The 56,679-nt window shown below is 71.2% G+C and carries 50 protein-coding genes and 1 pseudogene (1 of these 51 only partly in view); 26 read left to right on the top strand and 25 right to left on the bottom strand.

Going from position 1 to position 56,679, the window contains the following annotated elements:
• Together ACZ4N5_RS10295 and ACZ4N5_RS10290 are read right to left on the bottom strand one after the other, a co-directional pair.
• Positions 1-471: the 5' portion of a glycosyltransferase family 2 protein gene (locus tag ACZ4N5_RS10295; protein ID WP_355857158.1), read on the bottom strand. Its footprint begins 348 nt before the window's first position; only the first 471 of its 819 coding nucleotides appear in the window; it begins with the start codon at positions 469-471; the stop codon falls past the left edge of the window.
• 511 nt (positions 472-982) lie between these two features.
• On the bottom strand, positions 983-1,408 hold the full coding sequence (locus ACZ4N5_RS10290; RefSeq protein WP_467756654.1) for a hypothetical protein: 426 nt from the start codon (positions 1,406-1,408) through the stop codon (positions 983-985).
• A gap of 411 nt (positions 1,409-1,819) precedes the next feature.
• Here ACZ4N5_RS10290 and ACZ4N5_RS10285 point away from each other — a divergent pair, with 411 nt between their 5' ends.
• Entirely contained in the window at positions 1,820-2,626 is an 807-nt protein-coding gene (locus tag ACZ4N5_RS10285) for an SGNH/GDSL hydrolase family protein (RefSeq protein WP_467756653.1), read from the top strand.
• A gap of 99 nt (positions 2,627-2,725) precedes the next feature.
• On the opposite strand, the gene ACZ4N5_RS10280 is transcribed toward ACZ4N5_RS10285, so the two are convergent.
• The 4 genes from ACZ4N5_RS10280 to ACZ4N5_RS10265 all read right to left on the bottom strand — a co-directional run bounded on the left by ACZ4N5_RS10280 (position 2,726) and on the right by ACZ4N5_RS10265 (position 9,652).
• A complete protein-coding gene (locus tag ACZ4N5_RS10280; protein WP_467756652.1) occupies positions 2,726-4,363 on the bottom strand; it encodes a serine/threonine-protein kinase in 1,638 nt (545 codons plus the stop codon).
• Positions 4,364-4,408: 45 nt separating this feature from the next.
• Positions 4,409-6,280 carry a sulfite exporter TauE/SafE family protein gene (locus tag ACZ4N5_RS10275; RefSeq protein WP_467756651.1) on the bottom strand — a complete coding sequence of 624 codons (1,872 nt, stop codon included), beginning with the start codon at positions 6,278-6,280 and terminating at the stop codon, positions 4,409-4,411.
• Complete coding sequence (locus tag ACZ4N5_RS10270) at positions 6,277-8,004, bottom strand: tetratricopeptide repeat protein (RefSeq protein WP_467756650.1); 1,728 nt, start codon at positions 8,002-8,004, stop codon at positions 6,277-6,279. The genes ACZ4N5_RS10275 and ACZ4N5_RS10270 overlap by 4 nt, the downstream gene beginning before the upstream one ends.
• A 109-nt stretch (positions 8,005-8,113) precedes the next feature.
• Positions 8,114-9,652 (bottom strand): DUF4331 domain-containing protein, encoded by a 1,539-nt coding sequence (locus tag ACZ4N5_RS10265; RefSeq protein ID WP_467756649.1) that lies wholly within the window; start codon positions 9,650-9,652, stop codon positions 8,114-8,116.
• Between the two features lie 400 nt (positions 9,653-10,052).
• Here ACZ4N5_RS10265 and ACZ4N5_RS10260 point away from each other — a divergent pair, with 400 nt between their 5' ends.
• The 3 genes from ACZ4N5_RS10260 (at position 10,053) to ACZ4N5_RS10250 (ending at position 11,824) form a co-directional block, all read left to right on the top strand.
• Positions 10,053-10,595: a sigma-70 family RNA polymerase sigma factor gene (locus ACZ4N5_RS10260; protein WP_467756648.1), complete on the top strand. Its 543-nt coding sequence runs from the start codon at positions 10,053-10,055 to the stop codon at positions 10,593-10,595.
• Between the two features lie 55 nt (positions 10,596-10,650).
• Positions 10,651-11,439 (top strand): anti-sigma factor, encoded by a 789-nt coding sequence (locus ACZ4N5_RS10255; RefSeq protein WP_467756647.1) that lies wholly within the window; start codon positions 10,651-10,653, stop codon positions 11,437-11,439.
• A gap of 115 nt (positions 11,440-11,554) precedes the next feature.
• Positions 11,555-11,824: a hypothetical protein gene (locus ACZ4N5_RS10250; protein WP_365876787.1), complete on the top strand. Its 270-nt coding sequence runs from the start codon at positions 11,555-11,557 to the stop codon at positions 11,822-11,824.
• Positions 11,825-11,983: 159 nt separating this feature from the next.
• Here ACZ4N5_RS10250 and ACZ4N5_RS10245 read toward each other — a convergent pair whose 3' ends face one another.
• The 4 genes from ACZ4N5_RS10245 to hmgA all read right to left on the bottom strand — a co-directional run bounded on the left by ACZ4N5_RS10245 (position 11,984) and on the right by hmgA (position 16,658).
• A complete protein-coding gene (locus ACZ4N5_RS10245; RefSeq protein WP_467756646.1) occupies positions 11,984-13,192 on the bottom strand; it encodes a CaiB/BaiF CoA transferase family protein in 1,209 nt (402 codons plus the stop codon).
• 70 nt (positions 13,193-13,262) lie between these two features.
• Positions 13,263-14,477: a type ISP restriction/modification enzyme gene (locus ACZ4N5_RS10240; RefSeq protein ID WP_467756645.1), complete on the bottom strand. Its 1,215-nt coding sequence runs from the start codon at positions 14,475-14,477 to the stop codon at positions 13,263-13,265.
• 41 nt (positions 14,478-14,518) lie between these two features.
• On the bottom strand, positions 14,519-15,268 hold the full coding sequence (locus tag ACZ4N5_RS10235; protein WP_467756644.1) for a GntR family transcriptional regulator: 750 nt from the start codon (positions 15,266-15,268) through the stop codon (positions 14,519-14,521).
• A 49-nt stretch (positions 15,269-15,317) separates the two neighbouring features.
• Positions 15,318-16,658, bottom strand: a complete 1,341-nt coding sequence (hmgA, locus tag ACZ4N5_RS10230; RefSeq protein ID WP_467756643.1) for a homogentisate 1,2-dioxygenase — start codon at positions 16,656-16,658, stop codon at positions 15,318-15,320.
• 297 nt (positions 16,659-16,955) lie between these two features.
• Here hmgA and ACZ4N5_RS10225 point away from each other — a divergent pair, with 297 nt between their 5' ends.
• From ACZ4N5_RS10225 to ACZ4N5_RS10185, 9 genes are all read left to right on the top strand, one after another.
• Positions 16,956-17,603, top strand: a complete 648-nt coding sequence (locus ACZ4N5_RS10225) for a nuclear transport factor 2 family protein (RefSeq protein WP_467756642.1) — start codon at positions 16,956-16,958, stop codon at positions 17,601-17,603.
• A gap of 64 nt (positions 17,604-17,667) precedes the next feature.
• The gene (locus ACZ4N5_RS10220) at positions 17,668-18,285 is read left to right on the top strand and encodes a TetR/AcrR family transcriptional regulator (protein WP_467756641.1); all 618 of its coding nucleotides are present in this window, start codon (positions 17,668-17,670) and stop codon (positions 18,283-18,285) included.
• 132 nt (positions 18,286-18,417) lie between these two features.
• Positions 18,418-20,676 carry a molybdopterin oxidoreductase family protein gene (locus tag ACZ4N5_RS10215; RefSeq protein WP_467756640.1) on the top strand — a complete coding sequence of 753 codons (2,259 nt, stop codon included), beginning with the start codon at positions 18,418-18,420 and terminating at the stop codon, positions 20,674-20,676.
• Positions 20,677-20,859: 183 nt separating this feature from the next.
• Positions 20,860-21,519, top strand: a complete 660-nt coding sequence (locus ACZ4N5_RS10210) for a copper resistance CopC family protein (protein WP_467756639.1) — start codon at positions 20,860-20,862, stop codon at positions 21,517-21,519.
• A complete protein-coding gene (locus ACZ4N5_RS10205; RefSeq protein WP_467756638.1) occupies positions 21,506-22,288 on the top strand; it encodes a class F sortase in 783 nt (260 codons plus the stop codon). Before ACZ4N5_RS10210 ends, ACZ4N5_RS10205 begins: the two co-directional genes overlap by 14 nt.
• Before the next feature lie 237 nt (positions 22,289-22,525).
• A complete protein-coding gene (locus tag ACZ4N5_RS10200; RefSeq protein WP_467756637.1) occupies positions 22,526-23,869 on the top strand; it encodes an ABC transporter ATP-binding protein in 1,344 nt (447 codons plus the stop codon).
• A gap of 183 nt (positions 23,870-24,052) precedes the next feature.
• Complete coding sequence (locus ACZ4N5_RS10195; protein ID WP_467756636.1) at positions 24,053-25,441, top strand: aldehyde dehydrogenase family protein; 1,389 nt, start codon at positions 24,053-24,055, stop codon at positions 25,439-25,441.
• Positions 25,442-25,451: 10 nt separating this feature from the next.
• On the top strand, positions 25,452-26,534 hold the full coding sequence (locus ACZ4N5_RS10190; protein ID WP_467756635.1) for a Zn-dependent alcohol dehydrogenase: 1,083 nt from the start codon (positions 25,452-25,454) through the stop codon (positions 26,532-26,534).
• 79 nt (positions 26,535-26,613) lie between these two features.
• Positions 26,614-26,796, top strand: a complete 183-nt coding sequence (locus tag ACZ4N5_RS10185; protein ID WP_467756634.1) for a zinc ribbon domain-containing protein — start codon at positions 26,614-26,616, stop codon at positions 26,794-26,796.
• Between the two features lie 107 nt (positions 26,797-26,903).
• Here the strand turns inward: ACZ4N5_RS10185 and ACZ4N5_RS10180 are convergent, their stop codons facing one another.
• Positions 26,904-27,545, bottom strand: coding sequence for a TetR/AcrR family transcriptional regulator (locus ACZ4N5_RS10180; RefSeq protein WP_467756633.1), 642 nt, complete (start codon positions 27,543-27,545; stop codon positions 26,904-26,906).
• An 88-nt stretch (positions 27,546-27,633) separates the two neighbouring features.
• On the opposite strand from ACZ4N5_RS10180, the pseudogene ACZ4N5_RS10175 reads away from it, so the two are divergent.
• The 3 genes and pseudogenes from ACZ4N5_RS10175 to ACZ4N5_RS10165 all read left to right on the top strand — a co-directional run bounded on the left by ACZ4N5_RS10175 (position 27,634) and on the right by ACZ4N5_RS10165 (position 29,829).
• A pseudogene (locus ACZ4N5_RS10175) lies at positions 27,634-28,778 on the top strand (acyl-CoA dehydrogenase family protein).
• A 73-nt stretch (positions 28,779-28,851) separates the two neighbouring features.
• Complete coding sequence (locus tag ACZ4N5_RS10170) at positions 28,852-29,106, top strand: YiaA/YiaB family inner membrane protein (protein ID WP_467756632.1); 255 nt, start codon at positions 28,852-28,854, stop codon at positions 29,104-29,106.
• 96 nt (positions 29,107-29,202) lie between these two features.
• Positions 29,203-29,829, top strand: a complete 627-nt coding sequence (locus tag ACZ4N5_RS10165; protein WP_467756631.1) for a TetR/AcrR family transcriptional regulator — start codon at positions 29,203-29,205, stop codon at positions 29,827-29,829.
• A gap of 91 nt (positions 29,830-29,920) precedes the next feature.
• On the opposite strand, the gene ACZ4N5_RS10160 is transcribed toward ACZ4N5_RS10165, so the two are convergent.
• Positions 29,921-30,382 carry a MaoC family dehydratase gene (locus ACZ4N5_RS10160; protein WP_389082321.1) on the bottom strand — a complete coding sequence of 154 codons (462 nt, stop codon included), beginning with the start codon at positions 30,380-30,382 and terminating at the stop codon, positions 29,921-29,923.
• Between the two features lie 104 nt (positions 30,383-30,486).
• Between ACZ4N5_RS10160 and soxR the strand changes: the two genes are divergently transcribed.
• Complete coding sequence (gene soxR / locus ACZ4N5_RS10155; RefSeq protein WP_467756630.1) at positions 30,487-31,038, top strand: redox-sensitive transcriptional activator SoxR; 552 nt, start codon at positions 30,487-30,489, stop codon at positions 31,036-31,038.
• A gap of 216 nt (positions 31,039-31,254) precedes the next feature.
• Here the strand turns inward: soxR and ACZ4N5_RS10150 are convergent, their stop codons facing one another.
• Complete coding sequence (locus ACZ4N5_RS10150) at positions 31,255-32,361, bottom strand: RNA ligase (ATP) (RefSeq protein ID WP_467756629.1); 1,107 nt, start codon at positions 32,359-32,361, stop codon at positions 31,255-31,257.
• A 336-nt stretch (positions 32,362-32,697) separates the two neighbouring features.
• The gene (locus ACZ4N5_RS10145; RefSeq protein ID WP_467756628.1) at positions 32,698-33,300 is read right to left on the bottom strand and encodes a hypothetical protein; all 603 of its coding nucleotides are present in this window, start codon (positions 33,298-33,300) and stop codon (positions 32,698-32,700) included.
• Between the two features lie 297 nt (positions 33,301-33,597).
• On the opposite strand from ACZ4N5_RS10145, the gene ACZ4N5_RS10140 reads away from it, so the two are divergent.
• On the top strand, positions 33,598-36,390 hold the full coding sequence (locus tag ACZ4N5_RS10140) for a penicillin acylase family protein (protein ID WP_467756627.1): 2,793 nt from the start codon (positions 33,598-33,600) through the stop codon (positions 36,388-36,390).
• A 95-nt stretch (positions 36,391-36,485) separates the two neighbouring features.
• On the opposite strand, the gene ACZ4N5_RS10135 is transcribed toward ACZ4N5_RS10140, so the two are convergent.
• Together ACZ4N5_RS10135 and ACZ4N5_RS10130 are read right to left on the bottom strand one after the other, a co-directional pair.
• Positions 36,486-37,808: a lipase family protein gene (locus ACZ4N5_RS10135; protein WP_467756626.1), complete on the bottom strand. Its 1,323-nt coding sequence runs from the start codon at positions 37,806-37,808 to the stop codon at positions 36,486-36,488.
• A gap of 126 nt (positions 37,809-37,934) precedes the next feature.
• The gene (locus tag ACZ4N5_RS10130; RefSeq protein WP_467756625.1) at positions 37,935-39,182 is read right to left on the bottom strand and encodes an exo-beta-N-acetylmuramidase NamZ family protein; all 1,248 of its coding nucleotides are present in this window, start codon (positions 39,180-39,182) and stop codon (positions 37,935-37,937) included.
• A gap of 204 nt (positions 39,183-39,386) precedes the next feature.
• Here ACZ4N5_RS10130 and ACZ4N5_RS10125 point away from each other — a divergent pair, with 204 nt between their 5' ends.
• From ACZ4N5_RS10125 to ACZ4N5_RS10115, 3 genes are all read left to right on the top strand, one after another.
• Positions 39,387-40,151, top strand: coding sequence for an SDR family oxidoreductase (locus ACZ4N5_RS10125; protein WP_467756624.1), 765 nt, complete (start codon positions 39,387-39,389; stop codon positions 40,149-40,151).
• Positions 40,148-41,809 carry a class I adenylate-forming enzyme family protein gene (locus ACZ4N5_RS10120; protein WP_467756623.1) on the top strand — a complete coding sequence of 554 codons (1,662 nt, stop codon included), beginning with the start codon at positions 40,148-40,150 and terminating at the stop codon, positions 41,807-41,809. The genes ACZ4N5_RS10125 and ACZ4N5_RS10120 overlap by 4 nt, the downstream gene beginning before the upstream one ends.
• 62 nt (positions 41,810-41,871) lie before the next feature.
• A complete protein-coding gene (locus ACZ4N5_RS10115; RefSeq protein ID WP_261709683.1) occupies positions 41,872-42,465 on the top strand; it encodes a TetR/AcrR family transcriptional regulator in 594 nt (197 codons plus the stop codon).
• 68 nt (positions 42,466-42,533) lie between these two features.
• Here the strand turns inward: ACZ4N5_RS10115 and ACZ4N5_RS10110 are convergent, their stop codons facing one another.
• The 7 genes from ACZ4N5_RS10110 to ACZ4N5_RS10080 all read right to left on the bottom strand — a co-directional run bounded on the left by ACZ4N5_RS10110 (position 42,534) and on the right by ACZ4N5_RS10080 (position 47,866).
• Complete coding sequence (locus ACZ4N5_RS10110) at positions 42,534-43,748, bottom strand: acyl-CoA dehydrogenase family protein (protein ID WP_467756622.1); 1,215 nt, start codon at positions 43,746-43,748, stop codon at positions 42,534-42,536.
• A 6-nt stretch (positions 43,749-43,754) separates the two neighbouring features.
• On the bottom strand, positions 43,755-44,777 hold the full coding sequence (locus tag ACZ4N5_RS10105) for a phosphotransferase family protein (RefSeq protein ID WP_467756621.1): 1,023 nt from the start codon (positions 44,775-44,777) through the stop codon (positions 43,755-43,757).
• Positions 44,778-44,930: 153 nt separating this feature from the next.
• Positions 44,931-45,227, bottom strand: coding sequence for a hypothetical protein (locus ACZ4N5_RS10100; RefSeq protein WP_467756620.1), 297 nt, complete (start codon positions 45,225-45,227; stop codon positions 44,931-44,933).
• A 281-nt stretch (positions 45,228-45,508) separates the two neighbouring features.
• On the bottom strand, positions 45,509-45,838 hold the full coding sequence (locus tag ACZ4N5_RS10095; protein ID WP_467756619.1) for a DUF202 domain-containing protein: 330 nt from the start codon (positions 45,836-45,838) through the stop codon (positions 45,509-45,511).
• Positions 45,835-46,227, bottom strand: coding sequence for a YidH family protein (locus ACZ4N5_RS10090; RefSeq protein ID WP_467756618.1), 393 nt, complete (start codon positions 46,225-46,227; stop codon positions 45,835-45,837). Before ACZ4N5_RS10090 ends, ACZ4N5_RS10095 begins: the two co-directional genes overlap by 4 nt.
• Positions 46,228-46,303: 76 nt before the next feature.
• Positions 46,304-46,819 (bottom strand): NUDIX hydrolase, encoded by a 516-nt coding sequence (locus tag ACZ4N5_RS10085; RefSeq protein WP_467756617.1) that lies wholly within the window; start codon positions 46,817-46,819, stop codon positions 46,304-46,306.
• 141 nt (positions 46,820-46,960) lie between these two features.
• Positions 46,961-47,866, bottom strand: coding sequence for a DMT family transporter (locus ACZ4N5_RS10080; protein WP_467756616.1), 906 nt, complete (start codon positions 47,864-47,866; stop codon positions 46,961-46,963).
• 299 nt (positions 47,867-48,165) lie between these two features.
• Here ACZ4N5_RS10080 and ACZ4N5_RS10075 point away from each other — a divergent pair, with 299 nt between their 5' ends.
• From ACZ4N5_RS10075 to ACZ4N5_RS10055, 5 genes are all read left to right on the top strand, one after another.
• Positions 48,166-49,821 carry an FAD-binding dehydrogenase gene (locus ACZ4N5_RS10075; RefSeq protein ID WP_467756615.1) on the top strand — a complete coding sequence of 552 codons (1,656 nt, stop codon included), beginning with the start codon at positions 48,166-48,168 and terminating at the stop codon, positions 49,819-49,821.
• Between the two features lie 380 nt (positions 49,822-50,201).
• On the top strand, positions 50,202-51,152 hold the full coding sequence (locus ACZ4N5_RS10070) for a hypothetical protein (protein ID WP_467756614.1): 951 nt from the start codon (positions 50,202-50,204) through the stop codon (positions 51,150-51,152).
• A 40-nt stretch (positions 51,153-51,192) separates the two neighbouring features.
• Positions 51,193-52,758: an APC family permease gene (locus tag ACZ4N5_RS10065; protein ID WP_467756613.1), complete on the top strand. Its 1,566-nt coding sequence runs from the start codon at positions 51,193-51,195 to the stop codon at positions 52,756-52,758.
• 300 nt (positions 52,759-53,058) lie between these two features.
• Positions 53,059-53,748, top strand: a complete 690-nt coding sequence (locus ACZ4N5_RS10060; protein ID WP_467756735.1) for a molybdopterin-dependent oxidoreductase — start codon at positions 53,059-53,061, stop codon at positions 53,746-53,748.
• Positions 53,732-54,367: a cytochrome b/b6 domain-containing protein gene (locus tag ACZ4N5_RS10055; RefSeq protein ID WP_467756612.1), complete on the top strand. Its 636-nt coding sequence runs from the start codon at positions 53,732-53,734 to the stop codon at positions 54,365-54,367. Before ACZ4N5_RS10060 ends, ACZ4N5_RS10055 begins: the two co-directional genes overlap by 17 nt.
• A gap of 156 nt (positions 54,368-54,523) precedes the next feature.
• Here the strand turns inward: ACZ4N5_RS10055 and ACZ4N5_RS10050 are convergent, their stop codons facing one another.
• On the bottom strand, positions 54,524-55,921 hold the full coding sequence (locus ACZ4N5_RS10050; protein ID WP_467756611.1) for a GntP family permease: 1,398 nt from the start codon (positions 55,919-55,921) through the stop codon (positions 54,524-54,526).
• A 190-nt stretch (positions 55,922-56,111) separates the two neighbouring features.
• Positions 56,112-56,639, bottom strand: coding sequence for a gluconokinase (locus ACZ4N5_RS10045; protein WP_467756734.1), 528 nt, complete (start codon positions 56,637-56,639; stop codon positions 56,112-56,114).
• Between the last annotated feature and the right edge of the window lie 40 nt (positions 56,640-56,679).

Below are 56,679 nucleotides of genomic sequence, written 5' to 3'. Positions count from 1 at the left end.
GCCGAGTTTGCGGATCGGCGTCATGTCGGACGTGCCGCCGCCGTTCGCGAACCGCGAGCCCTTGGCGAAGTCGGCCCCGGACACCAGCGCGGAGACGTACGACACGATCTCGTGGCCGTCCGCCGAGCCGTCCGCGTCGACCATCACGATGATGTCGCCGGTGCACGCCTCGAACCCGGTGATCAGGGCGTCGCCCTTGCCTTTTCCGCGCTGCTCGACGACCTTGACGTCCGGCCACAGGTCACGGGCCACTTCGACGGTGTTGTCGGTGGAGTTGCCGTCGACCAGGACCACTTCGTGGATCCACGAGGGAAGGGTCTTGAAGACGTAGGGGAGATTCTCCGCCTCGTTCATGGCGGGAATCACGACACTCACCGGTGGCGCGATGGCCAGGTGAGATGAGATGGGCCGGTACTTGGCGGCCACTAACGGATCATCGCCCGAGATGGCTGGGCGCAGGACTGAGCTCATGAGTCTGGTCCCTCTCGTCCGGTGGACCGCCCGCCCCTGGGCGGTCCGGCTCTTTGTCCGGTTCGAAAGGGGGGTTCTCACTGACGGCATGCTGAAATGGATCTCCGTACATGCCGGGTGAGCTGGCAAAGCTGGCCAGCTCCGAAAAGAGGAGCCGGTCGCGCGGCACGACTCGGCACAGGTCTGGTCACCGAGTACGGCACCCCCCAACCGCGCCCCGCGCCGGAAACCATCGCGGTCCTTGAGCCCTCCCCTAGAGCCGCTGATGATGGACCGATGCGGGTGAGATGTACGACGGTATTGACGATTGAGTCTGTATGGCAAGACCTGGAACGAGGCCTCACGTTTTTGTTGGTTTGACCGTTACTCAGCGCCTCGAGCGGATTTTTCCCATCCGTTTGAGGATTCCGCAGGCCGGCTCGAACCGCTCCGGCCGGGTGTCACCACCCACCCCTCGGGCGCGCCGATGTGCCGCGTCCTCGGGGAATCCTTGCCTTTCGGCCCCTGCCCATCAGGGGGTTCGTCGGCCCGTCGTGCGGTGGCGCCGTCGCCCCACCGACGCCGACAGCAGAATCAGCGAACTGAGCACGGCCACCGCCACGATCCCGCCGGGAACCGACCACCGGTGCACGGCGAGCATGCCCTGGGCCACCAGCATGTCCAGAGTGACCGCGCCGGCGAGGGACGCGAGGACGCGTCCGAAGGGTTCCAGCCCGCGCAGTGCGGCCGCGATGGCGGCCGACGGCGCCGCGAGCAGGAAGAACAGGGTGAACGGGCCGCGCAGGGGTGAGTTCACGTCGGCGAGCGCCAGAAGCGCGCCGACGCCCCCGACCACGGTCGCGGCACCCGCGAGCAGCGGCAGCAGGTCCCTCCCCGGACCCTTCCGCGACCGCTCGTCGGTGTCGGATGAAGATGTCTTGATGCGTATGGCCTGCATTGGCGACTTTGCCCCCCGAAGCGCCGGATGCCGGGCTTCAATGTGGCGCAACGGTCCTGCGGGCGTCAAGACGCGGACGGCGTTCCCGGGATTTCTGGCCGACTTTTGGACGCGTGCTTCCGGAGTTGACGCCTTCTTTCGGTAACTGCCGTGCGGATCAACAGAGTTGATGGCCCCGAACGGCGTCGCTGTGCCCTGTGCGGGACGTGCGCCTGGCCCCCTGGGGAGTTGACAGGGCGTCGTCCCGTGTCATCCGACCGTCATCCAACTGTCATGGACATGTAGCGAAATATGTGATGAACGGGGGCGAATCCGGCGGTTGAGGCCTAAGAGTCTTGGCATGGACACTTCCTGTCAACACGCGTAGCTGCTACCAAAGTTGTGGCAGAGATCCTGCTAAAGGGAGGTTCCATGAAACGTCCCAGATTTTCGGCATCCGTGACCTCACTCCTCCTCGCCGTCGGCCTCGCCCTCACCGGGGCATCCGCGGCGCAGGCGCAAACCGCGGCGGCCACCGGCTACGTGGCCCTCGGTGACTCCTATTCCTCCGGTGTCGGCGCAGGGAGCTACATCAGCTCCAGTGGCTCCTGCGATCGCAGCACGAAGGCGTACCCCTATCTCTGGAACGCCGCTCATTCACCCTCGTCGTTCGACTTCACCGCTTGCTCAGGCGCTCGTACGGGTGATGTCACGGCGAATCAGCTCGGCCCGCTCAGCTCCTCCACGGGTCTCGTCTCGATCACCATCGGCGGCAACGACGCCGGCTTCTCCGACGTCATGACGACCTGTGTCCTGCAGTCCGAGAGCACCTGTCTCGCGCGCATCGCCACGGCGAAGGCGTACGTCGACTCCACGCTCCCCGGCAACCTCGACTCCGTCTACTCGGCGATCAGCGCGAAGGCGCCGGCCGCCCATGTGGTCGTCATCGGCTACCCCCGCTTCTACAAGCTCAACGGCAGCTGCCTGACCGGACTCTCGGAGACCGAGCGGTCCGCGATCAATGGCGCGGCCGACTATCTGGACAGCGCGATCGCTCAGCGTGCCGCCGCCCATGGCTTCACCTTCGCCGACGTCAGGGGCAACTTCACCGGCCACGAGATCTGCTCCGGTGACGCCTGGCTGCACAGCCTGAACTGGCTGAACATCGGCGAGTCGTACCACCCGACCGCGAGCGGCCACTCCGGTGGATATCTGCCGGCCTTCTCCGGAGCCGTCTGACCTCCGGGCCCCCACCCCGGAACCCCTCGAGAATGCACCTGTCCCCGCCAGGGAGCACGTCCGCCCTGCCGAGGGACACCGTCAGCCCCGTAGCCCCCGTCAAGGGGATGCGGATACGGATGCGGAGGCCCCGTCCGTCGGGGTCTCCGTCGCACAAGTGATCGTGAAAGGAACGGAGTTGGAGGTCGTGTGGACCGGGCTGCGCACCTCCACGCTGATCGCGTTGGCGAACTCCCCGCTCGTGTCGTACGTCGTCGCCACGACCGTCTTCTGCTGTGTTCTGCCACCGCCCGCGGGGAACGAGAGCGTCTTCCAGCTCGGATCGGTCACGTCACCGGTCTTGGTCACCCAGCGGTACTCGACATCCACCGGAACGCGGCCCACCGTGAAGGTCACCGTGAACGAGGGGGCCTCCGTGCCGGGCGGCGGACAGACGCCGTTGTAGTCGGTGTCGTGACCCGCGACCGTCACCTGTACCGACTGCGCGGGTGGAGCGGTGGTCGAGTTCCCGCCCCCGGGACCGCTGCTGGAGGGACTTCCGCCGCCGGTCGCACCGGCGGTGGCAGCCTCGCTCGTCCTGCCGCCCGAGGTCCCGCCGCTGTCGGTGCCCCCGCTGCTGCTGTTCCCCTGCCCGCTGTTCCCGGCGTTTCCGTTGTCGCGGTTCAGCAGGGCGTACGTCAGCCCGCCGAGGGCGAGCGCCAGCGCGACCAGGCCTGCGATCAGGGCGACGGCCGCGCGGCGATTGCGGTCGGGCTCCGCCGTGGAGGTGGCCGAGGGCACGGTCGCGGGAGGTGGACCGAACCCCTGGGGCGGTGTCGGCGAGGACGGCGGGGGCTGGTTGAACGCCGCGATCGTCGGCGGGTCGGAGGAGACCCGAGGCGCGGCGCCCATGGGCCGCGTGGTCGCCGTACCGCCCCCCGCGACCACGCGCAGCTGGTGCTCGGCCGACTCCGCGCTCGTCCGTTCGGCCGGGTCCTTGGCGAGCAGCCCCTCGATCACGGGAGCGAGCTGACCGGCACGGCGGGGCACCGGCAACGGTTCGTCGACGATGGCCCGCAGGGTGCTGAGCGGAGTGTTCTGCCGGAAGGGAGAGTTGCCCTCGACCGCCGCGTACAGCAGCACTCCGAGCGACCACAGATCCGACTCGGGCCCGGGGGTACGCCCCAACGCCCGCTCCGGGGACAGGAATTCGGGCGATCCGATGACCTCGCCCGTCATGGTCAGGGCGGAGCTGCCCTCGACCGTCGCGATCCCGAAGTCCGTCAGGACGACCCGACCGTCGTTCGACATCAGGACGTTGCCCGGCTTCACGTCCCGGTGCAGCACCCCCGCCTCGTGCGCGGCACGCAGCGCGGAGAGCACCTCGGCGCCGATGTGGGCGGCGCGCTGCGGAGCCAACGGCCCCTCGGCGTCCAGCAGATCGGAGAGCGCGATGCCGCGGATCAGCTCCATCACGATCCAGGGCCGGCCGTCCTCCATGGCCACGTCGTACACCGTCACCACATTGCGGTTGGAGATACGGGCGGCCGCCCACGCCTCCCGCTCCAGGCGCGCGTACATCCGCTCGACCTCGGACGTCGGAAGTCCGGCCGGGGCGCGGACCTCCTTCACGGCGACCTCGCGCTGCAGCACTTCGTCGCGGGCGCGCCACACCGTTCCCATACCGCCTTCGCCCAAGGGCGAGAGCAGCCGGTAGCGCCCCGCGATCACACGTTCACTGCCCGGATCTTCGGACACGTGCGTCCCCCATTCGCATCCGCGCGTTTTCTCCCCAAAAGTAGCTCAGCCGAGTACGGATGCCGCCCCCTTGAGCACCAATCCAGCCCCAAGGGCTACGACGATCAACGCCGATCCCAGGGGTGCGGTCCTGCGGACCAGGAGCACGACGCGCCCCTCGGCCCACCGCCGGCGCCCGGCCAGGGCCCGGTTCATGCCGCTGCCGAGCTTGACGACGGCGAACCCGGCCGCCGTCAGCGTCAGGGCGAGCCCGACGCCGTACGCGAGAACGAGAAGAAGGCCGAACCAGGCCTGTCCGAGCGCCGCGGCGCCCACGAGCACGACGACCGCCGACGGACTGGGGACCAGCCCACCCGCGAAGCCGAGCAGGATCGTCCCACGGAGGGTGGGGGCGATCTCGTGGGTGTGGGTGAAGCCGCCGTGGGTGTGTTCGAGGGCGGGGGAGTGGGGGGTCTTGCCCGAGCGGTGGTCGTGGTCGTGGTCGTGCGGGTGCGGGTGCGGGTGCGGGTGCGGGTGGTCGTGGAGTTGGGTTGCGGTTGCGGTCGCGGTGCTGGCCGTCACGGACGCGGTGGCGTGAGCGAGCACCAGGGGGCGCGCGGGGTGGTCGGCGTGCCGGTGCGGGCCGTCCAGGTGATCGTGATCGTGGTCATGCCCGTGATCGTGATCGTGTGTGTGTTGGGGGGCGGGCGTGTGCTCGTGGTCGTGCGTGTGGCCCGGTCCGTGGTCGTGGGTGTGGTCATGGTCCGGGGCGGCCCGGTCCTGGCCGTGTTCGTGCGCGTGGTCGTGTCCGTGAGCGGATTCATGGGCGTGTTCGTGCGTGTGGCCCGTGTCGTGCGGATGTCCGTGGTCGTGCGTGTGCCCGTGGTCGTGCCCGAGTCCGGAGGGCCGGTTGCGCCAGGCCCTCCGCAGGAGCGTGGTGCCCGCCACGGTGACCAGGACACCGCTGGACACGCCGAGCCAGGCGATCACGGAGGGGGTGGCAGCCGAGCCCGCGGTGACCAGCAGGCCGAGTGCGACGACCCCGAGGGTGTGAGTGACCGTCACCGACGCGGCCAGGGGCAGCACGTCCTTCAGCCGGGCCCGGCCCCCGCGCGCCGCCGCCGTCGCGGCCATCAGGGTCTTGCCGTGGCCCGGCGCGAGCGCGTGCATCGCACCCAGGCCGACGGCGATGACCAGGGCCAGCGCGGCGAAGCCGAAGGTGAGGTCGTGCCGGGCCACCAGGTTGTTCAGGGCCTCGGTCCAGCGGTCGGCGCCGCGCGGGAGCACGGAGGCGGCCGGAGCGTCACGCCGCTCCTCGACGAGGGCGGGGCCGCCGGGACGGATCCGCAGCGACGCGGTGGCGGTGTCGGCGGGCGAGGAGAGCAGGGCCTTGGGGTACTCGGTCAGCTCCGCCGACACCGACTTCTTCGGTACGTCCGAGGAGGTGAGCGTCATCCGGTCACCGCGGGCGGTGATCTCGCGCCAGCCGGGGCCCCGGTCGGCGCCCGCGCTGTGGAATCCCACGGTGACCGTGCCCCTGCCCGGCATTGGCGCCGTCAGCCGGCACTCCACGCGCAGGGTGTTGAGTCCGGCCTGCCCCGGCCGCAGGTGGGCCCGGCTCGCGCCCGCGGTGAGCGTCACCGCCCGCCCGCCGACGGTGACCTTGCTGCCGTGCGCGGCGGTCTCGCACCGCTGCCGGGCCCAGTCGGTCATACCGAGCCGCTTGATGTCCGGCTTGGCCTGGGTGGCGGGGATCTCGGCCAGGTCCTCGACGTGATCGACGCGCAACTGCCCCGGGGCGGCGACGAGTCCGTCGTACCGGTTGACGGTGAAGTTGCCGAGCGGATGCGCGCTCGCCTGCCCGGAGGGGACCAGCACGAGTGCGCAGGCCGCCGTCAGGATCGTGCCGCAGAGGGCGAGGAACCGAGGCGCCCTCACTGCGCGGCCTCCAGTGCCGTACGCGCCTTGCGGGCGCCCAGCGGCGAGAATCCCGGGTTCAGGTCCAGGGCCGCCTTCAGCGCGGTGCGGGCCTTGTCGGTGTGACCGGTGGCCTGCTCGATGACGCCGAGGTGGTAGAGGAAGGACGCGTTGCGGTAGCCCGTCGCCGTGGCCCTGCGCGCGTACGGCAGGGCCTCCGCGTCGTGGCCCGACACATGAAGCGCCCAGCCGAGCGCGTCCGCGGTGTGCACGGTGTGCCGGCGGGCCCACTCGGCGCGGGCCGCCTGCAGCGCGGCCTTGTGGTCGCCGTGGTCGGCGGCGGCCAGCGCGGTGTCCAGGTCGGCGTTGACGCCGTAGGCGTGGGCGAGAGAGATCCAGGCGTTCACCAGCGTGTACTGGTCGCGGGCCTTCTGCGCGTCGCCCGCCCCGCCACGGGCCTCGTACAACTCGCCCAGTTCGACGAGGGGTTGCGGAAGCGGGTAACGCTGTACGACCTGCTCCATCCCCTTGATCGCCGCCGCACGGTCGCCCAGCGCGGCCTGGGTGCGGGCCCGGCCTTCGAGAGCGGGGAGATAGCTGTCGTCGGCGGCGAGCGCCCGTGCGTAGTACGTGAGGGCGGAGTGGTACTCGCCCTGGCTCCAGGCCAGTTGGCCGAGCGCGGTCGTCACGTACGAGATGTCGCCGCGGCTGGTCGCCGTCGTGAGCGCCTGCTGCAGGACCCGGCGGGCGGTCTTCACGTCGCCCCGCAGCTCATGGACGTAGGCGTACCGGGTGAAGACGGGGACGCCCGGCCGCCGGGAGTCCGCCAGGTCGGCCGCCTTCGACGCCTCGTCGTAGCGGCCGAGTTCGACGAGTGCGTCGATACGGGAGGACAGCGCGCGCTCGCTGTAGGGATTCTGCTTCAGTGCGAGGTCCGCGTACTTCAGGGCGCCGGCGAAATCGTGGCGGGCGGCGGCGAGGGCGGCCCGCCCGGCGAGCGCGGGGTCGTAGTCGGGGCGCAGCTTCAGAGAGCGGGTGAGAGCTTCCTGTGCCTGCGGATAGCGGGAGGGATCGCCCTTGGTGCGGGCCTGTTCGACGTAGGCGAGGCCGAGCGTCGCCCAGCCGCTGAAGTCCTTGGGCTGAGTGCGGAGATGGGCCTGGAGGGAGAGGATGCTCGCGTCGAGGTCGCCGCTCGCGAGCAGCTGAGGTGACACGCCGTTGGACACCGCCGCGACGGCGGGAGTCGTCGCGCCGTCCCGCAAGGCCCCGAGCACCACCGCGCCCGCCGTCATGGCGACGGCCAACGCAGCGGCGCAGAAGCCGAGTTGAGCGGCCCGCCAGCGACGCTGCGACTGCGACAGCCGACGCACGGCGGCCACTCGCTCGTCGGCCGCCTCCGCGACGTCCGCTGTGCCCTCGCCGGATGTGACTGTCGCCGTGTCCTCGGCGGACGCGGCCGTCGCGGTGTCCGGGGCGGACGCAGCTTCGCCGGTGTCCTCGTCGGACGCGACTTCGCCGGTGTCCTCGGCGGGCGTTGCTTCCGCGGTGCCCGTGTCGTGCGCCGGCACCTCGATGGCTTCGAGGTCGGCGTCGGCGTCGGCGTCCTCACGGGGCACGGTGCCCGTGGTGTCCTCGGCCGGCGTTGCTTCCGCGGTGTTCTCGGCGGGCGTGGCCCCCACGGTGCTCTCGTCGGGCGTGGCCAATTCGGCGTCCGGCGTCGCGTTGTCGTTCGTACGCGGGGACATGCCCTCTCCTCAAAGTCCTTGGCGGAACGGTCGTTGTGGGGGTGGGGGCGGCGCGGCCCGCACCGTGGGGGGTGAATTGCGTGCGGGCCGCGCCAGTCGGTGAGCCGGGTCAGTAGGCCCGGTTGTACATCCGTCGGCGCCACCACAGCAGACCGGAACCGATGAGCAGGATGCCGGCCGCGCCCGCCGCGGCGGAGCCCGCGATCAGCACGGTGTCGGTCCCGCCGCCGGAGGTTCCGGCAGGCTGGAGCGCGTCGCCGAGCTGGCTGCGCACATCGGTCCCGCTGGTCGTGCCCTTGGCGAGCGCGCCGCGCGAACCCGAGGTCGGCTCGGCCACGTACGGGAACGACTTCTCGAAGCTCTTGTCGTTCTTGTCGACCGCGTCGCCCAAGTCGTTCTTGGAACCGACGAGTTCACCCTCGACGACCTGGAGCGAGGCGTCGATCACGTCGTCGGTGAGCCGGCGACCGTTCGGGAAGCCCGCGTTGTCGCCGTCGAGCACACCGAGCCGTTTGGGGTGCATGGACGGCTTGATCGAGGTGTTGAGGCGCAGTTCCTCCGCCGGGCGCACGTGGGGCGGCTGGTTGAGGCCCTTCACGCCCTTAAGGAACACGTCGACCAGGTCGTTGCGGGGTTCGGCCGGGGCCTTGATCTTGTAGATCCCCTCGATGAGCTTCGGCAGCTCCGGGTTGGTCACGTTCTTGAGGAACTGGGCGTCTTCCCAGGGCGCGGACGCGTTGAACTTGTCCTTGTCCTTCTGCGGGTTGACGACCTCGTTGACCAGCGGCATGCCGAGGCGGGAGACCTGCCGGTAGCGGCCGCGGGCGTCCTTGCGCTGCGTGGTGGACCAGATGCCGACGATCGGCTGTCCGGCCGACTCGCGGATCATGCGGTTCGGGACCTGGAGGGCTATGGAGTTGACGTTGTAGCCCTTGAGGGTGTCCCGCCCGACCTCGGTCAGATTCCCGCCGTACAGCAGGTCGAAGACGCGCAGGTCCAGGAAGAACGGGTCGTCCGCCTGGCCGGCGAACGTCGTCGAGCCGCCCGGGATCTTGGACACCGCCTGGTAGCGCAGTTTGGCGTAGTCCGGCATCGACGCCTTGCCGACGTTGGACGGAGCGACAGGAACGTCGTCCGCGACCTTGGTCCGCGACACCAGCCTCTGGTTGTGCAGTCGCAGCAGATCGATGTCGTACGTCTGCGTGATGTTCAGGTCGGGGTCGTTGAGGCTGGTGACCGGACCCGTGTTGTAGAGGAAGGTGTTGCCGTTCTTGCGGTGCGTCTTGAAGGTGTAGCGGTAGATCAACTCGCCCTGTGCGTCACCGTCGTTGTCGATGTGAATGTCGTACTGGGCGTCGTCGGCGAACGTGTAGAAGTTCGGGCCGCCGGCGGGCTCCTCGAAGGGAATCCAGTTCGCCACGATCGTCGTCGTGTCGGGCTTGTCCGGGCTGACGAACGCGTACACGTCCGTGTTGTCGTACTGGGGAGTGCCCGAGATCAGCGGGGCCTCCCGGTGGCTGGAGGCGGAGGCCGCCCCCGGTACCAGCGCGGTCACGCCGGCGGCTGCGAGCCCCCCGGCGGCCAGCGCACCACATACGAGGGTCGCGAGCGTCCTGCGTCCCACGCCGCTCCTGGAGATAGGTGTCATGCCGTCCGTCCTCTGTCCAACTTGCCTGACGCACGCCATTCGGAGCGGTCGCCGGGGTGGATTGGTCGAATCCCAAACGTGTTTACGGCGGTTCTCTCCGCTTGTTTCATCGGCGGGCCCGTTTCTTCGGCGACGGCCCGCGAACCGGTCGGCCTGCGACTCGGGAAACCGGTCGGCCTGCGTCTCGGGAAACCGGTGGGCGGTGGCCCCGCGAACCGGCCGGAGCCGGCCTCGCGGACCGGTCGGTCGCGGTCACTCGAACCGGTCGGCCTCGGCCACGTGAACTGAGCGGCGGCGGACACGCGTTTTCGGCTCGCTGATCCGTAACCCATCCGTAGACAGGTTCGCTGCGAAGACGTAGGGGAAGGGACGGGCCGTGCACGGCCGGAGAGGGGGACGGGTGGAGGCTGACGAACTACTGGTGCTGGTGGCCGGAGGCGACCAGAAGGCGTTCGAGGAGCTGTACGGACTGGTGTCCGGGCCGGTGTTCGGACTGGTGCGCCGCGTGGTGCGGGACCCCGCACAGTCCGAGGAGGTGTCGCAGGAGGTCCTGCTCGAACTCTGGCGCTCCGCCGCGCGGTTCGACCCCGGACGCGGCAGCGCCCTGTCCTGGGTCCTCACCCTCGCGCACCGCCGTGCCGTCGACCGGGTGCGCAGCGCCCGCGCGGCCACCGAACGCGAGCAGCGCGAGGGGAAGCGCAACCACCACCCCGCTTTCGACCAGGTCGCCGAGGAGGTCGAGGCCGGGCTCGAACGCGAGTGGGTCCGCCGCTGTCTCGACCGGCTCACCGCCCTGCAACGCCAGTCCGTCACCCTCGCCTACTACGACGGCTACACCTACCGTGAAGTCGCCGAGCGGCTCTCCCTGCCCCTCGGCACTGTCAAGACCCGTATGCGCGACGGGCTCACCCGCCTGCGTGAATGCCTGGGAGGAGTCGCGTGAACGTCGACGACTGCCCGCCCGGCCACCATCCACACGGAAGAGAGAGGGGTGCCGTATGAGCGTCCTCGACCGACTGCTGGGCCGCGATCTGCACTCCCTCGCCGCTCCCTACGCCCTCGACGCGCTGGAAAGCGACGAGCGGCGCCGCTTCGAACGTCATCTGAAGGGCTGTGACCGCTGTGCCGACGAGGTGCGAGCGTTGACCGAGGACGCGGTACGGCTCGCCTGGTCCACGGCGGCGTCCCCGCCGGCCGCGCTGCGCGAGCGGGTACTGACCGCCGTACGGACGACACCTCAGGAACCGGCCGGCCGGGACCTGCCCCGCGCCCGGCCGGTCCATCAGCCCGCGCGTGCGCGTGCCCCCCGGCTCCGCCCGTTGTTCGCCCCGCTCGCCACCACCACGGCCGCCGCGGCACTCGTCGTCGCCTCCTTGTTCGCCGTGCAGGCGACCCAGGCGCGGGACGACCTGGACCGGGAGCATGCCCAGGCGCGTGAGATCGCCCACGTTCTCGCGGCGCCCGACGCGCGGGCGACCGCCGACCGGGACGCACGGGGACGCGGAATCGGAGTGGTGGCCTCCGCGTCGGAGCGGAGCGCCGTCGTGACGCTGAGCGGACTCGGCACTCCCTCGGGCGGGCGCGTCCATCAGCTGTGGCTCATGCGCCCCAACGAGAAACCGCGTTCCCTCGGCCTCTTCGAGGGCGACACGCCCCTCGTCGCCGACGGACTGAATACGAACGCGACGTCACTCGCAGTGACCGTCGAACCTCACGGGGGCTCAGGGCAGCCCACTACCAGGCCGGTTGTTCAACTCGCCCTGGAAACGGTTGGATTCGGAGAGTAATCGTCAACCCCCTTACGGGGAAGGTGAATCCTTTGGCCGAGATACACGAGCGCCACGAGGGGGCGATAGGGTTAGTCTGCCCGGGCCGGGTGGACTTGTACGGGTGGGGAGTGACATGGAACAGATAACAGTGCGCAGCAGGGCACGCGTCCCTGCGATCACGTGCGGGAGCAGCGCGACCAGTTCGCGCCTCGACCGTCATCTCGCGGTGCTCGGTGGCCCTGCCATACCGCAGCGCGAGACGCTCGAGGCGACGTCACTGATGCGTGAGCTCACGGCGCGTGACACCGCGCACGACAGCGGCTCCAGGGGTGCGCGCGTGCGGCGGGTCTCGCTCTTCGCGCCGCTCAGGCGGCTGCGCCGTTCGCTGTTCGGCGACCGCTGAGCGGCTGTCGGCACCGGCCTTTCCCGACCCGCGCTCCGGTGGCTCCGCCGACCCGGCGCAGCGCTGCCCTTCCGCGTCCGTCATCCCCACGGCGGGTAGCGGCGCCCGGTGGTCACCACAGCCGGAGCGCGGGTCACCCCCTTCACCGAGCCGTGAGGCTCAGCGCACCACTCCGTCCCGCCGCAGCTCGGCGACGTCCGCGTCCGTCATGCCCAGCGCCCGCAGCACCACCCCTGTGTGCTCGCCGAGCCGCGGGACGGCCCCCATGCGCGCCTCCTCCCCGCCCGGCAGCGTGATCGGAGGCAGCAGCGCCCGCAGCGGCCCGACGGGTGAGTCCACTTCGCGCCAGCGGTTCCTGGCCGCCAGCTGCGGATGCTCCGCCACCTCCCGCACGTCCCGCAGTCGTGCGCAGGCGATGCCCGCGGCCTCCAGACGGGCCACCGCCTCGTCGGCGCCGAGTGCGCCCAGCGCCTTCGCCACCAGCGTGTCCACGCGCTCCCGGTTCGCCACCCGTGCCGGGTTCGTCGCGAACTCCGGACCGTCCGCCAACTCGGGTTGTCCCAGAACCTGTTGGGCGAGCCGTCGCCACTCCCGGTCATTCTGCACCGACAACAGCACCCGCCCGCCGTCCGCCGTCGAATAGACGTCGTAGGGAACGATGACGGCATGGGCGAGGCCGGTGCGTTCCGGTGGGGTCCCGCCGTGCATCGCGTGGTGCAGCGGATGTCCCATCCACTCCGCGAGCGCGTCCAGCATCGACACCTCCACCGGGCCCCCGCGTCCGGTCGTGCCGCGCCGCACCAGGGCCGCGAGGACCCCCGAGAACGCGTACATGGCCGCCGCGATGTCCGCGGCCGGGATGCCCGCCTTCACCGGCTGCTCGGGCGTCCCCGTCACCGACACGAGCCCCGCCTCGCACTGCACGAGCATGTCGTACGCGCGTTTGCCGGCGTACGGCCCGGACGGCCCGTACCCCGAGATGTCCACGGCGATCAGCCGCGGATGCTCGGCGCAGAGGGTCACCGCGTCCAGGCCCAGCCGGGCCGCCGCTCCCTGGGCGAGGTTCTGCACGAACACGTCCGCGTCCGCGACGAGCCGGCGTACGACGTCCAGCCCGCGCGGGTCCTTCAGGTCGAGGGCGACGGACTCCTTGCCCCGGTTGCACCACACGAAATGCGAGGCCAGCCCCCCGGCCGCGGTGTCGTAGCCGCGGGCGAAGTCCCCGCCGTCGATCCGCTCGACCTTGACGACCCGGGCACCGAGATCGGCGAGCTGCCGGGTGGCGAAGGGCGCGGCGACGGCTTGTTCGACGGCGATGACGGTGATGCCTTCGAGCGGCAGAGGCTGTGGCTGCATGCCGTGGATCATGACCCCTCGGCAATAGTTTTGTCATGCATGGATGTCCACGGGGCGATCCCGTGTTCCTGGCGGGGCAGCGCTAGATCAGCGCGAACTGGCCCTCCGGGCCCTCTTCGTGGTGGTCGAGCACCGAGGCCGGACGGCGTGCCGTGTCCGGGACCGGGAGCACCCCGGCTGTGCGCAGTTCGGTCCGGGTGATCGGTGATCGAAGCTCCAACTCCTCCTGCTGGGGCCGCAGTTCCGCGAGCAGCGCGAGCACCGTGACGAGTTCGAGGAGTTCGGACGTCCACGCCTGCGGCCAGCCGGCGGGGCCGATCGCCTCCAGAGTCCCCGGCTCGGGTGCCCCGGTCCTGGCCGCGAACCACTGCTCGAGCACGCGCACGCCGCCGACCTCGAAGTCCCAGGCCTCGGGCGGCACGGGCGAGATCCGGCCCTCGCCGAGATGCAGGGACTCCTCGGCGCGGTCGTAGTACGGGTCGGTGAGGAGAGGTCCCGCGGCCGGGCGGGGTCCGTGGGGGAGGGTGGTCAGCGGCGCGCGGACGTACGGGCGCCGCCCGCCGGGGAGCTTGGGGCGTTCGCCGTCGCGACGCATCAGCCACAGGATCCGGCGGCCCAACCCGACCCCGTACGCCCACGCTTCGGGGTCGGCGGTGAGCGGGACCAGGCAGCCGTCCCGTCCGTGCCGGGCGACCGCCATCGTCCAGGCGAGCACGTCCACCGGGGCGGGGGAGTGACCGAGACGGGTGCCGAGGAACTCCAACAGGCCCGGTGCCAGGTTCGGTTCACGGCCACCGGGACGCCGGTAGAGGGGACGCACCCGGCCGCCGCGGCCGGCGCTCAGCGGCAGCACGGACGCGGCCAGCAGGACCGGACCGGACGCCTCGGGCCCGGAGGTCTGCTCGACCGCGAACACCTGGTCCTCGTCGGTCACCCGCCACAATTCGGGGCGCGCCGAGTCGATCAGCCGGTGGTCGGGAATCAGCCACTGCTCGTCGAAGGGGGCGCTCAGCACGCGTACCGGGGCGGGGCACGGGTCCGACGCCCGCGCCAGGCGGCCCGTCCCGCTGGACTGGCCGGGCAGCTGGGCGACCGCGGACTGCGTAGTGCGCGCCCGGGTCGGCCCGAACAGCGCCTCGCGGTCCGCCCCTTCGGCCCGCACGAGAGCGTCCCAGCGTGCCTTCAGGGATGCCGCGTCGGGGGCCGTCGGCCACCTCCGGCCCAGCCTCGGCGGTGCGACGGACCACGGCATGAGGTCCGCGAGCAGCGGAGCGGCATCGGGCGTCACGCTCGGCATCGTACGACGCGGGCGCCGCGCGCCGTCCCCGTACGGCATCGTCAGTGGGCGTCGAGGGTGACCGTGAACGAGAAGCGGTCGCCCCGGTAGTGGATGACCGCCACGTCCAGCGCCTGCCCGTCCTTGCCGTAGATGATGCCCGTGTAGCGCAGGATCGGGCTGAGCAGCGGCACTTGCAGCAGGCGCGCCGTCTCCGGGTCCGCGAGCCGGGCCTCCACCGTGTCGGTGATCCGGCTGATGCCGACTCCGAGCACGTCCCGCAGCACCTTGGTCATCGGCCAGCGGATCAGATCCTCCCGGTCGATACGGTCGGCCAGCTCCGGCCGGAGGTAGTTGCGCGCGTGATTCGTCGGCTCGCCCGTCGTCTCGTCGCTGCGCAGCCGGTGGTACGTCGCCACCTCGTCCACATCCGGGAAGAATTCCGCCAGTTCACCCGAAACCGGCGCCTTCCCCTGATCCAGCAGCTCGGTCGTCATGCCCGACTGCTGGGCCACGATCGCGTCCACCGAGCCGAGCAGCCGCACGGGCGCGCCCCGCTGCGCGCTCGGCTCGATGAACGTGCCCCGCCGGCGGTGCCGGGTGATGAGCCCCTCGACCTCCAGCTCCTTGAGCGCCTGCCGCATGGTCAGCACGCTCACCCCGTAGTGCCCCGCGAGCTGCTCCTCGGTGGGCAGCCGCAGCGGGTCCTGGGGGGAGCGGCCGAGTATCGAGGCACGCAGGGACTGCGACACCTGATACCAGAGCGGCAGCTTGCGGTTCAGGACGATCGAGTCCGGAGCAAAGGAGGTCACGAGGTATCCGTACAGGTCGCGGGCGTGGAAGGCAACGGCCGGTGAACCCTCAGTCGATCGCGCGGAAGTGCCGTCCAAGGCCCTGCCACACGTCGTCGTAGCCGCGCTGGAGGTGCTCGGCCCGCGCCGCCTGGGCCGTCGCGGTCACCGGCCAGCGCGTCTCGAACATGAAGGCGAGCCCGTCGTCGATCTTCTGTGGCTTCAGCTCGGCGGCGCTGGCGCGGTCGAAGGTCTCCTGGTCCGGTCCGTGCGCCGACATCATGTTGTGCAGCGAGCCGCCCCCCGGCACGAACCCCTCCGCCTTCGCGTCGTACGCGCCCTCGATGAGCCCCATGTACTCGCTCATCACGTTCCGGTGGAAGTACGGCGGCCGGAACGTGTCCTCGCCCACCAGCCAGCGCGGCGCGAAGACGACGAAGTCGACACCGGCCAGACCCGGGGTGTCGGACGGCGACGTCAGCACCGTGAAGATCGAGGGGTCCGGGTGGTCGTAGCTGATGGAGCCGATCACATTGAAACGGTGCAGGTCGTAGATGTACGGCACATGGTTGCCGTGCCAGGCGACCACGTCCAGCGGCGAGTGGTCGTACGTCGCCGTCCAGAGGTTGCCGCAGAACTTGGTCACCACCTCGACCGGGCCCTCGACGTCCTCGTAGGCGGCGACCGGGGCGTGGAAGTCCCGGGCGTTGGCGAGGCCGTTGGCGCCGATCGGGCCGAGGTCGGGCAGCTGGAACGGGGCCCCGTAGTTCTCGCACACATACCCCCGGGCGCCGCGGCTCCGGCCGCCCTCCGGCGCCAGGTCCAGCAAATCCACCCGGAAGCGCACCCCCCGGGGGATCAGCGCCACCTGCCCCGGCTCCACATGCAGCAGCCCGAACTCGGTGCGCAGCAGCAGGCCACCGCGCTCCGGGACGATGAGCAGCTCGCCGTCGGCGTCGCTGAACACCCGCTCCATCGAGGAATTGGCGTGATACAGGTGGACCGCGATCCCGGTGCGCTGGGCCGCGTCGCCATTGCCGCCGAGGGTCCACAGGCCCGCGAGGAAGTCCGTCCCGGCGGGAGGTTCGGGCAGCGGGTTCCAGCGCAGCCGGTTCGGGTCGGGCACCGACTCCGTGAAGGGCGCCGTCCGCAGGGTGCCGTTGTCGGTGCGGGTGAACGCGGGGTGCGCGGCGGACGGCCGGATCCGGTACAGCCACGAGCGCCGGTTGGACGCCCTCGGCTCGGTGAACGCCGAGCCGCTCAGCTGTTCCGCGTACAGGCCGAGCGGTGCGCGCTGCGGCGCGTTGCGGCCGTGCGGCAGGGCCCCGGGGACCGCCTCCGAGCTGTGTTCGTTGCCGAATCCGGAGAGGTAGACCAGCCCCTCGGCCGTCTTCCTCGCGTCCCCGCTCATGATCGCTCCCTCGCGCCTGATTCCTATGCATCACCGTAGGATTCGGTGGTGCCCCGCGCAAGGGGTAGCCCGGGCGCATCGTCCGGGATCGGCCACGAGCCGTGCGCGGATGTCCGCGCGGCCGGGGCCGTGGGGCCGGTTCGGGGGCGGGCTCGGGACCGGTTCGGGACCGTCCGGGGCCGGCTCCGGGGTTGGCCGGAATTCCCACGGGAGTTGTCCTCAGGGATGTCCGCACGGCCCAAGAAGCCGACTCCAGGGGGATCCGGCCGTAAGGGGCCTTGTTCTACGCTCCCCGACATGCGAGGGACGCGTGGACTGCTCGTCGCGCTAGCGGTCTGCGCGCTGCTCGGCGGAGCCGCGGGCTGCGGCGCCGGTGACGCGCACGAGCGGGGGGTCACCGTCTCGGCCTCGCCCGTGGGCACATTGCTCGACGAGATGGACGAGGAGGGACGGCTCTACCGCGAGGTGGGCAAGAAGGGGGCGCCCGAGGTCGCCATCGAGATCCAGCCGGACTCCGCCGGCGGCTGGGACGTGCGGCTGACCGTCCGCAACTTCCGCTTCTCGCCCGCGGGCGCGCGAGCCGTGCCGGTCGCCGGGCGCGGCATCGCCCACCTCTACGTCGACGGCCGCACCGTCACCCGGCTGCGCACCGCCGAGTACCGCCTGGCCGGGCACCTCGTACCGCGCGGCACCCACCACGTCACCGCGCGGCTGTACGCCGACGACGGCACCGTGTGGGCCGTCCACGGCAAGCCCGTCGAGAGCACGGCCGACATCACGGCGTCCGATTCCGGTTCGGTGCCCGGCCCGGAATCGGCGACACCCGAGGCGGCGACCACGGGGGCGGCGACCTCGGCGGCGTCCCCTCCACAGGCGACGACATCGACGGCCTCCCGGGCTGCTTCGCAGGCCACGCGAAGGGCGGTGGTCCCGAAGGCGAGATGAGTGGTCACGGCACCGAGGTGCGTACTGAGGGGGGAGGTTCACCGGACCCCGGCGGAAAGGCATCATGAAGACCGTGCCCCATGCGACCTCGCTGCGCAGAGCGCCCGTACAGCGGCGCAGCGCAGAACGACTGACCAGAATCCTCGACGCCTGCGCCGACCTCCTCGACGAGGTGGGCTACGACGGACTGAGCACGCGGGCCGTGGCTCAGCGGGCCGGTGTGCCCATCGGCTCCGTCTACCGGTTCTTCGGCAACAAGCGCGCGATGGCCGACGCTCTCGCCCAGCGCAACCTGGAGATCTTCGCCGAGCGCGTCACCCTGAGCCTGCGGGAGACGGGCGGGGGAGGCTGGCGGGCCGCGATGGACGCGGTGCTCGACGAGTACCTCGCCATGAAGCGCACCGCGCCGGGCTTCTCCCTCGTCGACTTCGGCAACCAGATACCCGTCGGCGCCCGCTACGCCGAGCCCAACACCCGGGTCGCCGACCGGCTCACCGACCTGCTCTCCGGCTATCTCGACCGCGAGCCGGACGAGGATCTCCGCCGCTCCTTCCTGGTCGCCGTGGAGACCGCCGACACCCTGGTCCATCTGGCCTTCCGGGTCTCCCCCGAGGGGGACGAGCGGATCATCGAGGAGACGCGCGAGCTGCTGCGGGCGTATCTGGCGCGGGTCCTCGACTGACCGGTCCCCTCCCGGGACCCGGCGCGCGGAATTCCGACGTGACCCCCTGCGGGCCCTCCCCGCCATGCGTACCGGTCGGTATGCTCGGTCGCGTCCGTGTGCCACCGAAGCCACCGCCCTCCGGGAGGACCCGTGTCCCGCACCTCCGGCACCACCCCCGACTCCCGAACCGCCCTGCGCGTCTGCCCCCTGTGCGAAGCCACCTGCGGGCTGACGCTGACCATCGAGGGCACCCGGGTGACGGGTGCCCGGGGTGACCGCGACGACGTGTTCAGCAAGGGGTTCATCTGCCCGAAGGGCGCCTCGTTCGGGGCCTCCGACGGCGACCCCGACCGACTGCGCACCCCCCTTGTCCGCGAGAACGGCGAACTGCGGGAGGCCACCTGGGAGGAGGCCTTCGACACGGTGGCCGCCGGACTGCGCTCCGTCGTCGAGCGGTACGGACCGCACGCCCTCGGCGTCGTCCTCGGCAACCCGAACGTGCACACCATGGCCGGCGCCCTCTACCCGCAGGTCCTGCTCGGTGCCCTGCGCACCCACAGCGTCTTCACCGCCTCCACGGTCGACCAGATGCCCAAGCACGTGTCGAGTGGCCTGCTGTACGGCGACGCCAACGCGATCCCCGTGCCGGACCTGGACCACACCGACCACCTGCTGCTCATCGGCGCCAACCCGCTGGAATCCAACGGGAGTCTGTGCACCGCCCCCGACTTCCCCGGCAAGCTCCGGGCGCTGCGGGCCCGCGGCGGCACGCTGACCGTCATCGACCCGCGCCGGACCCGCACGGCCAAACTCGCCGACCGCCATGTGGCCATCCGCCCCGGCACCGACGCGAGCCTCCTCGCGGCGATGGCGTACGTCCTCTTCGAGGAGAAGCTCGTCGACCTCGGCGCGCTCGCCCCGCACGTCCAGGGAGTCGATGAACTCCCCGACGCCCTGCGGGACTTCACCCCAGAGGCGGCGAGCGCGGCCTGCGACGTGGACGCCGGCACCATCCGGGAGCTGGCGCGCGAGCTGGCCGCGGCGCCCACTGCCGCCGTCTACGGCCGCATCGGCAGCTGCACCGTCCCGCACGGCACCCTCGCCAGCTGGCTCGTGGACGTGCTCAACATCCTCACCGGCAACCTCGACCGGCCCGGCGGCGCCCTCTTCCCGATGGCCGCCACCGACCGGACGCCCCGTCCGGCGGGCCCCGGTCGCGGCTTCGCGCTCGGCCGCTGGCACAGCCGGGTGAGCCGGCACCCGGAGGCGAAGGGCGAACTGCCGCTGGCCGCCCTGGCGGAGGAGATCGACACCGCGACCGCGGACGGCAACGCGGTCCGTGCCGTCATCGCCGTCGCCGCCAACCCCGTCCTGTCCGCACCCGACGGCCTCCGTCTCGACAAGGCGCTCGAATCGCTGGACTTCATGGTCAGCGTCGACCCGTACCTGAACGAGACCTCGCGCCACGCCCACGTCGTGCTGCCGCCGCCTCCGCCTTCCCGGAGCGCGCACCACGACTTCGCGTTCAACACCCTCGCCGTCCGCAACCAGGTCCGCTACAACCGCCCCGCCGTCCCCCTGGAGGATGGCCGGATGGCGGAGACCGAGATCCTCGCCCGGCTCGTCCTCGCCGCGACCGGCATGCACGGCGCCGACCCGTCCGCCGTGGACACGATGGTCATCGAGGGCACCCTCGGCAAGGCGGTCGGGGACACCGCGTCGCCGGTGCACGGGCGCGACCCGCGCGAACTCGCCGCCGCCCTCACCGGCGAGAACGGCCCCGAGCGCCGGCTCGACATGATGCTGCGCCTCGGCCCGTACGGCGAAGGCTTCGGCGCGCGCCCCGACGGACTGACCCTGGACAAGCTGCTCGCGCATCCGCACGGAATCGACCTCGGACCGCTCGCCTCCTGCCTGCCGCAGCGGCTGAAGACCCGCAGCGGGAAGATCGAGCTGCTCCCCGAACCGATCGCCGGCGACCTGCCGCGCCTTCGGGACGCGCTCCGCGAACGCCCGTCGGCCATCGTCCTCGTCGGCCGACGGCATCTGCGCTCCAACAACAGCTGGATGCACAACGTCCCGGCGCTCACCGGCGGTTCCAACCGCTGCACCCTGCACATCCACCCCGACGACGCGGCCCGGCTGGGGCTCGCCGACGGGTCGGCCGTACGCGTCAAGGGCGCCGGAGGTGAGGTGATCGCCCCCGTGGAGGTCACCGACACCGTACGGCGCGGCGTGGTGAGCCTTCCGCACGGCTGGGGGCACGACCGCCCCGGCACCCGGATGAGTCACGCGGCCCTGGACCCCGGCGTCAACGTCAACCAGCTCCTCGACGGCTCGCTGCTCGACCCGCTGTCCGGCACGGCGGTCCTCAACGGGGTGCCCGTGGACCTGGCGGCCTGCCCCTGAGCCGTCACCGGGGCCCGAGGCCGCGGCGTTGCGCGAGGCGGCGCTGCGGCCCGGGACGGCCTTGCGCCGGAAGGGCGATATCCGACGGGGGCCGGGCGCCGTTGCGGCCGTTTCCGGAGGGTATGTGAGAAGTAGTCAGATGAAGTGATTCGTATGACAATCATCTGACTCGGAGGAACTCGCATGTCCACCTCGTCCCTCTCGTACCGCTCCGTGCCACGTCGCGGCGCCGGTGCCCTCGCGGCCCTCGCCGTCGCGGGCACCACCCTCCTCGGCGCCCCGGCCGCCGTCGCCGCCCCCGGCGACAACCGCGACGTCAAGGTCCACGACGCGGACACCGCGGTCGACAGCCGGCGGGACGATCAGACGGTCTGCCGCTTCTACCTCGACGGCTTCAACTTCGACAGGGGGCAGCGGATCACCTGGTTCATCGTGACCCAGCCCCTGGTCGCGGGCGGCGCCAACCTCAGAGGCAGCCTGGACCTGCCGACCGGTCAGGGCCGGACGCCCCTGCCCAACCTGACCCTGCCGAACGGCCAGTACAAGCTGACCTGGCGGGTCGTGGGCGAGGACGGCGCGGGCACGAGCGAGGTCTTCACGGTCGACTGTCCCTCCGGCAGTCCGTCCCCGACGCCGAGCACCACAGCCACCAACCCGGGCGGCGGCCCCGGCGGACACCAGCGCGGACCGGGTGACCCCAACGGAGGGCCCCCCGCGGGTGGCGGCGGTCTCGCCCATCCGCGGAACTTCTCCCCGGTCGCCGGTGCGGCGGCCGCGGGTCTCGTCGTGGCCGGTGGAGTCGTGTTCCTGCGGCTGCGCCGACGCTCCGATGGCGCCGCGTAGACGACGGAGGCCCTGGTACCGGACGCGCGCCTACCGCCTGACGCGGACCCTGGTGGTCACCGTCGCGCTGGTGGTGGGCGGCGTCTGGTGGGCGGGGGACGGCGAGCCCGCCGGGACGGCGGCGTCCGCCGCCGCACCCGACGACGCCGCCGCCTCCCCCGCTCCGGCCGGGGCGGCGGGCGCCGGGCACGGGCCGGACGCCCACCCCGGCGGCGACGCGCGCGGTCCGCGGCAGCACCGCTCCCCGGCCGTCCGCCCGGCCCGGCCCGCACCCCCACCCCCGCCCCCGCCGCTGCCGCGCTCCCGGGCCGCCTCCCTGCGCATTCCCTCCCTCGGCCTCGACGCGCCGGTCGTCGGTCTCCGGCTGGACCGCGAGCGAAAACTCACCGCGCCGCCCGTGGACGATCCGAAACCCGTCGGCTGGTACACGGACGGTCCCACGCCGGGCGAACGCGGCACGGCCCTCGTCGTCGGCCATCGCGACACCCGGACGGGACCCGCCGTCTTCGCCCCGCTCGAACGGATCCGGCCCGGCGCACGCGTCGAAGCCCGGCGCGTGGACGGGCGGACCGCCGTCTATACGGTCGACGTCGTACGCACGTACGCGAAGGCGCACTTCCCCGACCAGGAGGTGTACGGCGACCGGGGGCGCCCCGAACTGCGTCTGATCACCTGCGGTGGCGCCTATGACCGCAAGACCGGATACGCCGCGAACCTCATCGCCTTCGCCCACCTCACGGCGGTCGGAGGGCGGGCCGGCACCCCCTGACGCGAGCCGTCGGGCGCCGAACCGGGGCAGCCGCCGCAGCCCGCGTCCTGCCCCGGCCCGACCGGTATCCGATCGTCCGTTTCCGCCCGTACCGAACCCGCCCGTCCGATACCGCTAGGTGTCTTCCCCCGGGCGTGTGCGGTCCGTTAGCTTCCGTGACTCAAGGTCCCGTACGACCCGTACGGGACGACCGGCCGCGGAGCACCAGCGCCTTGCACGCCCCCGGGGGCACACGTCATGACACGCGCCATCTCCCTGCACCACGTCAGCAAGTCGTACACCCGCGGGGTCCGTGTGGTGGAACGGCTGTCGCTGGACATCCGGCCCGGCGAATTCCTCGTCCTGCTGGGCCCCTCCGGCTGCGGCAAGTCGACCGTGCTGAGGATGATCGCGGGGCTGGAGGAGGTCACCGAGGGCGAGGTGCGGCTCGACGGGGAGTACGCCAACGACCTGCCGCCGTCCGCGCGGAACATGGCGATGGTGTTCCAGAACTTCGCCCTCTACCCGAGCATGACCAGCCGCGACAACATCGGCTTCCCGCTGCGCATCGAGACACCCGGCGAGGACCCCCGCGCGCGGGTGGACGCCACCGCCCGGATGCTCGGCATCCAGGACCTCCTCGACCGTTTCCCCAACCAGCTCTCCGGCGGGGAGCGGCAGCGCGTCGCGATGGGACGGGCGATAGCGCGCCACCCCTCGGCCTTCCTGATGGACGAGCCGCTGTCCAACCTCGACGCCAAACTCCGCAACCACCTGCGGGCCGAAATCTCCCGGCTCACCAGGGAGTTGGGCGCCACCACGGTCTACGTCACCCACGACCAGGCCGAGGCCATGTCCCTCGGCGACCGGGTCGCCGTGCTGCGCGGCGGAGTCCTCCAGCAACTGGGCGCGCCCCGCACGGTCTACGGGCTGCCCGCGAACGTCTTCGTCGCCGCCTTCATCGGCACCCCGCGGATCAACCTGCTGCGCGGGCTCGTCCGGGCCCCGCTCGACGGCGCCATGACGATCAGCCTCGGCAAGCAGTATCTGCGGCTGCCCGAACCCCTGTGTCTGGACCACCAGTTGCTCCGGGTGCAGCAGGGCCGTGAGGTGATCGTCGGGCTGCGCTCCGAGGCCGTACGGCTCGCCAAACCGTCGGACGCCCGGCCGGGTGAAGTGGCGATCAGCGGTCTGGTCGAGCACGTCGAGTTCCAGGGGCACGAGGTCCTCGTCCACTTCAACACGGGCTCGAGGCCCGCCTTCGTACCGGAGCTGGAGTCGCCGCGCCCGGCCCGTGCGACGCGTCGGAGGCGCCGTGACGGCACTGTCCTCGACCGGCTGCGGGCGCGCGCCGGGACGCTGCGGGCCGGGCCGGTGGTCGTCCTCGACCATCCCTCGGACGCGGAGACCGATCTTCCCGGGCAGGCACCGCCCGAAGGCAGGCTGCCCGGCGATCTCGTCGTGCGGACCACGCCCGACATCGAACTCCGCCACGGCATGCAGATCCCGCTCCTCGTGGACATCGCCCACCTGTTCGTCTTCGACCGGAGCGGCGAACGGATCTGTCCGGCACCGGAGCGGCTGCCGGACCTGGACGAGTGAATCCCGGGGGTTGCGTGGCGCAGCCTCCTGCCGGGTTGCTCCTGCCGGGTGCCGGGTGCCGGGGGGTGCGACGGGCCGTGGACCTGGGCCGGGGCCCTACTTGCGGCGGGTCCCCCTGGCGCCGCAAAACTATCACCGCTAGTTTAGGGGACGGACGACGCTGCCCCGCCCGGGAGGAACACGATGAAGGCACATGACGGCATGTACATCGACGGGGCGTGGCGCCCCGCAGCCGGACGGGACACGATCGAGGTCGTGAACCCGGTCGACGAGCAGGTGATCGGCCACGTCCCGGCGGGCACGGCCGAGGACGTCGACGCCGCCGTACGGGCCGCCCGCGCCGCGTTCCCGCGCTGGGCCGCGACCGCGCCGGCCGAACGGGCCGCCCGCCTGGCCGCCCTGAGGGACGTCCTGGCGGCGCGCAAGGACGAGATCGCCGAAACCGTCACCGCCGAGCTCGGATCGCCGCTCGCGTTCTCCCAGACGGTGCACGCGGGCGTCCCCGTACTGGTCGCCGGTTCCTACGCCGAACTGGCGGCGACGTACGCCTTCGAGGAGAAGGTCGGCAACTCGACCGTCTATCAGGAGCCCGTCGGTGTCGTGGGCGCGATCACGCCCTGGAACTACCCGCTCCACCAGATCGTCGCCAAGGTCGCCCCCGCGCTCGCCGCGGGTTGCACGGTCGTCCTGAAGCCCGCCGAGGACACCCCGCTCACCGCCCAGCTCTTCGCCGAGGCCGTGGCCGAGGCGGGCGTCCCGGCCGGTGTCTTCAACCTGGTCACCGGCCTCGGACCGGTCGCGGGCCAGGCCCTCGCCGAGCACCCGGACGTCGACCTGGTCTCCTTCACCGGCTCCACGGCGGTCGGCAGGCAGATCGGCGCGACCGCGGGCGCCGCCGTGAAGCGCGTCGCCCTCGAACTCGGCGGCAAGTCCGCCAACGTCATCCTGCCGAGCGCCGATCTCGCCAAGGCCGTGAACGTCGGCGTCGCCAACGTGATGTCCAACTCCGGCCAGACGTGCAGCGCCTGGACCCGCATGCTGGTCCCCGCCGACCGCTACGACGAGGCGGTCGAGCTGGCCGCGACCGCCGCCGCGAAGTACGGCGACCGGATCGGCCCCGTCGTCAACGCCAAGCAGCAGGCCCGGGTGCGCGGTTACATCGAGAAGGGCGTCGCCGAGGGCGCGCGGCTCGTCGCGGGCGGCCCCGAATCCCCGCGCGAGCAGGGTTACTTCATCAGCCCCACCGTCTTCGCCGACGTCACCCCGCAGATGACGATCGCGCAGGAGGAGATCTTCGGCCCGGTCCTCTCGATCCTGCGCTACGAGGACGAGGAGGACGCCCTGCGGATCGCCAACGGCACCGTGTACGGGCTCGCCGGCGCGGTGTGGGCGGGCGAGGAGGCCGAGGCGGTCGCCTTCGCGCGGCGGCTCGACACCGGCCAGGTCGACATCAACGGGGGACGTTTCAACCCCCTGGCCCCCTTCGGCGGATACAAGCAGTCGGGCGTGGGGCGCGAACTCGGCGCCCACGGCCTCTCCGAGTACCTCCAGACCAAGTCCCTCCAGTTCTAGGAGCGTTCACGTGGTTCGCGCCGCTGTCCTGCCCGCCGTGGGTGCCCCGCTGGAGATCGCCGAGATCGAACTCCCCGACCTGGGACCGGGCCAGGTCCGCGTGAGACTGGCCGCCGCCGGGGTCTGCCACTCCGACCTGTCCCTGTCCAACGGCACCATGCGGGTGCCGGTGCCGGCCGTCCTCGGCCATGAGGGCGCCGGTACCGTCGTCGCGGTCGGCGAGGGCGTCACCGAGGTCGCGCCCGGCTCCCGTATCGTCCTCAACTGGGCTCCCTCCTGCGGGAGTTGTCACGCCTGCTCGCTCGGCGAGGTGTGGCTGTGCGCCAACGCGCTGACCGGTGCGGGAAACGTGTACGCCCATCGCGCCTCCGACGGGAGCGATCTGTACCCCGGCCTGAACGTCGCCGCCTTCGCGGAGGAGACGGTGGTGCCGGTGTCCTGCCTGCTGCCCGCCCCGGACGGCATCCCGCTCACCGAGGCCGCCTTGCTCGGCTGCGCCGTCCTCACCGGATACGGCGCCGTCCACCACTCCGCCAAGGTCAGGACCGGCGAGACCGTCGCCGTGTTCGGAGTCGGCGGGGTCGGGCTCGCCGCCCTGCAGGCCGCCCGGATCGCGGGCGCCTCGAAGATCGTCGCGATCGACGTGTCGCCCGACAAGGAGTCGCTCGCCCGCGAGGCGGGGGCCACCGACTACGTCGTCGCCTCCGACGCCACCGCCCGCGAGATCCGCGCCCTGACCGGCAAACAGGGCGTCGACGTCGCCGTCGAGTGCGTCGGCCGCGCCGTCACCATCCGTACCGCCTGGGAGTCGACCCGGCGCGGCGGCCGCACCACGGTCGTCGGCATCGGCGGCAAGGACCAGCAGGTCACCTTCAACGCCCTGGAGATCTTCCACTGGGGCAGGACCCTCGCGGGCTGTGTGTACGGCGACTCCGACCCGGCCCGCGATCTCCCGGTGATCGCGGAGCACGTCCGCGCGGGCCGCCTCGACCTCGGCGGCCTGGTCACCGACCACATCGCCCTGGACGGCATCCCGGCGGCCTTCGACAACATGATCGCCGGCAAGGGCGGCCGAGCACTGGTGGTGTTCTAGCCGCCCAGGGCTGCCTTGGGGGCGTGACAGCCCCAAGGCGGCCTGGTGGCAGGCCTGTTCGGCCCGGATCTCCGGGGCCGTGGAGCGCCGGAGTTGCACCTCCCGCACCTGCCCCCACTGCGGGCACACCGCGAAGGAGAACCGGCCCACCCAGGAAGAGTTCCACTGCGTCGCCTGCGGCCACACCGCCCACGCCGACACAGTCGGAGCACTCAACGTATTACGGGCCGGGCTGGTCCGTCGTACCGCCGGCACGGCGTAACGAGAAGCCCCCGGCTCCGGCCGGGGGAGGAGTCACGTAGAAGCCGAACCACACCCACGCCCGTCCGCCCGCCACACCGGCAGCGCCGGGCAGTCACGCCGCCCCGTTCAGGCCTCCCGGACCAGCTCCGCGTACTGCACGGCGAGGCCGTCCAGCAGCGCGCCGAGCCCCGTCTCGAAGGCCCGCTCGTCGATCTTCTCCTGCTGTTCGGCGAGGAGGTGCGCCTGCCCCAGGTGCGGATAGTCCGCGGGGTCGTACGCGCTCTCGTCGTCCACGAAGCCCCCGGCGAACGACCCCAGCGCGGACCCCATGACGAAGTACCGCATCAGCGCCCCGATCGAGGTGGCCTGGGCGGGCGGCCAGCCCGCTTCGACCATGGCCCCGAAGACGGCGTCGGCGAGCCGGAGCCCGGCCGGCCTGCGGCCCGGTCCGCGCGCGAGGACCGGGACGATGTTCGGGTGGTCGCGCAGGGCGGCGCGGTAGGAGACGGCCCAGTCGCGCAGCGCGGTCCGCCAGTCGCGGCCGCCGTTGAACATCGACAGATCGACCTGCGCGCTCACCGAGTCCGCGACCGCCTCCAGGATCTGGTCCTTGGTGCGGAAGTGGTTGTAGAGGGAGGGCCCGCTCACCCCGAGTTCCGCGGCGAGCCGGCGCGTCGAGACGGCCGCCAGGCCCTCGGCATCCACCAGGGCCCGTGCCGTCTCGACGATGCGGTCGGTGCTGAGGAGGGGCTTGCGCGGTCGGGCCATGGCGCACATAGTAGGGCTGGACCAGTAAACTAGCAGTGCTAATTTAAATGTACGGCTTTCAATGTCGCTATCTGTGGGGTGACCCGGCATGAACCTTGGGCTCAGCGATGAGCAGACCGCCGTCCGGCAGCTTGCCAAGGACTTCGTGCACCGCGAGATCGCCCCGCACGTCGTCGAGTGGGACCGCGCGGAAGACGTCGACCGGTCCATCGTGAAGAAGCTCGGCGAGGTCGGCTTCCTGGGCCTGACCATCGACGAGGAGTACGGCGGCAGCGGCGGCGACCACCTCGCGTACTGCCTGGTCACCGAGGAACTGGGGCGCGGCGACTCCTCCGTGCGGGGGATCGTCTCCGTCTCGCTCGGGCTCGTCGCCAAGACGATCGCGTACTGGGGGAGCGAGGAGCAGAAGCGGCAGTGGCTGCCGGGGCTGACCTCCGGCGAGTACGTCGGCTGCTTCGGGCTCACCGAGCCGGGCACCGGCTCCGACGCGGGCCAGTTGTCGACGAGGGCCGTGCGCGACGGCGACGACTACGTCATCAACGGCTCCAAGATGTTCATCACGAACGGCACCTGGGCCGACGTCGTGCTGCTCTTCGCCCGCTCCACCGACGCCCCGGGCCACAAGGGAGTCTCCGCCTTCCTGGTGCCGGCCGACACCCCCGGTCTGACCCGTCGCACCATCCACGGCAAGCTCGGACTGCGCGGCCAGGCCACCGCCGAACTGGCCTTCGAGGATGTGCGGGTGCCCGCGAGCGCCATGCTGGCGCCCGAGGGCAAGGGCTTCGCGGTGGCCATGTCGGCGCTGGCCAAGGGCCGGATGTCGCGGGCTGCGTCGGCATCGCCCAGGCGGCTCTGGATGCGGCGGTGACGTACGCGACCGAGCGGGAGCAGTTCGGCAAGACGATCGCGCACCACCAGCTCGTCCAGGAACTGCTCAGCGACATCGCCGTCGACGTGGACGCGGCGCGGCTGCTGACCTGGCGGGTCGCCGATCTCATAGACCGCGGGCTGCCGTTCGCCACCGAGTCCTCGAAGGCCAAGCTCTTCGCCTCCGAGGCCGCCGTGCGCGCCGCGAACAACGCCCTCCAGGTCTTCGGCGGTTACGGCTACATCGACGAGTACCCGGTCGGCAAACTGCTGCGCGACGCCCGCGTGATGACCCTCTACGAAGGAACCAGCCAGATCCAGAAGCTGGTCATCGGGCGCGCTCTGACGGGTGTCTCGGCGTTCTGACCCTGAGTACGTGTCTGAGTACCTGAGTACGACGGCGGATGTGGCGGCGGCCACATCCGCCGATCCTTTTCCCATGAGCGAGACACCTGTCAAACAGCAGAACACGGCCGCCTTCTACGGCCAGGCCGTGGCGTCCTTCTCCGTGGCGATGGCCGCCACCGCGCTCGGCATCTTCAAGCTCCAGGCCGACGCGTGGGTGCGGGGCTTCCTGGCCATCGCCGTCCTCTATCTCGTGACGTCGTCCTTCACGCTGGCCAAGGTCATCCGCGACCGTCAGGACGGACCCCGCCCCGGCGGCCGGGTGTACGACCCCTTCGAGAAGCTCTGATTCCCGCCGCGCCATGACCTGGCCGAAGATACTAAGCGCTCGCTCAGGTTCGGGGGTATGGTGTTCACCCTGTCAGTCGAGAAGGGGCGAACAGCGATGAGTACGGCGCAGGAGACGCCCGGCGGCGAGATGCAGCCGTGGGGCGAGGTGACCCCGGACGCGGCACGGCGGCTGCTCGTCGCCGCGGTGGAGGCCTTCGCCGAGCGCGGGTACCACGCGACGACGACCCGGGACATCGCGGGCCGCGCGGGCATGAGCCCGGCCGCGCTGTACATCCATTACAAGACCAAGGAAGAGCTGCTCCACCGGATCAGCCGGATCGGCCACGACAAGGCGCTGGACATCGTGCGCACCGCGGCCGCGGGCGAGGGCACGGCCGCCGAGCGGCTCACCGACGCCGTACGGTCATTCGTCCGGTGGCACGCGGGCCAGCACACCACCGCCCGTGTGGTCCAGTACGAACTCGACGCCCTCGGGCCCGACGCGCGCGCCGAGATCATCGACCTGCGCCGCCAGGTCGACGCGGAGGTCCGCAGCATCGTCCAGGACGGCGTCGCGACCGGCGACTTCGACGTCCCGGACGTGCCCGGCACCACGCTCGCCGTGCTGTCCCTGTGCATCGACGTGGCCCGCTGGTTCAACGTCGACGGCCCTCGCACGCCGGACGAGGTCGGTGCGCTCTACGCCGACCTGGTCCGGCGGATGGTGGGGTACAAGGAGTAGGCCCCCGGGCCTGACGCGAACCTGTCCTTTCCCGGACCTGAGCCCCTCCTGGTCTTTCCCGGAGGGGCGGCGTCGCGGGCTCGGGAACGGCTCAGAGGTAGTAGCGCGAGACCGACTCCGCGACGCAGACCGGCTTGTCGCCGCCCTCGCGCTCCACGGTGAAGGCCACGGAGACCTGGACCCCGCCGGGCACGTCGTCCACCGCAGTGATCGTCGCGGTGGCGCGCAGCCGCGAGCCGACCGGTACGGGGGCGGGGAAGCGGACCTTGTTCGTCCCGTAGTTGACGCCCATCTTCACGCCCTCGACGCTGATCAGCTGCGGGCCGAAGAGCGGCAGCAGCGACAGGGTGAGATAACCGTGCGCGATCGTGGTGCCGAACGGACCCGTCGCGGCCTTCTCGGGATCGACGTGGATCCACTGGTGATCGCCGGTGGCCTCCGCGAAGAGGTCGATCCGCTTCTGCTCGATCTCGACCCAGTCCGTGTACCCCAGCTGTTCGCCCACGGCGCCCCGCAGCTCGTCGACCGTCGCGAACGTCCTCGGCTCTGCCATGTCCCTGGCCTCCCGCATCTCATAGTCTAAGCGACTGCTTAGCATGGTCGGCCGGGAGGCGCATGTCAACGGACCGGACGTGTGACGGTGGGTAGGTTGGAGAGGTGCCCCAGATCCCTGAGACGATCCACGAGCTGACCGTCGGACAGCTGTCGGCCCGCAGCGGCGCGGCCGTCTCCGCCCTCCACTTCTACGAGTCCAAGGGCCTGATCAGCAGCCGCCGCACCTCGGGCAACCAGCGCCGCTATCACCGCGACGCGCTGCGCCGTGTCGCCTTCGTCCGGGCCGCCCAGCGCGTCGGCATCCCGCTCGCCACCATCCGCGAGGCGCTCGCCGAACTCCCCGAGGAGCGGACCCCGACGCGGGAGGACTGGGCCCGGCTGTCGGAGGCCTGGCGCTCCGAACTCGACGAGCGGATCAAGCAGCTCGGCCGACTGCGCGACCACCTCACGGACTGCATCGGCTGCGGCTGCCTCTCCCTGGAGACCTGTGTGCTCTCCAACCCCGACGACGTCCTCGGTGAACGCCAGGCCGGCTCCCGGCTCATGGCGGAGCGCCCCGGAACACAGCCGTCCCCTGGTCCGCCGGAGCGGAGCCGGACGGCGGCATGCGAGGCCGGGCCGCGCCAGGAGCGGGCGGTGGGGGACTGCCGCTGACGCGCCGTCCCCCGCCGCCCCACCCGCCCGACGCGTCCCGCCCCGCCTGCCCGCCGGGTCCGCGCGGTATCCGGCCTGGCCCGTCCAGGCGTGCGCCCCACCCCGGTCCGCACCTGCTTGCGCCACCCGCCCCCGGGGCTGTGGTCTCCGCGTCCCCGGCCCACCCGTACTGCGCGGTTTCGCGTCCCGGCCCACCTGTACTGCGCGTCCCCCGCCCTACTCGTACTCCGTGCCGCCCTTGCGGGTCAGGTACGCCGGGCTGACCGCCTTCGCGATGGCGCGTCCGCCCGTCACCGGGCTGTACCGCTCGGCGGCCACGAAGGTTCCTTCCGGTCCGTCGGGGGCGGGAGCCCCGGGGCGGATCACGACGCCCTCGCGCAGATGCAGCTCGCGACCGGACACCGTCTCCCGGCCGGAGGCGATCTCCAGGACGCGCTCGACGTCGTACGGACCCTCGTACAGCCTTGGCACCAGCGGGAGTTCACCCGTCAGCAGCTCCTGCGCGTCCAGCCAGCGGACCTCGCCGTCGATCTCCGCGGACACGTCGAACACGGCGTAGCCGATCGTCTCGCGGCGCCCGTCGGCGCCGTACGACAGATCCTGCACGCCGGCCCCGTACACCTCGCCGAAGATGCCGACGCGGCGCGCGCCCAGGCGTCCGGCGATCCGGGCGGCGGCCTCCGCGACCCCGTGTCCGTGCACCGCGCGCCAGTACAGATTGCGCGGATCCTCCTTCAGGGCGAGGGACTTGGCGCCGAATCCCTTCGAGGACACCTGGACGCGGTCCTCGTCGGCGAGGTAGGTCAGCAGGCAGGCCGAACCGTGCAGCTTCTCCGTCACGACGACCGGCTCGCCCGGCGTGAAGATGTCCGGGTACCGCTGGATGTTCTCGATGTCGACCCAGGGCAGCAGGTCGGGTGCCGCCTCGACATCGCCGTTCATCGTGGGCGGGACCGGCGGGACCCATTTCACGATGCCGAGGAACTCCGCGAAGTCCGTGCCGTCCTCGGCGGCCCGCGCCAGGTCCACGTCCGCCAGCGCCTTCGGGCGGCACACGATGCCCTGCGAGAGCTCGCCGCGCAGCCGTACCGCCCTGACCCGGTCCGACGCGCTGCCCGCGAGACGCCCGGTCAGACCGAGCTCCTCGATCAGCCCGGCCGGCAGCACGGACTGCTCGGGGATGTAGACGGCCCACTCGCCCGTGCGGTAGGCACCCTTCGCGACCACCGCCCGATACAGGCCCACCTGGGCCAGTTCGAGCGCGTCGGCGTTCGGATGCTCGTGGACGGTCAGCACTTCGGCGGTGACGCGCAGCGTCGACACAGGGGACTCCTCGGGTTGCTCAGCCGTGTTTCATCGCCCCCAACTGTCCGCGGGGGAAACGGCTGGAACCAGCGGATTTACGGCTGCTACGGTCGGCCGCGGATCGGGTCGTCGCCCAGGCGGCATCGGCACGACGGCGCCGTCGTGCCGACACGGGCGCTCTGTTCGGACGGACCGGCACCCTGTCCCCGATGGTGCCGGACACCCCTGACAACCCGGGCGCCGGGAACTGCGCGCCCGGCCACGGACTTTCCGCGGCCGACGGCTCACCCGCAGTTCCCCTGCCCGGTGCCGCTCAGCCCGGCGGAGTTCCGGCCGCCCGGCCCGGCGGGGCACTCACGCGGACACGAGCAGCCGTACGCGCCTGGCGCCGGCCAGCGCTTCCGGGGTCAGGACGGGCCGCGGCACCACGATTCCGCAGCTCGTGCAGACGGGACCCGACGACGGTTCGTGGGCCAGGTCGTACATCCATACGAGGCGCTCACCGGCGCACACCGGGCAGACGGCGCCCGGCTCGCGCTCCAGTGCGGCGATCAGTCGGCGCAGCACCTCGGCCAGTGGTTCATGGGGGTGGACACGGGGGTTGTCGCACCAGGCGACACCGAACCCGCCCCAGGTCAGCCGGTGCCAGTCGTCGACACTGCCCGGCCGGCGCAGCCCGTCGTGCTTCTCCTTCTTGCGACGCTGCGCGAACTCGACCTCGTAGGCGAGCCAGACGGAGCGGGCCTCCTCCAGTTCGTCCAGTGCGGCCACGAGCCGCGCCGGGTCGGGGGAACGGTCCTCGGGACCGAAACCGGCCCGGGAACACAGATGGTCCCAGGTCGCCCGATGCCCGTAAGGGGCAAACCTCTCCAGGCACTTGCGCAGTGAGTACCGCCGCAGTGCCAGATCACACCTCGGATCTCGCACCTGTCTCGCCAGACTCCGGAAACCGGCCATCGCCCTGCACCTCCGTCACACCTGCACCTGAACTCCGGTCACTTCGGCGCCGTCTCGTACGGACGTCGTCGAGTAGACGTATCGACAAGCGATTCGGCTCCATCCAATTTTTCGACGCCCCCATGAGCCACCCGCCGAGTGCCCTGGACCAACCTCCCGTCGCTGTCGGCCAGTTGTCCGCCGGCCGTCCGACGCGCCCTTACCCGCGATGAATCCAAAAAACTGACGCATGCTCATCTTCCAACTCGGGGCTACCGGCGGTAACGTCCGGCCCACCCCCCGTCGGTAGGAGCTGACATGCCACCGAGCACCTCACGCACCACCTTGGACAGACTGAGAACTCCCCGCAGATTCCCCAAGTTCCTCAAGGCAGCATCCCTATGCGTGCTCATTGCCGGTCTTTTGTCGCCGCTTTCCCCGGCGGCCGCCGCCGACACCTCGACCGCGGCCGCCGCGAACGACTACTGCGGCGGTCAGTGTTCGGACATCCTGCCGCCCGGTGAGAACGGCAACGCCACCCTCGCCCAGATCCTGCTCAACCAGGCCTTCGGCACCCAGCCCAGCCACGCAGAGGACCAGCTCGCCCCCTACGGCAACCTGCCCTCCGGCTACTCCACGCTCACCGACGCCAAGATCAACGACTTCTTCAACGACGCCTCCTTCGGCGTCGCCTCGGACCAGGTCGCCTCGACCACCAAGCCCGGCGGCCGTACCGACGTGACGATCGTCCGCGACAAGAAGACGGGCGTTCCGCACATCACCGGCACCACCCGCTACGGCACCGAGTACGGCGCCGGGTTCGCCGCCGCCCAGGACCGGCTGTGGCTGATGGACGTCTTCCGGCACGTCGGACGCGGCCAGCTGACCCCCTTTGCCGGCGGCGCCGCCTCCAACCAGGGCCTGGAGCAGGAGTTCTGGCGCAACGCGCCCTACACCGAGGCGGATCTGCAGGCCCAGATAGACAGCGCGACCAGCAGCGCCGGGGCCCGTGGCACCCAGGCCCTCGCCGACGCGAACGCCTACATCGACGGCATCAACGCCTACATCGACGCCTCCGACAGCGGCCGGTACTTCCCCGGTGAATACGTCCTCACCGGCCACAAGGACTCCATCACCAACGCCGGCACCATCGACCACTTCAAGCTCACCGACCTGGTCGCGCTGGCCTCCGTCATCGGCTCGCTGTTCGGCTCCGGAGGCGGCGGTGAGGTCAACAACGCCCTCTCGCTGCTCGCCGCCCAGTCCCAGTACGGAGTGACCGAGGGCACCAAGGTCTGGGAGTCGTTCCGCGAGCGCAACGACGCGGAAGCGGCGCTCACCGTGCACAACGGCGAGAGCTTCCCGTACGCCGCCAGGCCCGACAGCCCGCAGGGCGAGGCACTGCCCGACGCCGGCTCGGTGGCCCAGGAGCAGCTGGTCTACGACCGCACCGGCAGCGCGGCCACCGCGAGCGCCACCAGCGCCTCGGCCACGGCGGCCAGGACGTCGCTCACCTCCGCCAAGCGCGGTATGTCCAACGCCCTCGTGGTCAGCGGCAAGTACACCGCCAGCGGCCACCCGATCGCCGTCTTCGGCCCGCAGACCGGCTATTTCGCGCCACAGCTGCTCATGCTCCAGGAGATACAGGGCCCGGGCCTGAGCGCCCGCGGCGCCTCCTTCGCGGGCCTGAGCATGTACGTCGAACTCGGCCGCGGCCAGGACTACTCCTGGAGCGCGACGACCTCCGGCCAGGACATCATCGACACCTACGCCGTCGAGCTGTGCCAGGACGACTACCACTACCTGTACCACGGCACCTGCACGGCGATGGACAAGGTCGAGCGCACCAACGCCTGGACGCCGACCGTCGCCGACGGCACCGCTGCCGGCTCGTACCGGATGCAGGTCTACCGGACCAAGTACGGGCCCGTGGAGTACCGCGCGACCGTGGGCGGCAAGAAGGTCGCGTACACCACCCTGCGCTCCTCCTTCATGCACGAGGCCGACTCGATCATCGGCTTCCAGATGCTCAACGACCCGGACTACGTGAAGAGTCCGGCGACCTTCCAGAGCGCGGTGCAGCACATCAACTACACCTTCAACTGGTTCTACGCCGACTCGGCGCACACCGCCTACTTCAACAGCGGTGACAACCCGGTGCGGGCGAGCGGGGTCGACGCCGAGTTCCCCGTGTGGGCGCAGGCCGCGTACGAGTGGCAGAACTGGGACCCGGCCACGAACACCGCCTCCTACACGCCGGCGTCCGCGCACCCCAACTCGGTGGACCAGGACTACTACATCTCCTGGAACAACAAGCAGGCCAAGGACTACACGACGGCCTCCTGGGGCGACGGCTCGGTGCACCGCGGCAACCTGCTGGAGGACCGGGTCGCGAAGCTGGTCGCCGCGGGCGGGGTGACCAGGTCCGCGCTGGTGAAGGCGATGGCCGACGCGGCGCTCGCCGATCTGCGGGCCGAGGACGTGCTCCCCGACCTGCTGAAGGTCGTCAACAGCTCCCCGGTCACCGACTCCACGGCCGCAGCGGCGGTGAGCAAGCTGTCCGCGTGGGTGACGGCGGGCGCCAAACGCACGGAGACCTCGTCCGGTTCGCACACCTACGCCAACGCCGACGCGATCCGCATCCTGGACGCCTGGTGGCCGCTGCTGGTGAAGGCGGAGTTCCAGCCGGGGCTCGGCACTGATCTCTACACGGCGTTCGGCAACAACCTCCCCGTCGACGAGGCACCGTCCGCCGGACACGGACCGACCGGCTCGCACGCCGGAAGCTCCTTCCAGTACGGCTGGTGGAGCTATGTCGACAAGGACATCCGGGCGGTGCTCGGGGAGTCCGTGCAGGGCGGCCTGTCGCAGAAGTACTGCGGCGCCGGCAGCCTCACCGCCTGCCGGGACGCCCTGATCAGCTCGCTGAAGGAGGCGGCCGGCAAGACCGCGTCGGCCGTCTACCCCGGCGACGACCAGTGCTCGGCGGGCGACCAGTGGTGCGCCGACTCGATCGTCCAGCGGACGCTCGGAGGCATCAAGCACGGCAAGATCACCTGGCAGAACCGGCCGACCTTCCAGCAGGTCGTCGAGTACACCTCGCACCGATGAGCACGGAACGGCGCCGACAGGACAGCCCCTAGGGGCGATCGGCACCGGAGCGGCGGCGGGCCAGCGGACGCGGCCCGCCGCCGGCATGAGCTGGGTCAGCGGATGCGGCCCGCCGCCAGCACCAGCTGGGCCAGTTCGCGATGACAGATGTCGCTGTGCGCACCCGCCGGGGCGCCGCCCCGGCACACCACCGAGGCGGCGTCGATGTTCACGCATCCCGAGACCGGCAGCCGGGTGCGCAGCGCCTCGGCGAGCGTGAACGCTCTGGTCCCCGGCACCGCCTGCACCCCGTCGTGGCCCATCGCGCCCCACTGCGCGCCCAGGGCGCTGCCGATGCCGAAGTCCGCCACGACGGACCGGTCGTCTCCCGCCATCCGCGAGGCCAGCGGGTAGATCGTGCCGAGCGCCGAGTCGAAGTGGGAGTAGCAGCACACCAGAGGGCCGTCGATCCGGTTGTACTGCCCGTCCAGCACACCGCTCGCCCGTGCGTCGTGCGGCAGCCGTGCCGCGAACGCGTAGTGCGAGAAGGCGCCTTGGAGCAGTGTCACCGACTTCACCGTGTGCACTCCGGGGGGCAGCCCGCGCAGCGCGAAGGAGACCAGCCGGCCGCCGAAACTGTGCCCGACCAGATGCACGCGCACGTCCGGTGCCGCCGCCGCGAGCTGACCGATCGCCCGTCCGAGCCCGCGCTCACCGACGGTGCCCGCGCGCCGCTTCATCGCGTAGTACGTTGCCTGGCGCAGCAGTTCGAGCGCGCCGTCCCACAGCCGGGGCAGCGCGAACGCGGCGCCACCGGGGGCCTCGGCCCCGGCGAGCGCCTGCGCGAACTCGGCGCACACCGTCGCGGTGTCCCCGAACAGCATCTCGGGATCGCTCTCCGGCACGCCCTCCGCCAGGGTGTCCGCCGCGAAGGAGGTCTGCGGTCCCTGTGGACGGACCTCGACGAGCAGCCGTACGAGACGGCCGAATTCCTCCAACGAGGCTCCCTCGTCGGGTTGTTGATCGAGCAGCCGGGCGATCTGCTCGACCACGGTGGCGCGGCCGGGGAACACCTCCAGAAGGGCGTGCCGGGTGTTCTTGCCGAGCAGTGAACCCTCGTCCGAGGTGACCTCGGCGGCCACCGACGGGGGGAAGTGGGGGATCGGCTCGTCCGAGAACCGCATCGAGGGCCAGACCACCCCCACGTAGCCGAGGCGCGCGGCCGGCGCGAGCCCCGGGACGGGTTCGAAGAAGCCGCTGAAGAGGCGGGTGGCCGCCGAACGGTCGTTGTTCCAGCCGTGCGTGAAGACGATCAGGTCGCGGACCTTGCGTCGCGACACCTCCTCGATCCATCGGTCCCGCTCGCGGCCGTCCGCGTCTCCGTCCGCGTCGAACGTGAGCTCCCAGTAGGGAGAAACACTCACTGCCGGTTCCGTCATGAGAGGCCCCCTGACCCCGCGAGTGGCGCGATATGGGCGCATCGTCCACCCGGCGGGGAAAGTTGGCCATACGTCACGACTTACTCGTCACGCATCCGTCACTCGTCCGCGGAAAAGGGCGGTGGCTCACTTGTAGATGAGGTAGTGCTTCCGAACCCTGCGGAAGGCCTCCAGCTCGTCCTGCCAGGCCGCGACGACCTCGTCGGTGCCCGCGCCCGCGTCGATCATCGTGCGCACCAGCGTCGAGCCCGTCAGCTTGTCGATCCAGTTGTCGGAGCGCCAGGCGAAGCCGCTCCAGACCTTCTTCGCGGTCACCAGGAGGGCGATTCCGGTGCGGACCGGCTCGTACGCCGCCCGGTCGTGCACATGGATCTGGACACCCCCGATGGTCTTGCCCTGGAACTTGGAGAAGGTGGGAGCGAAGTACGCCTCTCTGAAGTGCACGCCGGGCAGCCCCAGTTCACCGGCCGCCGCGGCCCAGCGCCCGTCGACGCCCTCCGCGCCGAGCAGTTCGAACGGCCGCGTCGTGCCCCGCCCCTCGGACAGGTTCGTCCCTTCGAAGAGGCAGGTCCCGGAGTACACCAGCGCGGTGTCCGCCGTGGGCATGTTCGGGCTCGGCGGCACCCAGGGCAGCCCCGACGCGTCGTAGAACTCCCCGCGCCGCCAGCCCGACATCAGCACGGTGTCCAGTTCCACGGGCGCCGCCAGGAACTCCCCGTTGAAGAGCCGGGCCAGCTCCGCCACCGTCATCCCGTGCGTCTGCGCGATCGGCTGCCGTCCGACGAACGTCGCGAACTCCTTGTGCAGGACCGGCCCTTGGGCCGACCGCCCGGTGACCGGGTTCGGCCGGTCGAGCACCACGAACCGCTTGCCGGCGAGCTGCGCCGCCTCCATGCAGTCGTACAGCGTCCAGATGTACGTGTAGAAGCGCGCTCCAACGTCCTGGATGTCGAAGACGACGGTGTCCACGCCGGAAGCGGTGAAGATGTCGGCTAGGGCCTGACCGCTCTTCAAGTACGTGTCGTAGACGGGGAGTCCGGTCGAGGGGTCGTCGTAGCGGCCCTCGGAACCGCCGGCCTGAGCGGTGCCCCGGAAGCCGTGCTCGGGGCCGAACACGGCGACCAGGTCCACGCGGTCGTCGGCGTGCATGACGTCGACGATGTGGCGGACGTCGCGGGTGACGCCCGTGGGGTTGGTGACCATGCCGACGCGCCCGCCGCCGAGTCGGGAGTACCCGGCCCCGGCGAGACGCTCGAAGCCGGTGCGGAGCCGGGTGCCGGGATTCGCGGCCCGCTCCGCCGCCCCGGCGGGCAGGGGGGTGAGGGCCGCCGCGGCGGTGCCGGCCGCGAGCAGTGAGCGTCGGGACATGCGCATGGTGGGACCTCCGTGATCGCGGAAGGTTGGCACAGGCACGCTAAGGGCTCCCGGGGGAAGTTCGTAGGGCTCGGATCCCACCGGCCTGTCGTGGCTCGTCACACGGTCGCCCGCGCAGCGGAGGGGAACCCTTCCCTTGTTACATACCGACTGGTTAGTCTGGCGTTGCAGCAGAGCCGTGTCACGTCGCGTCGAAGGAGACCCGTGGTGGAAGCCATGCAGGGTGCGGGAGTCGTCGTCACCGGAGCGGGGGGCGGCATCGGAGCCGCGCTGGCCCGCCGTTTCGCCGCCGAGGGAGCGCGGGTCGTGGTCAACGACCTCGACGCGGACAAGGTGAAGGCGGTGGCCGACGAGATCGGGGGCATAGCGGTCGTCGGCGACGCCTCCCTGGTCGTGGCCGAGGCCCGCGACGCCCTCGGCGGCACGGTCGACGTCTACTGCGCGAACGCGGGGGTGGCCTCGGGCGGTTCCGAAGCGGCCGGCGAGAAGGTCTGGGCCCTGGCCTGGGACGTCAACGTGATGGCGCACGTACGCGCCGCCGAGGCACTCCTGCCGGACTGGCTCGAGCGCGGCAGCGGCCGCTTCGTCTCGACCGTCTCGGCCGCCGGACTGCTCACCATGATCGGCGCCGCGCCGTACAGCGTCACCAAGCACGGCGCGTACGCTTTCGCCGAGTGGCTGTCGCTGACGTACCGCCACCGCGGTCTGAAGGTGCACGCGATCTGTCCCCAGGGCGTGCGCACCGACATGCTCGACGCCACCGGCAGCGCGGGCGACCTGGTGCTCCAGCCGACCGCCATCGAGCCCGAGGCCGTCGCCGACGCGCTCATGAAGGGGATCGGGGAGGACCGCTTCCTGATCCTGCCGCACCCCGAGGTCGCCGGGTACTACCAGGCCCGGGCCGCCGACCCCGACCGCTGGATGACGAACATGAACCACCTCCAGCAGAAGTGGGAGACCACCGAGTGACCCGCTACGCCGACCGGCCCTGGGTGGCGCTGCTCAACGAGGCGCAGCGTGGCCCGGTGAGCCCCGCCGACACCCTGGTCCACGCCCTCGGGGACGTGGTCGCGCACACCCCGGACCGCACCGCGCTCGCCTACTTCGACGGGCGGCTGAGCTACCGCGAGGTCGACGACCTGAGCGACTCCGTGGCCGGGCACCTCGCCGCCCGCGGTGTGGAGCGGGGCGACCGGGTGGCGATCATGCTCCAGAACTCGCCGCACTTCGTGCTCGCCCTTCTCGGCGCCTGGAAGGCCGGCGCGACGGTCGTGCCGGTCAACCCGATGTACAAGTCCGGCGAGGTCCGGCACGTCCTGCACGACGCCGAGGTGAGCGCCCTCGTCTGCTCCGACCGCGCCTGGGACACGTATCTGCGCGAGACCGCCGCCGACTCGCCCGTACGGGTCGTCCTGACCACCTGTGAACGGGATCTCCAGACCCGCGACGACCCGCGGGTGCTGGCCTTCGAGCGACTGCCCCAGGACGCGGCGGCCGACGATCTCATCGCCGTCGCCCGGCAGGGGCACAAGGCGCCCGCCGACCGTGTCCTCGGCCCGTCCGACACCGCGCTGATCAGCTACACCTCGGGCACCAGCGGCACCCCCAAGGGAGCCACCAACACACACGGCAACATCATGTACAACGCGGAGCGGCAGCGGACCGGCCTCGCGCTGGCCGAGGCGCCCGTGTACTTCGCGATGGCGCCGCTGTTCCACATCACCGGGATGGTCTGCCAGCTCGCCGCCTGCCTCAACAGCGCGGGCATGCTGGTCCTCGCGTACCGCTTCGAGGCCGGGGTCGTCCTCGACGCCTTCGCCGAGCACCGGCCGCTCTACACGGTCGGCCCCTCGACCGCCTTCATGGCGCTGGCCGCCCACCCGGCGGTCACGCCGGACCACTTCTCCTCCTTCGTGCACATCTCCTCCGGCGGCGCCCCGCTGCCGCCCGCCCTCGTCGAGAGGTTCCGGGCCGGCTTCGGGCCGTACATCCGCAACGGCTACGGGCTCACCGAGTGCACCGCGCCCTGCGCTTCCGTGCCGCCGGGCCTGGAGGCGCCGGTGGACCCGGCCTCCGGGACCCTGGCCGTGGGGGTACCGGGCCCGGAATCGGTCGTCCGCATCGTCGACGACCGGGGCGAGGAGGTCCCCTTCGGGGAGCAGGGCGAGATCCTCGTGCGCGGTCCGCAGGTCGTCCCCGGCTACTGGCGCCGTCCCGAAGCGACCGCCGAGACCTTCCCGGACGGCGAGCTGCACACCGGCGACATCGGCTTCATGGACGAGAACGGCTGGCTCTACGTGGTCGACCGGAAGAAGGACATGATCAACGCGTCCGGCTTCAAGGTCTGGCCGCGCGAGGTCGAGGACGTCCTGCACACCCACCCGGCGGTCCGCGAGGCGGCCGTCGTCGGGGTCCCGGACGGCTACCGCGGGGAGACCGTCATGGCGTACATCAGTCTGCGGCCGGGCGCTATTGAGGACCCCGCCGCGCTGGCCGCGTACTGCAAGGAGAGACTGGCCGCCTACAAATATCCGCGGCGGGTGGAGATCCTGCCCGAACTGCCGAAGACGGCGAGTGGGAAGATCCTCCGTCGGGAACTGCGTTCCCGGTCCCAGGACTCCCAGTAGTCCCCAGGACTCTTCGCGGACGACGGTTATCGATGTGAACGCACGGAAGGCAGGTGGCGGCAGTGCCCAGGACGACGGACGGTGACGGCACGCCCGTCCCGCAGCGGCTGCTCGCCGCCGCCACCCGGCTCTTCGCCGAGCAGGGCTACGACCGCACCTCGGTGCAGGAGATCGTCGAGGCGGCGGGCGTCACCAAAGGGGCGCTGTACCACTACTTCGGCTCCAAGGACGACCTGCTGCACGAGGTCTACGCGCGCGTGCTGCGCCTCCAGCAGGAGCGGCTGGACGCGTTCGCGGACGCGGACGCGCCGGTGGAGGAGCGGCTGCGGGGGGCGGCGGCCGACGTGGTCGTCACGACCATCGACAACCTCGACGACGCCTCGATCTTCTTCCGGTCGATGCACCACCTCGGCCCCGAGAAGCTCAAGCAGGTGCGGTCCGAGCGGCGCCGCTACCACGAGCGCTTCCGCGCCCTGATCGAGGAGGGCCAGAAGAAGGGCGTCTTCTCCACGGCCACCCCCGCGGACCTGGTCGTCGACTACCACTTCGGCTCGGTCCACCACCTGTCGACGTGGTACCGCCCCGACGGTCCCCTCGCCCCCCAGCAGGTCGCCGACCACCTCGCCGACCTGCTGCTGCGCGCGCTGCGCCCGTAGCGGCCGCAGCGAACACGACAAGAAGGCCGAGGCCCCACCGGACGGTGGGGCCTCGGCCTTCTTGTCGGTCACACGTACTTCTTGATCTCCCTGTGCGCCAGTGAGCGCTGGTGGACCTCGTCGGGTCCGTCGGCGAGCTTCAGCGTCCGTGCGGCGGCCCACAGCTCGGCCAGCGGGAAGTCCTGGCTGACACCGCCCGCACCGTGCAGCTGGACGGCCTTGTCGAGGATGTCGACGACCGTGCGCGGAGTGGCGATCTTGATGGCCTGGATCTCCGTGTGGGCGCCCTTGTTGCCGACCGTGTCCATCATCCAGGCGGTCTTCAGGACCAGCAGACGCAGCTGCTCGACGGCGACCCGCGCGTCGGCGATCCAGTTCTGGACGACGCCCTGCTGGGCCAGCGGCTTGCCGAACGCCGTACGGGACACCGCCCGCCTGCACATCAGCTCGATGGCCCGCTCGGCCATGCCGATCAGCCGCATGCAGTGGTGGATCCGGCCCGGACCGAGCCGCGCCTGGGCGATGGCGAAACCACCGCCCTCCTCGCCGATCAGGTTGCTCGCCGGGACCCTGACGTGGTCGAAGACGACCTCCGCGTGCCCGCCGTGGGAGTGGTCCTCATAGCCGTACACCTGCATGGCGCGTCGGACGACGAGGCCCGGTGTGTCGCGCGGGACCAGGATCATCGACTGCTGACGGCGGATGTCGGCGCCGTCCGGGTCCGTCTTGCCCATCACGATGAAGATCTTGCAGTCGGGGTTCATCGCCCCGGAGATGTACCACTTGCGGCCGGTGACGACGTACTCGTCGCCCTCCCGCTCGATCAGCGTGGTGATGTTCGTCGCGTCGGAGGAGGCGACCTCGGGCTCCGTCATCGCGAACGCCGAGCGGATCTCACCGGCGAGCAGCGGCTCCAGCCACTGCTTCCTCTGCTGCTCGTCGCCGAACTGGGCGAGCACCTCCATGTTGCCGGTGTCGGGCGCGGCGCAGTTCAGCGCGGTCGGCGCCAAGTGCGGGCTGCGGCCGGTGATTTCGGCGAGGGGCGCGTACTGGAGATTGGTCAGGCCGGCGCCGTACGAGGAGTCCGGCAGGAAGAGGTTCCACAGTCCCTGCCTGCGGGCCTCGGCCTTCAACTCGCCGACCACGGCGGGCGTGTCCCACGGCGAGGCCAGCAGGGCGCGCTGCTCCTCCGCGACGGCCTCCGCCGGATAGACGTACTCGTCCATGAAGGCGAGCAGCTTCTGGCGCAGCTCCTCGGTGCGTGCGTCGAATCCGAAGTCCATGGCGGATCAGCCTTCCTGAAGGGTAGTCAGGCCGTGCTCGATGAAGACGGGGGTCAGTTCGCCGATGCGGTCGAAGCCGGCGCCGACCGTCTGGCCCTTGGTGTAGCGGTAGTGGATGCCCTCCAGGATCACGGCGAGCTTGAACCAGGCGAAGGCTGTGTACCAGGAGACCGCGGAGACGTCGCGCCCCGAGCGCGCGGCGTACCGCTCGACGATCTCGGCCGCCTCCGGGTGGCCGGCGGCCGAAGCGGTCGTGCTGATGGGGGATTTGGGCAGGTCCAGGCGCGTGCTGTACATCACGAGCAGCCCGAGGTCGGTGAGCGGATCGCCGAGCGTGGACATCTCCCAGTCCAGGATCGCCCTGATCCGGTCGTCGGGCCCGATCAGCACGTTGTCGAGGCGGTAGTCGCCGTGGACGACGGTGGGCGCGGGGGAGTCGGGCAGTTCGCGTCCCAGGGCGGCGTGCAGCTCGTCGATGCCGGCGAGCTCGCGGTTCCGGGACGCGTCCAACTGCTTTCCCCAGCGTCGCAGTTGCCGGTCCAGGAAGCCCTCGGGGCGGCCGAAGTCGGCCAGACCCACCTCGGCGGGATCCACCGCGTGCAGTTCGACCAGGGTGTCCACCAGGCCGAGCACCGCGTCGCGGGTGCGCTGCGGGCCGAGCGGGGCGAGCTGGTCGGCGGTGCGGTACGGGGTGCCCTCCACGAACTCCATGACGTAGAAGGGGGCGCCGAGCACCGAGTCGTCCTCGCACAGCAGCACGGGGTTCGGGACCGGCACGGCCGTCGGGTGCAGCGCGCTGATCACCCGGTGCTCGCGCTTCATGTCGTGCGCCGTGGCCAGCACATGGCCCAGCGGAGGCCGTCGTACGACCCACCGGGCGGTGCCGTCGGAGACCGCGTAGGTGAGGTTCGACCGTCCGCCCTCGATCAGCCGGCCGGTCAACGGGCCGTTCACCAGTCCGGGCCGCTCACGGTCGAGCAGGCCGCGCAACCGGTCGAGATCGAGACCTGGCGGGTGGTCCGGGCTCATCATTGCTCCTCAGCACACGGGAACGGGACGTGACCATGATGCCGACCAGTCGGTATGTCGTCCAGCGGCTGCGCGAAACGTGATCGGCGTCTCCCTCGGGGCGGGCGAGCCCGGGGGAGACGCCGTCGGGGCCGAGGGGCCGGTGCCGAGAGGTCAGTGGTCGTCCCAGTGGCCGTCGTGCTCGGCGTGCCGGTGGCCGTCGTGCAGATAGTCGACGTGGTCGCCGTGCGGCACGGCGGGATGCCCGCAGCCCTCGCCGTGCTGATGGGCGTGCCGGTCGTGCGCCGCGTGACCGCTCGGCTCGCACTCGTCCCAGTGTCCCGCGTGCTCGCGGTGCAGATGCCCGTCGTGCGCGTAGTCGACGTGGTCCCCGTGCCGAACCTCGGTGTGACCGCACTTCGGACCGTGGACGTGCTGGTGGGTGGGGTGCTCCTGGTGAAGGGTGGTCATCGTGCTCACCTTCGGCTGTGACGTGGAATGGGGTGCCCGCGTGACGCGTCGCCCGCGTTGCGCGGGGGTGGAGCGACAACCCAGGCTATCGCCACAAACCATCCTGATTCGGATGATTTCGGGGCGCGTGGCGGCCGGGTGTCGAAGAGCACCGACGCCACCCGGGCAGTGCCGCGGTCCCCCGCGGGAACACCGCCCGTCGCCGCGGGAACGCCACCGTGACCGCAGGAAACGGCGCCGCCACCGCCGGAACGCCGGTCACCGGAGAACAGCCGCCGCCGCTAGAACACGAACGCCACCGCGCACACGGCCAGCGCCACCGTGCACAGGGCCGTCGCCGTCGCGTGCCGGGGGGTGAGCGCGGCCGGGCCCGCCGGACCCGCGGTCGCCAGTGTCCGGATGCGGACGTGGGCGAGGCCGAGGAAGGCCAGCCAGAGAACGCAGCAGAACGCGCACGCCACGACCCCTGCGGCCGAGCCGCTGTCGTGCAGGGCCGCCTTCGCGGCGAGCACGGCGACGACGGTGCTGGAGAGGGTCGTACGCCGCCAGGCCAGCCGGGTGCGTTCCGGCTGGAGGCCCGGGTCCCGTTCCTCCCGGGCGGGCGTGGTCATCCCGCCCAGCCGACGAGGACGACGACGACCATCGCGATCGCGACGACCGCGACGACCATGCTGAGCACCGCCGGGAAGCGCGACACCGGCAGATCCTCGCCGCGCCGCATCGCCCGCTCGCAGCGCACCCAGTGATTGACCGCCCGCAGCGCGCAGAGCACGCCCGCCGCCAGCAGCGCCAGGGCGAGGCCGGCCCGCCAGGCCCAGCGCAGGTCCGGCAGGAACTGGTCCACGGCGAAGCCCCCGCCGATGAGTGCGAGCGCGGTGCGCAGCCAGGCCAGAAAGGTCCGCTCATTGGCCAGGGAGAACCGGTAGTCCGGGGTCTTGCCCTCGTCCCGGATCTCCTGCGGCGCGAACCACAACCGGACATTGCGCACGAGTTCGATCACGCCCAGGACCCTACCGGGGAGCCCGGGGCGGGTCGCTGCCGGTGCCGCCCGTCACCTTCCGGGCCGTACCCGACGCTCAGTCCATCGCCCGGTAGTCCGTGAGCCGCTCGTAGGCCGCGAGTCCGTCCGGCACCCACGTCCACTCGGGCAGCCGGCGCTCCACCTCCGCATCGGAGAGGAAGTCGTGCCAGGCGACCTCCTCCACCTGCGGGTTCACCGGAAGCTCGCAGCGGACCTCGTACACGGCCGACCACCAGGTCGCGCCGGCCCCGTCGTCGTACAGGAATTTGAAAAGGGGAGTCGGCCGGGGGAGCCCAAAGACGCCGAGTTCCTCCTCGGCCTCGCGCAGCGCCGCGTCGTCGTAGGACTCGCCCGCGCCGACGACTCCGCCGACGAACATGTCGTAGAACGAGGGGAACACCAGTTTGGTGGGGGTGCGTCGATGGACGAAGACCCGGCCCTCGGCGTCCCGCGCCTCGATGAAGACGCACCGGTGGCGCAGCCCGCGCGCGTACGCCTCCCCGCGCGGGGACTGCCCGATGACCTGGTCGTTCTCGTCCACGATGTCGAGGATCTCGTCAGCGGCACTCATGGATCCATCCAAGCAGCTCGTGACGCCACCGAGGGGGCGATGCGCGGGCCGCCCGGGTGTTGCGGGGAACTGTCGGCGTGCCGTGTGAGGCCCTCCGGGGGCCGTGCGGGGGCTCGAACAGGGGGTACCGGGCCCGGGGGGTCAGGGACTCGCTCGGTGCGGCTGGAGGTCCCGCGAGCGTTCCGGTTCCGCCGTGCCCGAGGGCATCGCCGGGTGCATACCCAGCAGGATGATCCCCGTCACGACTGCCGCGAGCCCCGCGGCCTGCCAGGCGAGGGCGCCGGCGTCGGTGCGCAGCTGGTCCCCGAGGAAGCCCACCCCACAGGCGATGCCGGCCAGCGGCTGGGCGGCGGTGAGCGCGGGCAGTGACATCCGCAGCGGTGCGGTCTCGAAGGCGCTCTGGACCAGGATCAGTCCGGTCACGCCCAGGACGAGCACCGCGTACGGCTGCCAGCCGGTGATCAGCTCGGTCCAGCCGCCGGCGCTGAACCGCTGGCCGCTGACCCGGGTGAGCGCGTCCTGGAGGCCGTACAGCAGCCCGGCGGCGGTGGCGAGCAGCACGGGTCCGGCGCTCAGCCGGGACCGTTTCGCATAGGTGGTGAGCAGCAGGGCGAGTCCGACCACGATCCCGATGATCAGCCAGTGCCGCAGCGGGTCGTTGACCGCGTCGCCGCCCTGCGGCTGCCCGGCCACGATGAATGCCGAGACACCGCCCGCGAGCAGCAGGAGCCCGGACCAGCCCTGCCGGCCCAGCGGCTGTTTGGTCTGGTGGCGGGAGAGCGCGAGCGCGAAGAGCAGGTTGGTCGCGAGGAGCGGTTCCACCAACGAGACCTCGCCGTTGCCGAGCGCGATCGCGCCGAGCACCATGCCGCACACCATGAGCCCGATGCCGCCCAGCCAGCGCGGGACCCGGATGAGGTCGAGCAGCAGGCGGGGGGAGAGGAAGTCGCTGAGCGGGGCGTGCGAGGCGGCGTTCTGCTGGAGTACGAAGCCGAAGCCCAGACAGCAGGCCGCGCTCACAGCGAGGACGAGAACCAGTACCGACACGCTGGGTACCTCGAAACATCCGGAGTCGGGGCGGGCCAGTGTTGCGTTTCCCGCCGACTGTAGTGCCATGGGCCGGGGGCCGGCCCCCGGGAGTACCGAGAACCAGGCAGTTGACTCGGTCACCTTTCTTGCCGAAGGATCTGACCGATCAGTAACAAGTGGTGGTCGCCCGTACGGTCGACCACCACCAATGTCTCACCAACCAGCGACGCTGCCGATCGGATCGTGACAAACGTCATCAAGTCGTCCCCGTGACGCCGATCCGATCCGACCAGTCGGAATGTCGAGAGGACGGGCCCATGGCCTACGACGCAGATGTGATCGTCATCGGAGCGGGCCTTGCGGGGCTCGCGGCGACCGCGGAGCTCGTCGACGCGGGCCGCAAGGTGATCCTCCTCGACCAGGAGCCCGAGCAGTCGATCGGCGGCCAGGCCCACTGGTCCTTCGGCGGGCTCTTCTTCGTCGACTCGCCCGAACAGCGCCGCATGCGGATCAAGGACACTCACGCGCTCGCCCTGCAGGACTGGATGGGCACGGCGGGCTTCGACCGGCCCGAGGACCACTGGCCGCGCCAGTGGGCCGAGGCCTACGTCGACTTCGCGGCCGGCGAGAAGCGGCCCTGGCTGCACCGGCAGGGCGTGCGCTTCTTCCCGGTGGTGGGATGGGCCGAGCGCGGCGGCTACGACGCCAACGGGCACGGCAACTCGGTGCCGCGCTTCCACATCACCTGGGGAACCGGGCCCGGCCTCGTCGCGCCCTTCGAGCGGCGGGTACGGGAGGGGGTCGCCCGCGGCCTGGTCGAGCTGAGGTTCCGGCACAGGGTCACCGGTCTGTCCCGCAGCGCGGGCTCCGTCGACACCGTCACCGGGGAGATCCTGGAGCCGTCCGGCATCGAGCGCGGCCGGGCCAGCAGCCGTACGGTCACCGGCGCCTTCGAGCTCAGGGCCCAGGCCGTGATCGTCACCTCCGGCGGCATCGGCGGCAATCACGACCTCGTGCGCGCCAACTGGCCCGAGCGGCTCGGCACCCCGCCCGAGCGGATGATCTCCGGCGTCCCCGCCCACGTCGACGGCGCCATGCTCGGGATCGCCGAGGAGGCAGGCGCCCGCCTGATCAACCGCGACCGCATGTGGCACTACACCGAGGGCATCCAGAACTGGAACCCCATCTGGGAGAAGCACGGCATCCGCATCCTGCCCGGCCCCTCCTCCCTCTGGCTGGACGCGCGCGGCAACCGGCTGCCCGTACCGCTCTTCCCGGGCTTCGACACCCTCGGCACCCTCGAACACATCATGCGGACCGGGTACGACTACACCTGGTTCGTGCTCGACCAGAAGATCATCGGCAAGGAGTTCGCGCTCTCCGGTTCCGAGCAGAACCCGGATCTGACCGGCAAGTCGATCAGGGGCGTCATCGGGCGGGCCCGCGCGGCTGTGCCCGGTCCGGTCAAGGCGTTCATGGACAACGGCGCCGACTTCGTCGTCGAGAAGGACCTCGGCGCGCTGGTGCGCGGGATGAACGCGCTCACCGAGAAGCCGCTCATCGACGAGGCGGCGCTGCGCCACGAGATCGTCGCGCGCGACCGGGAGATCGCCAACCCCTTCACCAAGGACCTCCAGGTCATGTCCATCCGCGGGGCCCGCAACTACCTCGGCGACAAGCTGATCCGCACCGCGACCCCGCACCGCATCCTGGACCCCGAGGCCGGTCCGCTGATCGCGGTGCGCCTCAACATCCTGACCCGCAAGACCCTCGGCGGCCTGGAGACGGACCTCTCGTCGCGCGTGCTGACGGAGGGCGGCGACCCGCTGGAGGGGGTGTACGCCGCCGGTGAGGCCGCCGGATTCGGCGGTGGCGGAGTCCATGGATACCGGTCGCTGGAAGGCACCTTCCTCGGCGGCTGCCTCTTCTCCGGCCGCACGGCGGGCCGGGCGGCGGCCAAGGCGGTGAACTGAACACCTTCGAGGCGGTCGGTCAAGTCGCTGGTCCCGGGCGGCTGTTCAGTGCGTGAGGTTGTGGCGGCCGCCCAAGGCATCGGTCCCGGGCGGCCGTTCGGCCGTCAGGTCGAGCGGCTGTTCAAGCCATCCGTCCCGGGGCGGCTGCTCAACACGTGTGCACAAGAAGATCGTTCAGGTTGTGGAGACAAGATGGCTGTTCAAGTCGTGGGGGAAGGCGGCCATTCAGGGTGTTGGGGGCGGTGTGACGCCAACTGCAGGGCAAGTAAAGGCAGTTGACACGTGTAGTGATTTGGCCGGAGCTTGACTTGAACCCGTGCCTCCGGGTTTGCTGTGCGTGATCACTCCTTGACGAACCGCGCCTGTGAGGTTGAGCAGCGGTGTCACCACCCCCACCTCCGCTGGGTCGCGGCCGCAAGCGGGCGTCCCAGGCCTTCGACGCCGCCCTCGACGACGCCGGACTCGTTGCCGCACGCACCTCGTTGAACCAGGGGCGGTGGACCGACGTCCGCGCGCTGCTCGCCGCGACGGGCGACGACTGGGACCGCCGCGGGCACCGCGTCACCGTCCTCGCGCAGGAGTCCGCGACGCTCGCCTGGGCCCGCGACTGGCAACTCGCCGAACCGGAATCCCCCGACGCCGCCGTACTCCTCGGCTGCGCCACCGTGGAGCGCGCCCTGCACGGCAAGGAAAGCCCGGAGAGCGCCCGCGAGGCCTGTCACCGGGCGGCGGCCCTCGCTCCCGACGACCCCACCCCCTGGCTCGGTCTGCTCCTCCTGGAGCGCGCTCTCGGCGCCGAGGACGACGTGGTCCGGCTCTTCGACGAGGTGCGTCACCGGCACGCCGTCCACCATCACGCGCACCATCTGATGGTCGCCCGACTCGCCGAGCGCCGCGCCGCCGCGGGCCAGGACCCCCTTCATGAGGTGTACGACTTCGCCAACTGGTCGGCCGAACAGGCGCCCGCCGACTCGCCGCTCGCGATCCTTCCGGTCGTCGCGCACGCCGAGCGCTTCCGTGTGCTCGCCGGCGCCGGGAGCGAGCCCGCCGACCCGGTCGCCTCCGGACACTGGGCCGGGCGCCGGGCCCGCCAGGTGATGAAGGCCGCCTTCGACTGGTGGCTGGAGTGGGAGCACGGCGACCATCCGCGCCGGCTCGTCGACCTCAACTACCTTGCCCACGCCAAGATCTGCGAAGGCCGGGACGGCGAGGCCGCCGCCCTGTTCCACCGCATCGGGGAGCACGCGACCCCGGCTCCGTGGTCGTACCCCGACCGCGATGGGTACCAAGCCTTCCGTGCCGCGCGCGACAGCGTGCTCGGCACGGTGTGAACGCCCCCGAAGACCCGACATCCGAAAGGACGACCCCGCGATGACGACGGGCAGTTCGAGCACATCGAGTACGTCGAGCACGGGAAGACCGGACGCCGACGGCGCCGGCATCAGCACCTTCAAGGGTCAGGACCGGGCCCTGCGCGCCGGCCGGCTGGGCACGGGAGGGCTGCTGCTCTCCGTCCTCGCGGCGACCGCCCCGCTCATGGTGGTCGCGGGTGTCATGCCCGCTACATTCGCGGTGATGGGCATCGTCGGGCAGCCGCTGCTCTTCGTCATCCTCGGCATCGTCCTCGTGCTCTTCAGTGTCGGATACGCCGAGATGAGCCGGCACGTCCACAACGCGGGCGCCTTCTACGCGTACATCTCGCGCGGGCTCGGCGGCACCCCGGGCGCGGGCGCGGCCGCGGTCGCCCTCGTCGCCTACAGCGCGCTCCAGGTCGGCATCTACGGACTCTTCGGCTTCGAGGTCTCCGGGCTGTTCGCCACCTACCTCGACACCGAAGTCGCCTGGTGGATACCGGCGTTGGCCGCAGTGCTCGTCGTGGGCGCGCTGGCCTGGCTGAAGATCGACGTCAACGCCTGGGTGCTCGGCGTGCTGCTGATCATCGAGGTGACGCTCGTCGTCGTCTTCGATGTCGCGGCCATCGGCGATCCCGCCAAGGAAGGCCTGTCGCTGCACGCCTTCAACCCGGACACGCTCACGGGAGCGGGGCTCGGCACCGCGCTCTGCTTCTGCATCGCGGCCTTCACCGGCTTCGAACAGGCCCCGGTGTACGCCGAGGAGACCAGTCGGCCGCACATCCTCGTGCCGCGCGTCATGTTCCTGGCGATCGGTTTCGTCGCCGTCTTCTTCGCCATCAGCTCCTGGGCGCTCACTGTCGCCACCGGGCCCTCGGCGATCGTCGGGACGTCCCAGAAGCAGAGCGCCGGGCTGCTGTTCTTCCTCACCGAGTCACGGCTCGGCTCCACCTTCACGGACGTCCTGCACGTGCTGTTCGTGACCGGCATGTTCGCGGCACTGCTCAGCTTCCACAACGTCGTCGCGCGGTACGCCTTCGCGATGGGCCGCGAGGGGCTGCTGCCCACCGCGTTCGGCCGCACCTCCGGGGCCAGCGGCGCCCCCGGCACCGGCTCGCTCCTGCACACGGTCGTCTCGCTGGTCGTGGTCGGCGGCTTCGCCGTGGCCGACGACAAGCCGACCGGCGACCCGACCGCGCCCGTGCTCCAGCTGTTCACCTGGGGCGGCAACGTCGGAGCGCTCGGCGTCACCCTCCTGATGGCGGCCGCCTCGCTCTCGGTCATCGTGTTCTTCGTGCGCCGCGGCGCGGCCCGCGCCCAGTCCTGGCGGCTGGTCACCTCCGCGATCGCGGGCGTCGCCCTGCTCGTCATCGCGGTCTACACGGTCAAGGACTTCGACGTGCTCGTCGGCGCTGGTCCGGACTCCGTCCTGAACGTGCTGCTGCCCGCCGTCATCGGGGTCGCGCTGGTCGTCGGACTGGTCCAGGGGCTGGTACTGCGCTCCCGCAAGCCCGAGGCGCACGCCCGGATCGGCCTCGGCAACGAGGCGTTCCAGTTGGACAAGGCGGCCGAGTCCGCCTCCTGATGAGGCCCCGCCGTCCTCTCCGGGGCCGAAGTTGTCGGACCGTACGTGAGAAGAGATGACGGAACGCTGACGAGCACCCGCCACCGCTGGCTTTTTGGGGGTCGCGGGTGCTCGAATCAAGAGGTGAACACTGAAAGGCCGGGGGAACCGGACCCGGAGCGACCGAAGCCCAGGGAACCGGAGCGGCCGCAGCCTCGCGAGCCGGAACGGCCCGAGCCGCGGGCTCCCGAAGAGCGCCATGCGCACGAAGAGCACGAAGAGCACGAAGAGCACGAGGACGCCGCGGAGCGCGGCAGGCCCATCGGCCGCCGGGTGCTGCTCGGCACGCTCGGACTCGGCGCCCTCGGCGTACTGACCGCTCCCACGCTCCAGCGCGGGATGGAAGCCTTCCTCGCCGGCGCATCCCAGAAGGACCCCACAGGTCTGACCGGGCTGCTGCCCAACGGTGGCGGCTTCCGCTACTACTCCGTGGCCGCCTCCGTCCCCCACAAGAACGAGACGAACTACCGGCTCACGGTCGACGGCCTGGTCGACCGTCCCACCAGCTACACCCTCGCCGACCTGCGCGCCCTGCCGCAGACCCGCCTGGTGCACGACGTCCAGTGCGTCACCGGCTGGCGGGTGCCCGGCACCCCCTTCGAGGGCGTACGCCTGTCCCACCTCCTCGACGCCGCCGGGGTGCACCGCACCGCCGGGGCGATCCGTTTCACCTGCTTCGACGGCACGTACACGGAGAGCCTCAGCATGCGCCAGGCCCGCCGCCCGGACGTCCTGGTGGCGCTGCGCATGCAGGACAAGCCCGTCGGCCACAACCACGGCGGCCCCGTACGCCTTTATGTGGCCCCGATGTACTTCTACAAATCCGCCAAGTGGCTCTCCGGCATCACCGTCACCGAGGACGTCCGTCCCGGGTACTGGGAGGACCGGGGGTACGACGTCGACGCCTGGGTCGGCCGTTCGAACGGACGCGACGATGAACCCACGAGTTGACGACACCCCGGCCGTGTCCGCGCACTCCTCCCACGTACGGCGCTTCACCCGGGCCGAGCACTGGGTGCACCGAGTCACCGCCCTGCTGATGGGGGTGTGCGTGGCCACCGCGGCCTGCCTCTACATCCCCCAGTTCGCCGAACTCGTCGGCCGCCGCGAACTCGTCGTCCGCGTCCACGAGTTGGCCGGTGTGATGCTTCCGGTACCCGTCCTGGCGGGCCTGGCCTCCCGCGCGTTCCGCCGCGACCTGGGCTTCCTGAACCGCTTCGGCCCGCACGACCGGGTGTGGCTGCGGGCGGCGCTGCGCCGCGACAAGGACCACCGGTCGCGCCCGGCGGGCAAGTTCAACGCCGGACAGAAGATCTACGCCGCCTGGATCGCCGGGGCCACGCTGGTGATGCTGGGCACGGGCCTGCTGATGTGGTTCACCCACCTCACCCCGCTGATGTGGCGCACCTCGGCGACCTTCGTCCACGACTGGCTGGCCCTCACCGCCGGCATCGTCCTCGCGGGCCACATCGGCATGGCGCTGGGCGACCCGGAGGCCCGGCGGGGCCTGCGCACGGGATCGGTGAGCCGGCAGTGGGCCGACCGCGAACATCCCCTGTGGCGACCGTGAGCAGGCGCTGACGACAGGCGCTGACGACGACGATCGGGCCGCGGGGAGAACCGAGTTCGGTTCTCCCCGCGGCCCGATCGCGGCCGGACAGACTGCTCCGGAGGCGGTCGTGCAGGCCTTGGACAACGCCCTGGACAACCGCCCTGGATGTCGGCCCTAGACGACCAGGGACAGCAGCAGCACCAGTCCTCCGGCCACCACCGAGATGATCGTCTCCATGACGGACCAGGTCTTGACGGTCTGGCCGACGTCCAGACCGAAGTACTCCTTCACCAGCCAGAAGCCGGCGTCGTTGACATGGCTGAAGAAGAGCGAGCCCGCGCCGATCGCGAGGACGAGCAGGGACGTGTGGGTGGTCGACATGTCGGCCGCGAGCGGCGCGACCAGACCGGCCGCCGAGATGGTGGCGACGGTCGCCGAACCGGTCGCGAGACGGATCGCCACCGCGATCAGCCAGGCCAGCAGCAGCGCGGGGATCGACCAGTCCTTGGAGATCTCCAGGATCATCTGACCCACACCGGAGTCGATCAGTGTCTGCTTGAAGCCGCCGCCCGCGCCGACGATGAGCAGGATGCCCGCGATGGGCGCGAGGGACTTCTCGACGGTCGTCGAGATGCGGTCCTTGGTGAAGCCCGCCGCCCGGCCCAGGGTGAACATACCCACGATCACGGCCGCGAGCAGGGCGATCAGGGGAGCTCCGACGACGTCGAAGACGCGCTGCGTCATGTCCGTCGGGTCGTCGACGACGATGTCCACCAGCGCCTTGGCCAGCATCAGCACCACCGGCAGGAGCATGGTGGCGAGGGTCGCGCCGAAGCTCGGGCGCTTCTCCAGGTCCTCCGAGGCACGCTGCGGGACCATGCGGTCGGGGGCCTGGACGTCCACCCAGCGGGCCGCGTACCGCGAGAACACCGGACCGGCGATGATCACCGTCGGGATGGCGATCAGGACACCGAGGGCGAGGGTGATGCCGAGGTTCGCCTTGACCGCGTCGATCGCGACCAGCGGGCCGGGGTGCGGCGGAATCAGACCGTGCATCACCGACAGGCCCGCGAGCGCCGGGATGCCGATGCGCATCAGCGAGTAGTTGCCGCGCCTGGCGACCATCAGGACCACCGGGATCAGCAGCACGATGCCGACCTCGAAGAACAGCGGCAGACCGATCACCGAAGCGATCAGCACCATCGCCCACGGCATGGCGCGCCCGCCCGCCTTGGCGAGGATCGTGTCGACGATCTGGTCGGCACCGCCCGAGTCGGCGAGCAGTTTGCCGAGGATCGCGCCGAGGGCGATCAGGACACCCACGCCGGCCACGGTCGAGCCGAGTCCGGTGGTGAAGCTGACGATGACCTTGTCGAGCGGGGCACCGGCGAACGCGCCGAGGGCCAGCGAGCCGATGGTCAGGGCCAGAAAGGCGTGCAGCTTGAACTTGGTGATGAGCAGGACGATGACGGCGATGCCCGCCAGCACGGCTATGCCCAGTTGAGCGTGGCCCGCCGAGGTGATCGGTTCGACGGTGTCCGCTGCCAGCATCTCGACACTGAGTCTGGTCACGGTGGTTCCCTTGCTTGAGAAACGGACGCGGGGAAGGTGGTGCGCCAAGACGTGCGCCCCGTAGGGAAATCACGGGAGAAGGCACGGGGAAGGCACGGGTGGAGACGACACGAGACGACACCCGCCGCGCGGGGCGGGTCGGTGCGTGACCGGCGACACCGTGGGGACGGCGTCACCGCGAGAGAGGTGGCTAACGCCGGGGCGGTGCGAGGCCGTCGAGCGCCGCTACGGCCCGCTCGGTGATCTCGGCGGGGTCGCCCGACACATCCACCTGGACTCCCGCCTCGTCCGCCGCCAGCGGCTGGAGCGCGGCGAACTGCGAATCCAGGAGTGCCGTGGGCATGAAGTGCCCCTTGCGGTGCGACATCCGGTCCTCGATGAGTTCGCGGTCACCGGTGAGATGGACGAACACGACCCCGGGCGCCACCGCCCGCAGCCGGTCCCGGTAACCGCGCTTCAGAGCCGAACTGCTGACCACACCACCGAGCCCGGCCCGGTCGTGCGCCCAGCGCCCGATGGCGTCCAGCCACGGCCACCGGTCCTCGTCGGTCAGCGGCGTCCCGGCCGTCATCTTGGCGATGTTGGCCTGCGGGTGGAAGTCGTCGCCCTCGGCGTACGGAACGCCGAGCCGGGCCGCGAGCAACGGGCCGATGGTGGTCTTCCCGGTACCTGCGACGCCCATGACCACGACGACATGGGGGGTGGGACTGTGCTGCATCGCGCTCTCGCTGTCTTCGTCGACATCTGATGTCGACGCC

This window comes from Streptomyces sp. NPDC026500 (genome assembly GCF_055567635.1).
Note: the sequence above shows the minus strand (reverse complement) of the source record. Positions and strands in the feature narration are given on the sequence as shown.

Excerpts from the sequence above, each read along its gene's own strand:
- ACZ4N5_RS10095 (WP_467756619.1), bottom strand. The coding sequence starts at position 45,838 with ATGACCACGCCCGCCCGGGAGGAACGGGACCCGGGCCTCCAGCCGGAA.
- ACZ4N5_RS10200 (WP_467756637.1), top strand. The coding sequence starts at position 22,526 with ATGACACGCGCCATCTCCCTGCACCACGTCAGCAAGTCGTACACCCGC.
- ACZ4N5_RS10105 (WP_467756621.1), bottom strand. The coding sequence starts at position 44,777 with ATGAGCCCGGACCACCCGCCAGGTCTCGATCTCGACCGGTTGCGCGGC.
- ACZ4N5_RS10165 (WP_467756631.1), top strand. The coding sequence starts at position 29,203 with ATGAGTACGGCGCAGGAGACGCCCGGCGGCGAGATGCAGCCGTGGGGC.
- ACZ4N5_RS10285 (WP_467756653.1), top strand. The coding sequence starts at position 1,820 with ATGAAACGTCCCAGATTTTCGGCATCCGTGACCTCACTCCTCCTCGCC.
- ACZ4N5_RS10220 (WP_467756641.1), top strand. The coding sequence starts at position 17,668 with ATGAAGACCGTGCCCCATGCGACCTCGCTGCGCAGAGCGCCCGTACAG.
- ACZ4N5_RS10130 (WP_467756625.1), bottom strand. The coding sequence starts at position 39,182 with ATGCGCATGTCCCGACGCTCACTGCTCGCGGCCGGCACCGCCGCGGCG.
- ACZ4N5_RS10265 (WP_467756649.1), bottom strand. The coding sequence starts at position 9,652 with ATGACACCTATCTCCAGGAGCGGCGTGGGACGCAGGACGCTCGCGACC.
- ACZ4N5_RS10180 (WP_467756633.1), bottom strand. The coding sequence starts at position 27,545 with ATGGCCCGACCGCGCAAGCCCCTCCTCAGCACCGACCGCATCGTCGAG.
- ACZ4N5_RS10250 (WP_365876787.1), top strand. The coding sequence starts at position 11,555 with ATGGAACAGATAACAGTGCGCAGCAGGGCACGCGTCCCTGCGATCACG.
- ACZ4N5_RS10245 (WP_467756646.1), bottom strand. The coding sequence starts at position 13,192 with ATGATCCACGGCATGCAGCCACAGCCTCTGCCGCTCGAAGGCATCACC.
- ACZ4N5_RS10160 (WP_389082321.1), bottom strand. The coding sequence starts at position 30,382 with ATGGCAGAGCCGAGGACGTTCGCGACGGTCGACGAGCTGCGGGGCGCC.
- ACZ4N5_RS10045 (WP_467756734.1), bottom strand. The coding sequence starts at position 56,639 with ATGCAGCACAGTCCCACCCCCCATGTCGTCGTGGTCATGGGCGTCGCA.
- ACZ4N5_RS10205 (WP_467756638.1), top strand. The coding sequence starts at position 21,506 with ATGGCGCCGCGTAGACGACGGAGGCCCTGGTACCGGACGCGCGCCTAC.
- ACZ4N5_RS10055 (WP_467756612.1), top strand. The coding sequence starts at position 53,732 with ATGAACCCACGAGTTGACGACACCCCGGCCGTGTCCGCGCACTCCTCC.
- ACZ4N5_RS10075 (WP_467756615.1), top strand. The coding sequence starts at position 48,166 with ATGGCCTACGACGCAGATGTGATCGTCATCGGAGCGGGCCTTGCGGGG.
- ACZ4N5_RS10100 (WP_467756620.1), bottom strand. The coding sequence starts at position 45,227 with ATGACCACCCTTCACCAGGAGCACCCCACCCACCAGCACGTCCACGGT.
- hmgA (WP_467756643.1), bottom strand. The coding sequence starts at position 16,658 with ATGAGCGGGGACGCGAGGAAGACGGCCGAGGGGCTGGTCTACCTCTCC.
- ACZ4N5_RS10135 (WP_467756626.1), bottom strand. The coding sequence starts at position 37,808 with ATGACGGAACCGGCAGTGAGTGTTTCTCCCTACTGGGAGCTCACGTTC.
- ACZ4N5_RS10140 (WP_467756627.1), top strand. The coding sequence starts at position 33,598 with ATGCCACCGAGCACCTCACGCACCACCTTGGACAGACTGAGAACTCCC.
- ACZ4N5_RS10065 (WP_467756613.1), top strand. The coding sequence starts at position 51,193 with ATGACGACGGGCAGTTCGAGCACATCGAGTACGTCGAGCACGGGAAGA.
- ACZ4N5_RS10170 (WP_467756632.1), top strand. The coding sequence starts at position 28,852 with ATGAGCGAGACACCTGTCAAACAGCAGAACACGGCCGCCTTCTACGGC.
- ACZ4N5_RS10145 (WP_467756628.1), bottom strand. The coding sequence starts at position 33,300 with ATGGCCGGTTTCCGGAGTCTGGCGAGACAGGTGCGAGATCCGAGGTGT.
- ACZ4N5_RS10240 (WP_467756645.1), bottom strand. The coding sequence starts at position 14,477 with ATGCCGAGCGTGACGCCCGATGCCGCTCCGCTGCTCGCGGACCTCATG.
- ACZ4N5_RS10255 (WP_467756647.1), top strand. The coding sequence starts at position 10,651 with ATGAGCGTCCTCGACCGACTGCTGGGCCGCGATCTGCACTCCCTCGCC.
- ACZ4N5_RS10110 (WP_467756622.1), bottom strand. The coding sequence starts at position 43,748 with ATGGACTTCGGATTCGACGCACGCACCGAGGAGCTGCGCCAGAAGCTG.
- ACZ4N5_RS10085 (WP_467756617.1), bottom strand. The coding sequence starts at position 46,819 with ATGAGTGCCGCTGACGAGATCCTCGACATCGTGGACGAGAACGACCAG.
- ACZ4N5_RS10195 (WP_467756636.1), top strand. The coding sequence starts at position 24,053 with ATGAAGGCACATGACGGCATGTACATCGACGGGGCGTGGCGCCCCGCA.
- ACZ4N5_RS10290 (WP_467756654.1), bottom strand. The coding sequence starts at position 1,408 with ATGCAGGCCATACGCATCAAGACATCTTCATCCGACACCGACGAGCGG.
- ACZ4N5_RS10210 (WP_467756639.1), top strand. The coding sequence starts at position 20,860 with ATGTCCACCTCGTCCCTCTCGTACCGCTCCGTGCCACGTCGCGGCGCC.
- ACZ4N5_RS10225 (WP_467756642.1), top strand. The coding sequence starts at position 16,956 with ATGCGAGGGACGCGTGGACTGCTCGTCGCGCTAGCGGTCTGCGCGCTG.
- ACZ4N5_RS10270 (WP_467756650.1), bottom strand. The coding sequence starts at position 8,004 with ATGTCCCCGCGTACGAACGACAACGCGACGCCGGACGCCGAATTGGCC.